Genomic DNA, 54,061 nt, shown 5'->3' with positions numbered 1-54,061 from the left:
CGGGGTTGACGGTCACATGCGCGAGGGCCGGGACGGCCAGGCCGAGGGACAGGGCGGTGGCGGCGGCGAGCACGCCTGCCGTACGGGGGAAGGTGGGCATGCGGAAACTCCACGTGTCTGTGGGAGGAAGAAGGAAAGAGGGGCGAGGTCAGCGGGCGGGAAGGGGCGGACCGCGCCTGGTGACGACGTGGCGGAGGAGCGGGCCGCCGCCGATGGCACGACGGGCGGCGGGCACCGGCGCCGGCCGTACCGCGACGGCGGTGGGCGGCGGCAGCAGACGGATCAGGCGGTGCCCGAGGCGGCGTAGCAGCGACCAGAGCGCGGCCTCGCCGCGGGCCAGCCACCAGCCGGTGACGAGGGTGACGGTCAGGTGGGCCAGCAGCATGCCGAGGCTCTCGCCGAGCCCGGACTCGTGCGCCTGCCCGTAGCCGAGGACGGCGGCGCCCCGCCCGTGGGCCGTCCCGAGGAGAGCGGCGGTGCCGTCCAGGCCGAACAGCTCGTGCAGCCCCGCCTGCAGGGCGACGAGCGTGACGTTGACGGTGGTGGACGAGCGCTCCCTGCCCGACAGCGCCAGCGCCACGGCCAGCACGGCACCGCCGCCCAGGCCGAGCATCCAGCCCGACGGGCCCGTGCCGCCGGCGGCGCGGTGGCCGAGGGCGGCCAGCAGCACGCAGACGGCCGAGAAGGCGGCCGCCCGCGTCAGCCGGAGGGGGAGGTCGGCGCGCATGGGTGCCCTCATGCTCTCACGCCACGCCCCGGGGCGGACCGTCCGGCGACTCCGCCCGAACCATACGGCTCCGGCCAATACCTGGCTCAAACATCTGATTTGTCGCTATGGTCAGGCCCGAGGTGATGTCTGTGCGGCATTTCGCTGGTTTGCTACTCGGCGTGATCGTGACCGGTGTCCTGCTGGTCGGAGGCGGCTGGGCAGTCCAGCAGGCGCTGATGATCGCGCCTGGAACGGCCGCGCCCGTCGCGGGTCCGAAGCTGTGGGTCGCGCTCGGCGCCATGGCGGCCATCGGCCTGGTGGTCGGGCTGGTGACGGCGGGCAGGGTGTCACCGCTGGCCACGTTCGTGCCCTCGCTCGTGCTGCTGGCATGGACGGTCGTCTACGCGCTCGACGTCCCCAGGGCCCTGTCGTTCGTGCCCGACGAGCCGTCCATGCACCGCGTCCTGGTGGAGGCGGGCGCCGGCAGCAGGACGCTGCTCACCACCGGCGTCTACGCCCTGCTGGGCGTGGCGTTGTTCCTGCCGGTGCTGATGCCCTCCCGCTGGAGCCGGCGCGACGACGCGGACGAGGAGTACGACGAGGCCGAGCAGGGCGCCTACTACTGACCGGCCCGGGTGTAGAGCCTGGTCACCACCTCTTCGATCGTCTCGTCGGGCGCGGTGGCCATCAGGTCGTCGAGCGAGCCGTCGAAGGCCAGCCTGCCGTGGTCGATGAGCATCACCCTGCGGCACAGGCGCTCGACGTCGCCGAGATCGTGCGTGGTCAGCAGCACGGTGGTGCCGCGCTCGGCGTTCACCCGCAGCAGGAACGAGCGGATGCTGTTCTTGCTGACCACGTCGAGCCCGATCGTCGGCTCGTCCAGCACCAGCACGTCGGGCGCGTGGAGCAGCGCGGCGGTCAGGTCGCCGCGCATGCGCTGGCCCAGGCTGAGCTGGCGCACCGGCGTGCGCAGGAAGGCGGCCAGGTCGAGGGTCTCCACCAGCTCGTCGAGCCGCTCGGCGAAAACCCTGCGATCTACTTTGTAAAGGAGCCGGATCAGCTCGAAGCTGTCCCGCAGCGGCAGGTCCCACCACAACGTCGTCCGCTGCCCGAACACCACGCCGATCCGCCTGGCCAGGACCGTGCGCCTGCGCGAGGGGTCGAGCCCCGCGACGCGCACCGTGCCGGAGGTGGGGGTGAGGATGCCGCACAGCATCTTGATGGTGGTGGACTTGCCCGCGCCGTTCGGTCCGAGACAGCCGACGAACTCTCCCGGCGCGACGGTGAACGACAGCTCGCGCACCGCGTGCACCAGCGTGCGCTTCACCTTGAACACGCGCCCGGCGCGCTCCAGCTCGATCATGGCTAACTCCCCGTCGATCGGTAGCGGCGGATGCCCTGGCGCCAGGCGAGGGCGGCCAGCAGGGCGAGAAGCAGGGCCGCGACGGGCCCGAGGAAACGCAGTGCCTCCGGCGTGCCGAAGGGGTCGTCCTTGCCCAGGACGTACAGGCCCGGCTGCCAGTTGACGAAGGCGAGCGGCAGCACGTAGGTGACGCCGCGCACCAGGTCGCGGCCGTAGACGCTGAAGGGGTACTGGGTGAGCTGGCCGCTGCCGTAGGTGAAGGCGTTGACCACCTCGGGGGCGTCGGTCAGCACGAACTGCGCCGCCCCCGCCAGCGTCCACAGCGAGGCGAAGATGACGCCCGCCGTGGCGATCATCACCGGGACCATCCACGCCCGCTGCCACGGGATGTCGAGCGCGGCCAGCGCCGTGACCAGGACGATCACCGACTGCAGCACGCGGCCGAACCTGGAAGGGGTGAACCTGTCGACGGCGGCCTGCAGCCAGGCGGGGGCCGGCTTGAGAAGCATCGTGTCCAGCGTGCCGGCCTTGATGTGCTGGCTGATCTTGTCGAGGTTGCCGACGCACATGTCGGCGACGGAGAAGGCGATGTTGGCCGCGCCGTACAGGAAGAGGACCTCCGCGCGGGTGAATCCGGCCAGCGCCGTGGTGTTGGCGAAGACCACCAGGATCACCGCGAGGTCCACGGCGGCCATCATGAGCCCGAAGCCGACCATGAGCGTGAAGGAGACGGGGTAGGCCGCGGCGGCGCGGGTCCACGTCCAGGCCAGCATGACGTAGGTCCTAACCACCCTGGATCACCACCTTGTGCCTGATCGCCCGCGTGCCGAGCGCGCCGAGGGCGAGCAGCGCGACCGCCCAGAGCGCCTGGAACGGCACGGCGTCGGCGAAGCCCGCCCTGCCGAGGTAGACGTCGGCGGGCAGCTGCGCCATCGCGGCCCACGGCAGCGTCGCGGCCACGTCGCCGAGCAGGCCGGGAAAGATCGGCAGGGGCAGCATCATCCCGCTGAAGAAGGTGGTGAGGACCATCGACACGGTCACCACGCCGCGGTCGTCGGCCAGCCAGCACACCGACAGCGCGATCAGGTAGCGCCAGGCGAAGCTGACCAGGACGCCGAGGGCGAAGCTGGCGGCGAAGGCCGCCCACCGCCCGGCGCCGGACGGCACGACGACGCCGAACACCAGCGCGCCGATGATCATTGGGGGGAGGCCGCGGACGAGGAACAGGTAGGCCGCCCTGCCCAGGTCCTCGGACAGGGCCCACGCCTGCAAGGAGGCGGGACGGACGAGGTCGAGGGCGATGTCGCCGGTGCGGATGCGTTCGGGAATGGTCAGGCCGCCGCCGAACAGCTGCATCGGGCCGATGAAGGCCTGGGTGACGAAGCAGAAGGTGACGGCGTCGAGCACGTCGTAGCCGGCCAGGCCGGGCTTGGCCTGCCACAGCGCGATCAGGACGTAGGCGCGCAGGATGCCGAAGACGCTGTTGGTGAAGGCTCCGGCGGCGGCGGCCCACACGTAGGTGGCGTGTTTGCGGAAGCCGTACCGGATGAGCCGGAGATAGAGGGAAATGGCGTGTCACCTCCGCTGTGTGATGGCATGACGACAGCCCGTGTCCGCGAGGGGGCACGGGTGTGCGGAGCGGTAATTATCCGCTCGTTGATCAGGTGTCGGCAAGGCGATATCGGCGGCGGCCGCCCGCCCGCCGGTTCGCGGTGCCCCGGTTCGGTCTGTGGGCTCTGCGGCAGGGGGAGATGTACGGAGCGAAGGGCCGCGTCCGGCCTGGCGGCGATTCACCCGAAATAGAGGAGTTGCTTACTTGCCGATAGAACGATCCTCTGGAGGGAATTCTTTACCTGTGCGGCACGAGATCGACCTGGACGTCATCCCCGACTATCCGTTCAGCTGGCAGTCGCGAGCGCTCAACACGGTCATGCGCGGCACCCTGAAGCCCGCCGCCGGCCTGCTCCTGCGTCACTCCCTGGCCATCACCGCCTGCTCCCGGCTCGGCGAGCTGGCCAGGCTCGTGCCCGTGCGGCCGCCCGGCCACGTGGGCATCGTCGCGCACCGCCGCGGCGAATGGGTGCGCGCGGGGCAGGGCCTCGACGAGCGCAAGGTGCTCCTCTACTTCCACGGCGGCGGCTACTTCAGCTGCTCGCCCGCCACCCACCGGCCCATCACCTGGCGGCTGTCGGTGGTGGCCCGCCGTCCGGTCTTCGCCCTCGACTACCGGCAGGGCCCGGTCCACTCGCTGGCCGAGTCGCTGCAGGACGCCCTCGACGCCTACGGCGAGCTGATCGAACGCGGCCACGAGCCCGCCGACATCCTGCTCGCCGGCGACTCGGCGGGCGGCCACCTCACGCTGGCCACCCTGCTCGCGCTGCGCGACCGCGGGCTGCCACTGCCCGCGGCGGCCATCTGCCTGTCGCCGTGGACCGACCTGAGCGACACCCCCCGCAGGGCCAACCGCTGGACGGACCCGATGCTGCCGGCCGGGCGCGTCGAGTGGCTGGCCAGGCGGTGGACGTCGGGTCTGGACCCGCGTGACCCGCTGGTCTCGCCGGTCTTCGGCGACTACACCGGCCTGCCGCCACTGATGATCGTCACCGGCTCGACCGAGGTGCTGCGCGACGAGGGTCGCAGGGTCGCGGTGCGCGCCCGCGCGGCGGGCGTGCCGGTGACCTACGAGGAGTGGCCGCGGATGCCGCACGTCTTCGCCATCCTGGCCGACGTGCTGCCCGAAGCGCGGCTGGTCTACCGGCACATGGCCCGCTTCCTGGCCGCCGTGCACGCCTCAGGAGAGGAATCTTCTCTCGCGGCCTGACGTTCCAGTTGTAGGTTAGGGTGACCTAACTACAGCTGGGGGGTTCTCATGACCGAGCATCGTGGCGTCGTGCTGCGGACCGAGCGGCTCACGCCGCACATGGTGCGGGTGGTGGTCGGCGGCGACGGCTTGCGTGACTTCGCCACCGCTGGGTTGACCGACCACTACGTCAAGCTCGTCTTCCCGGTGGAGGGCGTGACGTATCCGACGCCGTTCACCGTCGCCACCTGCAGGGAGCTCCTGCCGCGCGAGCACTGGCCGCGGCTGCGCACCTACACTGTGCGCGCCTGGGAGCCGGCGGCGAGGGAACTGACCCTCGACTTCGTGGTCCACGGCGACGAGGGACTGGCCGGTCCGTGGGCCGCGGCCGCCAGGCCCGGCGACGTGATCCACCTGCTGGGTCCCGGCGGCGGCTACGCGCCGAGTCCCGAGGCGGACTGGCACCTGCTCGCCGGTGACGAGAGTGCGCTCCCGGCGATCGCCGCCTCCCTGGAGGCGCTGCCCGAAGGGGCCAGGGCGCATGTCCTCGTCGAGGTCGAGTCGGCGGCGGAGGAGCAGAAGCTGGACGCTCCCGTGGTCTACCTGCACCGGGAGGGCGCGCCGTACGGGCGCAAGCTGGTGGAGGCGGTGCGCGGTCTGCACTTCCCCGAGGGCAGGGTGCACGCGTTCGTGCACGGCGAGGCGGGCTTCGTCAAGGAGTTGCGCCGCTTCCTGCGCGTGGAGCGGCAGATCCCGCTCGAGCAACTGTCCATCTCCGGCTACTGGCGGCTCGGCGTCGACGACGAGGGCTGGCGCGCGGTCAAGAAGGAGTGGAACCGCCAGGTGGAGGTGGAGGAGAGCGCCGCCCTCGACGGATGAGCCCCGGCACTGGCCCCTCGTCCCTGAAAGCCCAGGTACCTCAGCTCTTTCTCACCTAGCGGAAAGATTCGCCTTACCTTCGATACTCCTTGTGGCAGTCCCGGGGAAATGCCTCGCCCGATCCGGTCACAGTGTGCTGTGGCCGTGGTCCAGAGCAGGAGAGGCGAGCCGGATGGCGCGTGGTACGAGCGGCATGCCGCCAGGCGTGCGACCGCTGACGGTGGGCGACCCGGTGATCATCGGCAGGTACCTGCTGCTCGGCCGCCTGGGCGCCGGCGGGATGGGCGTGGTCTACCTCGCCGAGCACCCGCGGGGCGGGCTGGTGGCGCTGAAGACCCCGCACGACGTGCACCTGCGGGACGCCACGCTCCGCGCCAGGTTCGCCGAGGAGGTGACGTTCTCGCGCAGGGTGGTGCCGTTCTGCACGGCCGCCGTGATCGAGGACGGCAGTGATCGCGACCGGCCGTACCTGGTCTGCGAGTACATCCCGGGGCCGGCGCTGTCGCAGGTGGTGGTGGGGCGCGGCCCGCTGACGCCCGACCTGGCCTACGGCGTCGCGCTCGGGGTGGCCGCCGCGCTGGTCGCCGTCCACGACGCGGGGCTGGTGCACCGCGACCTCAAGCCGGGCAACGTGCTGCTGTCGCCGGACGGGCCGCGCGTCATCGACTTCGGCATCGCCCGCGACGTCGACACCGCCGCCGCCCACACCCAGGCGGGGCTGGTGATGGGCAGTCCTGGCTGGGTGGCGCCCGAGCGGCTGACCGGCGGTGCTGCCGTCCCGGCCTCCGACGTGTTCGCGTGGGGCTGCCTGATCGCCTTCGCCGCCACCGGCCACCATCCGTTCGGGGCCGGCGAGGCCGACGTGCTGACCAGGCGGATCGTGCTGGAACAGCCGCGGGTCGACGGCGTGCCCGCGCTGCTGCGGCCGGCGGTGGAGGCGGCACTGGCCAAGGATCCCGCCGCGCGGCCCAGCTCGGCCGAACTGCTGCGCGCCTTACTGGCCGCGGGCGGCGTGGGCGACCCCTGGGACCTGCGCGAGGCCGTCGGCCGGGTGCTGGGGGACATCTGGACACCGGTGCCGTATCCGCCGGGTGGGGGCAGGGTGCGCCTGGCCGACGCGCCGCCGGACCCGGCGGGGACCGAACCGCCGGGGCGGCCCGGCCCTGCCGCGCGCCGGCGGCGGGCCAGGTCGGGCGCTCAGCTGTCGCACGCGAGCTTCGCCGCGCTGGCCACCGTCTCGATCGCGGCCCTGACGGTGGCCGCGGCCAGCGGGGGAGCCGGGATCCGGCTGGACGGCACCCGCCGGCCGGAGGCCGTTCCCTTCGTCGTGCCCCACGGCACCGCGCAGTCCACGATCAGGCCGGATCCGCTGACCAGGGCACCGGCCGAGCCGATCCCCGCCGGGCCGTCGATCACCCCGACCGTGGTCGTCACCCAGACCAGGACGCTGGGGCCCACGACGCTGCGACCGCCGTCCACGTCGCCGGAGGAGCGGAGCCGGCCCGACCACGAGAGCGTCTGGTCGCCCGACCCGCCGGGCAACGGGGACCCGGGCGACTGCGTCAACCCGGCGGGCAAGCGGCGTGGGCGTGACTGCCCGCAGCCCTCCTCCAGCATCACCACGATCCCGCAGGAGGGACCGGGCGAGACACCGGACCCGTCGGCGTCGGCGTCGGTCACCCCGACCGACCCGGTGTCGCCCGGCCCCACGGACTCCTCGCCGGGCGCCTGAACCGCGGGGGCGGCCTCCTGCGCCGGGCGTTCGGGGGTCAGCGCCGCCCGGCGGGGGCGGGCCGGGGCCTGCCGTACCGGAGGGAGAGCGCGGTGGCCGCGCAGAGCAGCAGCGCGCCCGATCCGATGATGGACACGGCGACGCCCGCGAGCTCCGCGACCAGGCTGCCGGCCAGCACGCCCGCGATCGTTACGTTGACCATGAGCGCGTTGGCCAGCGCGACGCCGCGCCCGCGCAGGTCCTCGGGCAGGTCGCGCAGCAGGGTGTGGGCGACGGGGACCTGGAACAGGACCGACCCGAAACCGGTCAGCAGGCACCACGCGCCGATCGCCGCGATGTGGCCGCTCCACTGGGCGGGGGCGAGCGCGACCATGGACAGGCCGAAGGCGACGATCGAGGCGGGCAGCAGCCGGTCGGGGAAACGGCGCAGCAGCGCGGGACCGGCCAGCGCGCCGAGGATCGAACCGCCGCCGAACAGCGCCTGCGCCAGCCCGAACGTGAGGGCGGGCAGCTGGAAGACGGTCAGCAGCTGGGCGTTGAGGTTGGTGGTGAACAGGCCGAGGGCGAGCATGACCGGCGTCAGGAAGACGGCCAGGTACCGCAGCGAGGGCACCGCCAGGACGCCGCGCACGCCGGCGCGCAGCGCCGCCCAGTATGGCTCGCGCGCCGCGGACGGCACCTCGCGCAGCACCGCCATGCTGCCCAGCAGCAGCGCGGAGAGCAGGAAGCTGGCCGAGTCGATCATCAGGACGAGGGGGACGCTGCCGGCCGCGATCAGCAGCCCGCCCAGCGCCGGGCCGAGCAGGTTGATCGTGTGGGCGGTGCTCTGGAACAGGGCGACCGCGGAGGGGATGCTGTGCCCGCCGACGATCTTCGGGATGGCGGCGATGCGGGCGGTCTCGAAGAACGCCTTGCCCAGGCCCTCCAGGAAGATCAGCGCCAGCAGGAGCCAGGCCGAGCGCAGGGCGGGGATCATGGCCAGCACGATCAGCGCTCGGGCCAGGTCGGAGCCGATGAGCAGGACCCGCTTGGGCAGCCGGTCGGCCAGCGGGCCGACGAAGGCGCCGAGGATGCCCGACGGGAGCAGCTGCGCGACGACGACGAGCGCGATCAGCACGACGGGGGCGACGGTGAGCGTGGCGGCGACGTAGATCAGGGTGACCTTGGTGATGGCGTCGCCGAGGAAGGACACCACGACGGCGAGCCAGTAGGTGAGGTAGGTGCGGTCCCGCAGCAGCCTGAGCACCCTCGTGAGGCTAGATCGGCCGGAAGGGGGCGAAGGTGAGGGATCGCGCGGAGCGTAAAGCGCCCCGGTCCCGCGGGCGCGCGGGACCGGGGCGGTCGCCGGGGAACCCTCCCATGCCCTAGGAGGTGTCGGCGAGTCCGGGCGGGCTCTTTAGTGGAACTGCTCCTCCTCGGTGGAGCCCCTGAGCGCGGTCGTCGAGGAGTCGGGCGCGATCGCCGTGCTGACCAGGTCGAAGTAGCCGGTGCCCACCTCGCGCTGGTGCCTGGTGGCGGTGTAGCCGCGCGCCTCGGCCGCGAACTCGGCCTCCTGCAGCTCGACGTAGGCGGTCATGCCGTCGGCGGCGTAGCCGTGGGCCAGGTTGAACATGGAGTGGTTCAGCGAGTGGAAGCCGGCCAGCGTGATGAACTGGAACTTGTACCCCATGTGCCCGAGCTCGCGCTGGAACTTGGCGATCGTGGAGTCGTCCAGGTGCTGCTTCCAGTTGAAGGACGGCGAGCAGTTGTAGGCGAGCATCTGGTCGGGGTACCTGGCCTTGATCGCCTCGGCGAACTCGCGGGCCACGTCGAGGTCCGGGGTGGAGGTCTCCATCCACAGCAGGTCGGCGTAGGGGGCGTAGGACAGGCCGCGGTCGATGCAGGCCTCGACGCCGTTGCGGACCCGGTAGAAGCCCTCGGCGGTACGGTCACCGGTGGTGAAGCGCTGGTCGCGGGGATCCACGTCACTGGTCAGGAGCGTCGCGGCCTGGGCGTCGGTCCGCGCGATGATCAGTGAGGGGACGCCCGACACGTCGGCCGCCAGTCGGGCGGCGTTGAGCGTCTTGATGTGCTGGCCGGTCGGGATCAGCACCTTGCCGCCGAGGTGGCCGCACTTCTTCTCCGAGGCGAGCTGGTCCTCCCAGTGCACGCCCGCGGCGCCGGCCGCGATCATGCCCTTCATCAGCTCGAAGGCGTTCAGCACGCCACCGAAGCCGGCCTCGGCGTCGGCGACGATCGGGGCGAGCCAGTGGGTCTGGTCCGAGCCCTCCGACCAGCTGATCTGGTCGGCGCGCAGCAGCGCGTTGTTGATGCGGCGCACGACGGCGGGCACGGAGTTGGCCGGGTACAGCGACTGGTCGGGGTAGGTCTGCCCACCGAGGTTCGCGTCCGCCGCCACCTGCCAGCCGGACAGGTAGATCGCCTTCAGGCCCGCCTTCACCTGCTGCACGGCCTGGTTGCCGGTCAGCGCGCCGAGCGCGTGCACGTAGTCCTCGGTGTGCAGCAGGTCCCACAGCCGCTCGGCGCCGAGTCTGGCAAGCGTGTGCTCCTCCTGCACGCTGCCGCGCAGCCGGACGACGTCCTCGGCGGAGTAGGTGCGCTCGGTGCCCTTCCAGCGGGGGTCGTTCTCCCATGCGTGCCGCAGCTGGTCAGCCGCTCCCTTGAGGCGATCGTCCATTTTTCACTCCTTTGTCGTCCCCTGGGTGCTTGTTCCGAGTGTCTGCCCCGGGCAAGCCCTCTCAGTAGGGTCCGAAGTGCAGAAGATTCGATGAATTTCCCATCTGGGACATACTGACGGGTATTCGATAGAGAAGAATTCACGACTTTTCGCTATGGACTAGACCACTGGACCGGCTGTCACCTCGGCGTTCGGTACCCGGCCCGTGTTCCGGCGGCGATCGGAGGTCCATCGCCCACTTCAGCCCGGCTTCCGGTGGCTGGGTGTAGAAAAACCAGGATTCTTCCCCTTATGATGCGCGCATGGCCCCCTTGCTCGGCGAAGAACCGCTTTCTTTGACGCAGGAGCTCGATCTCATCGCCTTCGGCCAGCGCCTGCGTCACCTGCGCAAACAGCGCGGGCTGACCCTGTCCGACCTGGGGGAGCGGGTCAGCAGGGCACCCAGCCAGCTGTCCCTGCTGGAGAACGGCAAGCGCGAGCCGAAGCTGTCGCTGCTCAAGTCACTGGCCACCGCGCTCAACGTGCCGGTCGAGGAACTGCTGCGCCGCCAGCCGCCCAACCGCCGCGCCCAACTGGAGATCGCGCTCGAGGAGGCCCAGCGCGACCCGCTCTACGCCGGGCTCGGCCTGCCACGGCTGAAGGTCTCCGCCCGGGTGCCCAACGACGTCCTCGAGCACATCCTCGGCCTGTACGGCGAGCTGCGCGCCAGACAGGCCCGCGGCACCGCCACCCCCGAGGAGGCGCGAGCGGCCAACGCCGAACTGCGCCGCAGGCAGCGCGAGCAGGGCAACTACTTCCCCGAGATCGAGAAGGCCGCGGCCGCGGCGCTGGCCGCCGTCGGCTACCGCACTGGCGCGCTGTCGCAGAGCACGGTCCAGGCGCTGGTCACCCACTTCGGCTACTCCGTCAACACCGTGCAGGACCTGCCGCGCTCCGTCAGGTCCATCACCGACCTGCGCAACCGCCGCATCTACGTCAAGCACGAGCAGCTCGGCATGCACACCCCGCGCACGATCCTGCTGCAGACCCTCGGCCACCTCGCGCTCGGCCACGGCAAGCCGCGCGACTTCGCCGACTTCCTGCTGCAGCGCACCGAGGCCAACTACTTCGCCGCCGCCGTCCTCGTGCCCGAGCGCACCGCCACCCCGTTCCTCCAGGAGGCCAAGCAGGACCGTGCCCTGTCGGTGGAGGACCTGCGCGACGTCTTCGCCGTCTCCTACGAGATGGCCGCCCACCGCTTCACCAACCTGGCCACCCACCATCTCGACCTGGTCTGCCACTTCGTCCGCAACGACGCCGGCGGCACCATCTACAAGGCCTACGAGAACGACGGCATCGTCTTCCCCGCCGACGAGCAGGGCGCCATCGAGGGGCAGCGCATGTGCCTGCAGTGGTCCGGACGGCAGGTCTTCCTGTCACCCGACCGGTTCTCGGTCTTCTACCAGTACTCCGACTCGCCGACCGGCACCTACTTCTGCGTGGCGCACGTCGACCCGTCCCGTGAACGCGACTTCGCGATCACGCTGGGCGTGCCGTACCGGGAGTCGCGGTGGTTCCGCGGGCGCGAGACGACCAACAGGACGCGCTCCAACTGCCCGAACGGCGACTGCTGCCGCCGCCCTCCGGCCGAGCTGGCCCAGCGCTGGGAGGGCTACGCCTGGCCGTCGGCACGCGCCAACTCCCACGTGCTGGCCGCGCTGCCGCCCGGCTCGTTCCCCGGCGTGGACGAGGCCGACGTCTACACCTTCCTCGAACGGCACGCCACCCACGGCTGAGCCTTCCCTGGCCCCCGGCCTGGCGGGTCGCGTCAGGGTCCGGGCGGTCACGTCGTACGGTTCCCGGTGGCGTGACGGGTGGCGTGCAGGGTGTGCTGGGTGGCGCACGACACCCGGCTCAGCGCCACGGTCAGCGCGTTGGCCGGGAGGGCGGGCACGGCCAGGCTGTGGACCCGGGCCCGGCGCAGCCGTGAGCCGGCCGGCACCTGCGGGACGCGCGAGCCCAGCCCGACCGCTCGAAGGAGTTCCAGCGTCCTGGGGGTGTAGCCGACCGCGCGCGGATGCGGCGAACCCGCGGTACGGCGCTCGACGACCATCGCGGGAACCCCGCGCCAGGACAGGAACACCGTCGCCGACAGGCCTACCAGCCCGCCGCCGACGACCAGCACCGATGTCGATTCCGTTCGCATGACCCTCCTCGGCCCGCGCGGCTTCGGGAACCGTCAGGTGTCTTGAGCTGTCAGGTGTCTTGAGGGGGTGTCGCCGATCCGCCGGTGTTCCCGATGCCGGTGTCCAGGATGTCCAGCGCGCGGCCGACCGTGTCGGTCAGGGTGGCGACGATCTGTTCAGGCGACCGGCCCGCGCCCCGCAGCCGTGCCGCCTCCTCGACCATGGCGGAGACGGTGGTCAGGACGAAGGCGGCGATCGCCCGTGCCGCGACGGCTCCCAGATGCGCGGGCACCCGGTCGGACAGGATCGCCGCCAGATCCTCCTGGTATCGGGTGCCACGCAGTCGCAACGCGTCCTGTAGCGCCGGACTGTTCTGGATGATGGTGACGACACCGGCGAGCCGATCGTCGACCGCGGTCCGTGGATCTCCGCCGTCCGGCGCCTGCGGCAGCTCCGGCAGGTAGGCGAACAGGCGCGGCAGCTCGTCCTTGAGGAACGCCGGCAGCGAGGCGCTCAGCGGGAGCTGGTCGACCATGTCGATCACGTCGGCCTCGACCGGGCGGTGCCAGGCGAAGAGGAGGTCCTCCTTGGCAGGGAAGTGGTTGACAACGGTCTGTTTCGCGACGTCCGCGGCCTCGGCGACGTCGGCGATGGTCACCGCGTCGTAGCCCCGCTCGCTGAACAGGGCCAGCGCGGTGGTGGCGATCCGCTCCCTGGTCTGGCGCCGCCGCCGCTCGTGCCGGGACGGCGCGCCTTCCTGCTGCGGCTGTGGCCGGTCGGCGCCGCTCGCGTCGGTGCTCATGGAAGGACCGTACCATGAATAGGTCGATACCAGTACTGGTACCAGTCTAATGACCTGTCGCGCCCCCAGTGTCAGGCCGCGTCGTGGAAGACCAGGCCCAGCGTGTGCCGCCGGCCGCGCCGTACCGTGCTGACGCCGTGCCGGACCGGCGATGCCGACCAGCCGCGGGAGGAGCGGACAGGGCGGTCCCTCGTGGTGAAGACCAGCCCGTGACCCTGCGGCAGCAGCGTCACCGTGCCCCGCGACTGGGCCCGTGGCCGCTGCTCGACCAGCAGGAACTCGCCGCCCTCGTAGTCGGCGCCAGGCGCGTCCAGCCCGATCACGACCTGCAGGGGGAAGACGAGATCGCCGTACAGGTCGCGGTGCAGCGCGTTCCAGTCGCCGTCCCGGTAGCGCAGCAGGATCGGGGTGGACTTGGTCTGCCCCGCCGCGTGGCACATCTCCAGCCATTCCGCCAGCGTGTCCGGCCAGGGGGCGGGCCTGCCGAGCCTGGCGGCCCAGTCCCTGGCGATGGGCAGCAGCCAGGGGTAGAACGCCTGCCGCAACTCCTCCACCGGCTCAGGGAAGGGCCGGTCGAAGTAGCGGTACTGGCCCCGGCCGAACCGGTAGCGCTCCATGTCGATCGTCGAGCGGAACCGGGCGACCTCGTCGTACAGGCCGACGATCTCGCGGCACTCGTCCGGGGTGAGGACCGGACCGGTCAGCGCGCACCCGTGCGCGTCCATCTCCTGAGCCAGGGCGGCCCAGTCGGCCCTGTCCACGCGTTCGTGCGGCTTCGGCATGATCTGCTCCTTTCTCGATGTCAGACGAACAGCGGCTGCAGCGCGCCCTCGTGGGTCAGCAGGTACCGCTTGCGCTCCAGGCCGCCGGCGTAGCCGGTCAGCGACCCGTTGGCGCCGATCACCCGGTGACACGGCCTGACGATCAGCAGCGGGTTGGCGCCGATCGCCCCGCCCACCGCGCGGATCCGGTCGCGCGGCGCCCCGACCTGCTCGGCGAGCCGGCCGTAGGTGGTGGTCCTGCCGTACGGCAGGCCGTCCAGCGCGGCCCACACCGTCTCCTGGAAGGCGCTGCCGTGGTGGACGAAGCCCAGCTCGAAGCCGGTCCGCTCGCCCGCGAAGTACTCGCGCAGCTGGCGCTCGACCGCGGCGAACGCGCCGGGATCGCGCCGCCCCGCCCGCGCGCCGCCCTGGCCGGCGCTCTGGCCGGTGCTTTGGCCGGCGCCCTGGGTCGCGCCCTGGTCAGCGAACGACACCGACGCCAGGGCCAGCCCGCCCCTGGCCGCCTCGGACCGCTCCCCGATCAGCAGCAGCTCGCCGATCGGGCTGTCGACCGTCGTGTGGACGTTCATGCTCCGCACCCTTCTTCGTGGTGTCCCTCTCTTGAGAGAACACCGGAGGGCCCAGGAAGGATCGGCGGTTTTCGGACCTCGCGGTGGCGACGCGGCGCCCTCGTCTGGCGGCCGCCGGTCAGGGCGGCCTCCCGTCGGACGACCCCTCGTCAGGAACGCCTGAGCCGGACTCTAAGCTGAGGTGACATCGACGGGGGAGGGGCTTGTGCTGCCTGAGGTAGAGGCGTGGCTGCGGAGCCGCACGTCCTCAGCCGCCGACTGGCCCCTCGAGGCGCTCCTGGAGCGCAAGGGCGACACGACGATCAGCGTCGTCCTGCCCGCCCGCGACGAGCGCGAGACCGTCGGCGAGATCGTCGGGGTGATCAGGCGGGAGCTGCGCGCCCTGGTCGACGAGGTCGTGGTGATCGACTCCCGATCGAGCGACGACACCGCCGTGGTGGCCGCCAGGGCGGGCGCGTCCGTGCACGCCCAGGACGAGATCCTGCCCGATCTCAAACCGCTCGACGGCAAGGGCGAGGCGCTGTGGAAGTCGCTGGCGGTCACCTCGGGCGACCTGCTGGCCTTCATCGACGCCGACCTGCGCGACTTCCGCTCCTCCATGGTGACCGGACTGCTCGGCCCGCTGCTGTCCGACCCGTCCGTGGTCTATGTCAAAGGCAGCTACGACCGTCCCCTGCTCGGCGCGCCCACCGGCGGCGGCAGGGTGACCGAGCTGGTGGCCCGCCCGCTCATCAACATGCACTGGCCCGAGCTGGCGGGGTTCGTGCAGCCGCTGGCGGGAGAGTACGCAGGGCGGCGCTCGGCGCTCGAACGCGTCCCCTTCGTCACCGGCTACGGCGTCGAGCTCGGTCTGCTGGTCGACCTGTACGAGCTGGCCGGGCTCGACGCGCTGGCCCAGGTCGACCTCGGCTCCCGTGAGCACTCCCACCAGTCGACCGAGGCGCTCGGCGGGATGGCGGGGCAGATCATGCTGGCCGCCTGGTCCCGGCTCGAACGGCAGGGCAAGATGATCCCGCTCCACGAGCCTTCCGTACGGCTGTCGCAGTTCCGCAGGAACGAACGCGGTCACCACGTGCTGACCAGGAACGTCTCGGTCGCGGAACGACCTCCGATGATCACCCTGGCCGGTTGACCCGGACGGGCCGACGCGCCCTTGTCCGCGCTCGACCAAGCGCGCCGGATCGGGACTCGCAGCGCAGATGACCGCCTGGATCCGGTCGCGCAGGCCGAGCTTGGACAGCACGTTACGGACGTGGGCCGGGGGCGGCCGCCGTCTCCCTCCGCACATCGATCTCACCCGGTCTCCGAGAGCGGCGGCGTCACCCGGTCTTCGAGAGCGGCGGCGCTGACGGTGACACCGCGAGCGTTGTCCGGGAAAAGGCTCAGGGGTGTTGGTGGTGCCGGCCGCTGTCGTCGGGGCCGGGGCGGGTCCGCGAGCGGAAGGTGCGGCGGTAGGTGTCCGGGGGCACGCCGACCGTGCGGTTGAAGTGCCGGCGCAACGTCGTGGCGGTGCCCATGCCGGTGGCCGCCGCGATGGTGTCGATGCTGTCGTCGGTGGTCTCCAGCAACTCCTGGGCGTGGCGGATCCGCTGGGTCAGCAGCCACTGCAGCGGAGTCGTACCCGTCACCGACCTGAAATGGCGGCCCAGGTTGCGCGAGCTCATCCGCGCCTGGCGGGCCAGGTCCTCCACGGTCAGCGGACGGTCCAGCCGTTCGATCACCCAGGGGAACAGTTCGGCGAGCGGGTGGTTGTCCGGGGCGGGCACCGGGGTGGTGACGAACTGCGCCTGGCCCCCGTCCCGGTGTGGCGGCACGACCAGGCGGCGGGCGACCACGTTGGCGATCGCCGAGCCGCGGTCGAGGCGGACGAGGTGCAGGCACAGGTCCACGGCGGCGGCCTTACCGGCGGAGGTGAGCACGCTGCCGTTGTCCACGTAGAGGACGTCCGGGTCCACCTTCACCTGCGGGTAGCGGGCGGCCAAGGTGTGGGTGTGCGCCCAGTGCGTCGTCGCGCGCCGCCCGTCCAGGAGGCCGGCGGCGGCCAGCACGAAGGCACCCGTGCACAGGGAGGCCACGCGCGCGCCTGCCTCGTGGGCCGCGCGCACCGAGTCGACCAGGTCGGCGGGTGGGTCCTCGTCGACGTCGGCCCAGCCCGGGACGATCACCGTGTCGGCGTCCGGCAGCCGGTCAAGACCGTGGTCGGGCTCCAGCCGGAACCTGCCTGCCCGTACGGAGCCCGGCCCGCAGACGGCGACGCTGTACCAGGGGCCTGCCACGCCGTCCGGGGCGGCGCCGAAGATCTCGTACGCCACGGACAGCTCGAAGTGCAGCATCCCGTCGGTGACGGCCAGCGCGACAGTACCCATGTCCGGAATTGTACGTGTCATGGCGTTCCGGACACTCGCGGTGGGATGCCGGCCTTCGCCAGGATGTCCGCAACCAATCATTCGAGGACAGGGGACCACCCATGGGATCGGGGCACACGGTGGCGGTGTTCGGCGCGTACGGGCACACCGGGCGTTTCGTGGTGGCACAGCTGCTGGAGCGCGGGTTCGTTCCGGTTCTGTCCGGGCGCGACGCCGACAGGCTGAAGATGCTGGCGGCGTCCGAATCCGGCCTGGAGGCCCGGCCGGCGTCGGTCGACGACCCGGCCTCGCTCGACCGCGCACTGGCCGGTGCGGCGGCCGTGATCAACTGTGCCGGGCCCTTCGCCGATACCGCCGCCCCCGTGATCGAGGCGGCACTGCGCGCCGGGATCCCGTATGTGGACGTGGCGGCCGAAGTCGAGGCCAACGTCGACACGTTCGCGCACTTCACCGACCGCGCCCGCGACGCGGGAGCGGTGATCGTCCCCGCGATGGCCTTCTACGGCGGCCTCGGCGACCTGCTGGCCACCGCGACCATGGGCGACTGGACCACGGCCGACGAAGCGCACATCGCGTACGGGCTGAGCAACTGGCACCCCACCGCCGGGACGCGTGCCGCGGGCGCGGTCTCCCGGCAGCGGCGGGGCGGACGCCGCGTTCGATACACCAACGGACAGCTGGAGTACCGCCATGACGACCCGCCGACCCTCGACTGGCCGTTTCCCGACCCGTTGGGCACCCGGGCGGTCATCGGCGAGTTCACGATGGCCGACGTGGTCACCATCCCCAGCCACCTGTCCATTCCTGAGGTGCGCACCTACATGACGGTCGAGGCGGCCAGAGACGTGTTGGCCCCGGACACACCGACGCCGGCCACGGTCGACGAGCATGGGCGGTCGGCGCAGACCTTCCTCGTCGACGTCGTCGTGCGCTCCGGCGGCATGGAACGGCGCGCTGTGGCCAGAGGCCAGGACATCTACGCCGTCACCGCGCCGCTCGCGGTGGAAGCGGTCGCCCGCATCCTCACGGGACGGACCAGGACGGTCGGTGTCGCCTCCGCGGGTGCGGTCTTCGACGCGCCGGACTTCCTCCGCGCACTGTCCCCGCACATTTCCATTGACCTGCGCCAGTAGTCGACAGACCGGGCCGCTTCCGGTGTGGATATACAGGTTCCATGCCGGCTTCACCGGTCCGCTTCCATGCCGGCTTCACCGGTCCGCGCACCGGCACGCTCGGGCCTCGCGCGGGATCAGGACCCCGCCCCTCCGGCTGTGGGCCCACCGCCGCTTGACCTGCGGGACTCCGGTGAGCGCGAGGCGGAGCATCGGGTCGGGCCGGGGGCGCGCCGTCGGGCTCCTTCCCCGGTTCGATGGGAGGGGCTTCGGCCGTACGGCTCGCGACTCGCGCGCACCGCGGCGTGCGGGACGGGCGGCCTGCGGCATGTGGGAGCGATGGGCGCAGTATGGGGGATCGGCGGCCCGCGGTATGTGGGAGCGATGGGCGCAGTATGGGGGATCGGCGGCCCGCGGCATATGGGACCGATGGATCGCGATATGCCGGATCGGCGGCCCTGGGTTGCGGGATCGATGGGCCGCGGTATGGGGGACCGGTGGGCGGAGCGCCGGGGCGGGCCGTACAGAATGGGCCGCATGAGCAGATGGCGTGACCTGACCGGTGGAAAGCTGGGCGAGGCCTATGACGGACGCTTCACGGCGCTGGCCGCCACGGGTGCCGACGTCCACGGAGAGGCGCGCTTCTGCGCCGCGCTGGTGCCGCCCGGCGCGCGGGTCCTCGATGCGGGATGCGGCACCGGCAGGGTGGCGATCTGGCTGGCCGAGCAGGGCTACGAAGTGGTGGGCGTCGACCTCGACCCCTCCATGCTCGCCGTCGCCAGGAACAGGGCGCCGGAGCTGACCTGGATCGAGTCCGACCTGGCCGCGTTCGACCTTCCCGAGCGCTTCGACCTGGTCGTCGCGGCGGGCAACGTGATCCCGCTGCTGGCCGAGGGCAGCGAGCCTCAGACCGTGTGCCGCCTCGCCGACGCGCTGCACCCCGGCGGCCTGCTGGTGGCCGGATTCGGGCTCGACGCCGATCACCTGCCGGTACGCCCGACATTCACGCTCGACGACTACGACACCTGGTGCGCGGCCGCTGGGCTACGGCTGCGGGACCGCTTCGCCACCTGGGACGGCGAGCCGTACCGGGATGGGGGGTACGCGGTCAGCGTGCACGGCCAGTAACTGCGCCGGACCGGGTCGGTCGCAGCACCCGGGACGGCGAGCCGTACGGGATGGTGGATACACAGTCAGCGTGCACGGCCGGTAACCGCACGCGGCGCGCCGGATCGGGCCGGTCGCCGCGCATCAATCCGCGGCGGGAGCGCCGCGCCCATGCCGGCCGTCCGGTCCGGGTCGCGCCCGGTGTGCGGTCAGGGGTGCGCCGGGCGTGTGCCGGCCGCGCGCTCAGGGACGCCCGGGGTGAGCCGGGTGGAGTCGACGTCGTCGCCCGGTGATCGGGTGATCGGTCAGGGCGCGCCGCCCTTGAGCGCGGCGGCGACGAAGGCGGCGATCTGGTCGCGCCCCGCCGCCTCGTCCTCCACGTCGTCGCCCAGGATGATCCGGCCGAGTTGCCGCATCATGGACGGCCACAGCGCCAGCCCGGTGAGCGTGAACAGCAGCCTGGCCACCTCGGGCGACGGCTCCCTGTCGAGCCCGGCCGCCAGCGACGCGGTCTTCTTCCCGCAGCGCGCCACCCGCGCCTCGAACCCGGGCAGCTCGGGGCCGCGGAAGTTCAGCGCCTCCCACATGAGCAGCCGCACCAGGTCGGGGTGCTCGCGGTAGTAGTCGGTCAGCTCGGCCACGTACTGGACGGGGTCGCTGGGCAGCGCGATCCGCTCGGTGAGGTCGTCGAGCGCGTCGGTGATCACGGCATTGAAGAGATCCACCTTCGTGCCGAAATGACCATAGATGCGCTCCTTGTTGACGCCCGCCCGTTCGGCGATGCGGTCGACGCGCGCCCCGGCCAGGCCGTGGGCGGCGAACTCCTCCCGCGCGGCCTTCAGAAGCGCGGCGCGGGTGGCGGCGGTCGAGTCCTTCGTGCCCATGTCCTGGGTCCCGCTCCTCACGCCATGGCTGGCGCGCCTCGGCGCACCCGTCCGGGCCGCCGCCTTCCTGCTGCTGGGCGCCGCGGTGCTCGCCGTCACCGGCGCCACCGTGCCGGGCGCGGTGGGGCTGGCCGTCCTGCTCGCCCTCTGCGTCGCGGCGATCACCGCGGGACTGCCCGCACTGAACGAGTCCATCGCCGCGCTCGCCGAGGGCTCTCGCGGCACCGCCCTGGCGCTCTTCTCCTTCTTCCTGGCGGTCGGCAGCAGCCTGGGGCCGTTGGCGGCGGCCACGTTCACCGGCTTCAACCTGCTGATGTACGGCCTGGCGGGCGCGATGGTCGTCGCGGCCCTGGCGGTGCTGGCGTCGAGGGCGATCACGGCAGGCCGCCGTCCCTGAACGGACGCACCCTCGCGGCAGGCCACCGCCGTTCGAAGCGAGCGTGGCAGGCCATGCGCGAGACGCCTGGTCAGCCCCTACGGCCGGCCGCCCCGTCCGACCCACGCGCTTCATGTCGCGGGTTCACCCCCATTGCGACCGCCTCGCGCATGTACTGGATCCCACCTGCGACGCCCTCGCGCATACGCCGGGCCCCGCGACCGCCTCGCGCACGTACCGGACCCCACCTGAGCAGCCCTCGCGTATGCGTCGGGCCCCCAACCCCCGACCGTCTCCCGCAAGTGCCGTGGGCACATCGGCGCCGGTGGGCGCCAGACGCTCCCATCAAGACGCTGCCCCCGACTCTGGGTTTCCGAGCGCGACCGCATCGTCTCGCCGGCATCACCGCCCACCCAGGGGCCGCTGCCAGCGCCGGCTCCAGGCCCGCCTGACCGATCCCCGGCAGTGGCGGCCTGCCGTACCGGCGGGTACAGTCAGTGATGTTACCGCCGGTAACGTCCGCTGGGGCGGGAGCCGGAAATATCACCATTTGAGTGGGAGCAGTGGTATGGCCGGCTTCTGTCCAGAACCCAGCGACGACGTCCGTGACGTGCGCACATGGGTGCACGAGTTCGCCCGTGACGTCATCCGCCCCGCAGGCGCCGAGTGGGACGAACGCGAAGAAACCCCCTGGCCCGTCATCCAGGAAGCCGCGAAGGTCGGCCTGTACTCGCTCGACTTCTTCGCCACCCAGTGGTTCGAGGAGAGCGGCCTCGCGCTCCCCGTGGCGTTCGAGGAGATCTTCTGGGGGGACGCGGGCATCGGCCTGTCCATCGTCGGCACCGGCCTGGCCGCCGCCGCCCTGGCCTCCGGCGGCACCCCCGAGCAGATGGGGGAGTGGCTGCCGCAGATGTTCGGGACGGAGAACGACGTCAAGCTCGGGGCCTTCTGCGTCTCCGAGCCCGACGCCGGCTCCGACGTGGGAGCCGTCCGCACGCGTGCCGTACGGGATCCCTCCGGCGACTGGATCCTGAACGGCGTGAAGACCTGGGCCACCAACGGCGGCATCGCCAACGTGCACATCGTCGTCGCCTCCGTCGACCCGGCGCTCGGCGCCAGGGGGCAGGCCTCGTTCGTCGTCCCGCCGGGCACGCCGGGCCTGTCCATGGGGCAGAAGTTCCGCAAGCACGGCATTCGCGCCTCCCACACCGCTGAGGTCGTCCTGGAGGACGTCCGGGTGCCCGCCTCCTGCCTGGTCGGCGGGCAGGACAAGCTCGACGCCCGCCTCGCCCGCGTCCGCAGCGGCGAGCGCGCGGGGGAGCAGGCGGCCATGCGCACGTTCGAGACCACCCGCCCGTCCGTCGCCGCCATGGCCGTGGGAATCGCCCGCGCCGCCTACGAGTACGCCCGCGACTACGCCCGCGAGCGCGAGCAGTTCGGGCGCAGGATCGGCGAGAACCAGGCCATCGCGTTCCTGCTCGCGGACATGGCGACGCGCGTGGACATGGCCCGCCTGCTCACCTGGCGGGCGGCGTGGATGGCCAGGAACGGCAGGCCGTTCGACCGCGCGGAGGGCTCGATGTGCAAGCTGGTGGCGGGCGAGACGGCGGTATGGGTGACCGAACAGGCGATCCAGGTGCTGGGCGGCGCCGGTTACACCCGCGAGCACCCGGTGGAACGCTTCCACCGCGACGCCAAGATCTACACCATCTTCGAGGGCACCTCGGAGATCCAGCGCCTGATCATCGGGCGGGCGGTCACCGGCTTGCCCGTGCGGTGATGCTTCTGTACGCCGGAGGCAGCCCTTGGCGATCACCCTGGTGATCAGGTCGGCTGCTTGATCGCGCGCCTTTGATCACTCTCGCTGCCAAGCCGCCGACGCGCTGCCCGGCGGGCCGGGCTCACCGACGACGGCGAGGAGTCGCTGACATGGTTCGAGAAGCTCGGGGCCGTCGAGCCGAACATCGAGGAGGCCTACCGCGAAATCATGAACCTCGAAGCCCAGTTCGGCTGCCCCGAGGCCGTCCGTCGTCCATTTCAACGCCTCGAAGCCGCTCTTGCCGCCCTCGACTGTGAGCCGGAGGAAGCCTCCTACGAGCTGATGCGGCGGCGGCTCCTGGTCACGCGGGTTCCGTGACCTCTGCCGAGGGAAGCTCGCTCGCTTCGAGCACCACCTCGACCGTGTCCTCCAGTGCGCTGTCCGCCCCGACAATGATCTCGTCGACCGTGGACAGCAGCGCTCGCGGTACCAGTCCCGCATCTCGGCATCGGGGGCCGCACTGCCCATCGTGGTCGGCGGGTGACCACGTCTCCTCGACCTGAGTCCGATCCCCCGCCGCCTCCCACTTCATGCCGCCACTATTGTTCCGTTCGTGCCGGTTCACAGCGCCCATGGTTTTCGTGCCGAACGGATGGTCGGGGTCGGGGTCGTCCTCACAGACGCCCGTGGGCGGATCCTGCTCGGGCATCGGATCAAGGCCGGTGAGGAGCCGTCGTGGTGCCTGCCCGGTGGGGCGGTCGAACCGGGCGAGAGCTTCGAGGCGGCAGCCGTACGCGAACTTGCCGAGGAGACCGGGATCAGCAACGCGGGCGTGCCCGTGGTCACCGCGGTGCTCCTGGATCACCCCGGCGGCGCGGTCCGGGTGACAGCCGCCGTGGCCATGTCCGCAGGTGTGGCGGAGCCGTACATCACCGAACCGGAGGTCTTCGCCCGATGGGCCTGGTTCGCCCCGGACGCGCTGCCGACACCGCTCTTCCCTGCGACCGCGCTGGTGCTCGGTGATCACGGCTATCGGGTGCTCCGGTGAGCCTGGAGGAACTGGTCGGGCCGGCCATCGCGGTCGCCGAGGAAGGGCTGGCGGCCGGTGAGCTGCCGATCGGCGCGGTGGTCCTGCTCGGCGAGGAGGTTGTCGGCCACGCCTGCACCCAGGGACGAGTCCAGGGGAGACGGCTGGTCCACGCCGACCTGCTGGCGATGGAGGAGGCCGGCCGGCGGCTCGGCTTCCGGAAGCGTCGCCCAGGATGGTGCGGGTCTCCGATGGGGGTGACGAGAGCATCCCGCGCTGACCGAGCCCGACGGTGTCCCGCCCGCCCCATCCTGACCTGTGCAGCCGGGGCGGGGCGCGAGTGTGCCCCGCCCCTTGGTGTCGGTCAAGGCTGGAGTTGGCGGGTGATCGACGGATCGGTGATGGCGGTGTCGGCGGCCAGCAGGAACGCCTTGGACAAGATGAGCGCCAACCGACCGTCCTCCTCGAAGGGCAGGAACAGCCCGGCCTGGGGGTCGCGGCCGGCGACGATGCACAGGTAGGCGTCGTTGGGCTCCATCAGGATGTTCGCCGACCCCAAATGGATCTTGTAGGTGCGAAGGTCGCCGCGGACCACCAGGAAGCGGTCGGTCAACGTGCAGCGGTCGGCGATGGCCAGGCGCGGCAGCAATCGGGACAACGCGTCCCGGCGCACCTCGGCGGAAGGTGCGAGCGGAGCGAACGAACCGGTGTGCCAGTAGGTCTGCAGTTCGTCCGGCCCGCTGTCGGCCCACTGCGGGTCGGATGTTATCGAACAGACCCCCACGAACAGGTCCACGTCCCTCATCGCCTCACTGAACACCAGCGCGGGGACCTCGGTCAGCGGCGCCTGATGCCACCCGCTCTCGACCAGCCGGTGGAAGTGGACCCGTTCGGTGAGCGCGTAGCCCTCGTCGTAGAGGCTGTGTTCCAGCGTCGCCCGCCACTGCCCGCCTGCCAGCAGCCGCCGCGCGTCGCCGCCGTCGAAGCCGCCGTCCCATGGCCCCAGGAAGTTCGACGTCCAGCCCCGGCTCTTGAACAGTGCGCGGAGCCTGCGGTAGTGCACCACATGTCCGGCGAACCGGTTCGAATGGTCGTGCGTCTCCTCCTCGGCGGGCGTGAGCAGATAGACCTCGCGGAAGGCCTGTTTGAACGGCTGGCGCAGTTCCTTGCCCTCCACGACGTCGCGCCAGGCCCGCACCTCCTCCACCGCGGCGCGCGCCGGATGCCACAGCCGCACTGGCACATCCGGTCTGGTCAGTCCCAGCTCACTGCGCCACACGCCGGGTGTGATCTCGAACTCCCAGATCAGCCGCTGCGTGATCGGGTGACCCTCCAACCGCCGGTACGGCGGAGCCGTCTCGGCCGCGTAGCCCGCCTCCAGTGCCCTGGCCAGGGTCGCTTGTTGCTGCTGGACCAGCTTGACCTGCTCGCGCAGCCGCTTCACCTCGTCGGGGTGCTCCCGCTTGACGGCCGCCGGGACCGATTTGAGCTTCTTGTCACCGTGCCACCATGACAGCTCGGCCTCGCCGTCGATCGAGATCACCGCCGTGTGCTCGCCGAACGCCTGCCGTACTCGCCCGTCCGGCAGCCGGAACGCCACCTCCAGCCGCTCGGCCAGCGCGGGCTCGATGCGCTTGAACATGCGGTCGAGCTGCTTGGGCACCCCGGCATGCCGGGTGATCTGGCGGGCGGCGCGCAGCGAGGAGATCGCCTCGGGAGTCGGGTGGTCCTCCACCGCGCGGCCGATCTCGAACAGCAGCCCCTGGGAGGGGAGGGTCTTGGCCGTGGTGGGAGCCACCGCGACGCCGCGCAGCAGCCGGTCCAGCAGGCTGGGCAGCCAGGACTCGTCGCTGAAGAGCGCCAGCCGTACGGCACGCCCGAGGGTCTCCTTCTCCCGGTCGTCGAACGCCTTCTCCGCCTGGTAGGGGATCTCGCCGGAGTGGATGGCGGCGACGCGGGCGTCGGCCTGGTCCAGGGCGGTGCGGGCGAAGGCGGGATAGCCGGGCAGGCCGTGCAGCCATTCGGCCAGGCCGGCCCGTCGTGGGGTGCCGAATTGAGGGTCCCGGACAGCCTCGGCGAACAGGGCACGCAACTCCACGTCGCAGCCGAGCAGCAGGTCCATCTCGGAGACCGCGATCGGGCCGAGCGTTTCGGCGAGCTGCGCTCTCACCTCGGCATCCATGTCCGCCATCCCTGCCGCCACCAGCAGGGCGAAGGGCCGATGATGTGTCTCGCGCAGGAGGTGGCCGACGAGTTCGCGGGCCGGGACGACCATGTTGCGCCAGGTGTGGTCGACGACCGCGCTGTCACCTGGCCGGCCCAGAGCGGTGGTCAGCTGGGAGGCGGCGGGCCAGTGGGTGGCGTCGGGCGCGGAACCGTTGAGCAGCTTGAGCAGGCGCTCCGCGAGGGGGGAGAGGGGCACGCTGATATTCCTGTCACGGGTGGATCTGGCGGGTGATGGACGGGTCGATGATCGCGGTGTCGGCGACCGGCAGGAAGGCCTTGGAGGTGGTGATCGACAGCATGCCGCCGTCCTCCTCGAAGGGCAGGAAGACCTGGTCGGCCGAGCCGCGGGGCACGATGCAGAGGTGCGCGTCAAGAATCCCCTGGTCAGCCGCCGACCAGAGGAACGAGCTTGACGAACGACACCACCGGGTCGGTGGTCAGGTCGATCTCGGTGTCCAGGTCCTCGATCTGGCGGTCGCCGACCAGCAGCAGGAACCCGTTGCGGGCGAACGCGGCCTCGGCGGCGTCGGCCTGCCGCTCCCAGTCGAGCTTGCGGGCGGTGCGCATCCGGTAGCCGTTCAGCTCGGCCTCGGCGTCACTGGGCTTGACCAGGCCGCGGAAGTGCTGGGACGGGGTGGCGTTGTGGCGGGCCACCTCCGCGCGCACGCGCAGCCGTACCAGCTCCCGGGCCGAGATCCGCTCGGGCAAACCGGGCAGGGAGAACTCCTCCAACGCCCGGCCTGTCGCCGTCTCATCGCGAAACACTACCGATGCCATCGAACATCCTGCTTCTGTGTATGTCAGGTGATGGCGCAATCTATAGCAGCGCCCTGCGACAAAACGTCGGCGACGGCGGGCATGTGCTCCCACCCAGCGCGGGACAAGGGTTGGAGGATGGGCGAACCGGGCTCATATCTCGTGTGGGGTCTCCTCCCAGGAAGTGAGACGGCTTCTCCCAGGAGGTGAGACGGCCTCCGGGGCCACGCGGCCCCCGCGCATGCGTCGGTCACGTGGCCGGCCGGCCGCGGTAGGCGCGGCGGTAGGCCGTGGGCGTGGTGGACGCATCGCGGGACAGGTGCAGCCGCAGGTTGGCGGCGGTACCGAGGCCGCAGCGCCGGGCCACCTCGTCGACCGACAGATCGCTGGTCTCCAGGAGCCGCCGGGCCTCGAGGAGGCGTTGCGCGGCGAGCCAGCGCAGCGGGGTGGTGCCCGTTTCCGCGACGAAGCGGCGGGCGAAGGTGCGGGGCGCGAACCCCGCCTGGCGGGCGAGATCGGCTACGGTCAACGGCTCGGCCAGCCGGTCCAGCGCCCACGCGCAGACCGCCGCCATTCCGGCGCCGGTGGGGGGTACCGGGCGCTCCAGGAACTGTGCCTGGCCGCCGTCGCGGTGGGGCGCGACGACCAGGCGCCGCGCGGCCCGAACCGCGGCCTGCGGGCCGTAGTCGTTCCGCACCAGGTGGAGGCAGAGGTCGATGCCGGCGGCGAAACCGGCGCTGGTCAGGACGTTCCCGTTGTCGACGTACAGCAGGTCGGCATCGACGTTGACGGCCGGGTGGCGGGCCGCCAGATCGGGCGCGTCCATCCAGTGCGTGGTCGCCCGGCGGCCGTCCAGCAGGCCGGCGGCGGCGAGCGCGAAGGCGCCCGTGCACACCGAGACGATCCGCGCGCCACGCCCGGCGGCGGCGCGCAACGCGTCCAGCACCGGTGGGGAAGGCTCGTCCAGCGGCGCGTAGCCCGGCACGACGACGGTGTCGGCCGTGGCGAGGGCGTCCAGGCCCAGCGGGACGTGGATGTCCCAACCGGTGGTCGAGGGCACCTGTCCGGGCGACTCGGCGCACACGGCGAAGGCGTAGTGGTCCCGGTCGCTGAAGACCTCGGCCGGGATCACCAGATCGAATGCGACGACGGAGGGCACGACCAGCGCCATGACACGATGCATGGCAGCATTCTTACGGATATGGGCATTCCTGCTACTCGTGGCGGGCGGCGCCGTGGAGCAAGCTGATGGCTCAGCGCCGGACCCGGACGACGAGGTCCGAGCACGCGAACAAGGGAAAGGACCTCATGCTCTTCCTCGATGCCCGTTCCTACACCGCCGAGCGGCCGTGGGGAGCCTTCGACGTCACCGAGATCGACGATGCGACCGTACGGCTGCACTGGACGGATCAGCCTTATGTCTGGCACGTCAACGACGGGCCGGAGGTCTTCGTCGTTCTCGACGGCGCCGTCGACATGCACTACCGCCACGAGGGCGAGGAACACGTCGAACGGCTCACTCCCGGCCGCATCTGCTACGCCGAACCCGGCGACGAGCACCTGGCGCACCCCGCACCGGAGGCGCGCGTCCTGGTCGTCGAGCGCAGGGGCAGCATCTGACCGCCGCGCGGATCCCGGCACGTCGCAACCCCCTGGGCCGCCCGGCGACCTGCGGCGATTCCGGGACGGCGGGCGTGCTCTGGACGCCGGTCAGGAGGGCGCGGCCTTCTCGCCGGCCCGCAGGGCGAGCGTGCTCGCCGGAGGCGCCGGGGCAGACGGCAGGGCCCTTGCCGCCTGGTGTGGTGCGCTTCCTGGACCTGATGTGGGAGGGAGCCCCTAGCGGGTGGCCGCGTGGAAGTCGTAGGGCAGCTCGTCGAAGACGTAGTACGTGCAGTCGGCGCCGGGAGCGCAGCGACCCCAGTGGACGGCCTCCCCCGGGTAGTACAGGAAGTCGCCGGCGCCGACCCGGTAGGTCTTCTTGTGGCCCTTGACGTTCCACAGCATGGTGCCCGAGACGCCGACCACGTGCTCGGGGCTGGTGTGCCAGTGGGGGGAGAACGGCGTGCCGGCCTTGAGCGTGAACATCGCCTCCGACGGTCCGGCCTTCGGGTCTCCCTTGAGCTGGACGTAGGTGCATCCCGCCAGGCCTTTGCAGGGGGATCCCTTGCCCTGAACGTGATGGTGGTACGTGACCGGGTCCTGCGCGGTGGCCGAGCTCGCCGACCCCGTCGTGATCGCGGCCAGGACCGCGGCCGACAGGGCGACGAGGACCTTCTTCATCATGGTGCACTCCTTCAATCGGACTGTGGTCCGATTGTGGCGTAACCGGACCGTGGTCCGCAAGTGGAGTGTGACGCGCGCCTCCATGGCGGCCGGGCCGTCTGGGTCGGGCCGGCGGGGAACGCGTTCCTATCTCTGCCACACGCGGACGTAGTCGACCACCATGCGCCCCGACGACTCCGGCGCGGGCGGCACTCCGGAGTAGACGAAGTTGCTCACCACCAGGTTGGCCGGTCCAGGAGGGGTGCCCTCGGCGTGACACACGTGCTGCCCGTCGACGTAGAAGTCCGTCCCTGACTCGTGGATGTCGGCCCCGTAGACGTGCATGCCGGCGCTCGGATCGAAGGCGGGCCGGTGGGTGCACCCATGGTCTTCGCCCCAGTGCCAGGAGTGGTACAGCTGCTGGTGGTTGTCGGAGAAGTACTCGAAGACGTCCGTCTCGGTTCGATGTCCGTTGTCGGACGCCTGCCAGGTCCAGAACGACGGCCAGAATCCCGGAGACTGGGGAAGCATCGCCCTGATCTCCATGTACCCGAACCGGAAGGCGTAGCCCCCGGGCCCGGTGGAGGTGATCAGGCAACTGGACCACCTGTACCGGTGCCCCGACTGGGATCGGATCTTGGCGGGCTCGGCCGTGATCGTCAGTGCCCCGTCGCCCACCGAGCAGTTCTCGGGCCGGTCGAACTCCATCTGCTTGCTGTCGGGATTTCCGGTGCCGTACGGCTCGTCGGACCAGTCGGACTCGGCCGTCGAGCGGAACTGCCACTTCGACCCGTCAACGGAGGATCCATCGAACTCGTCCTGGAACCTGAGGTTCCACCAGCCGCCGGGCCCTACCGGATCGACGTCGCCGGGCCGCGCAAGCGAAGCCGGGACCATGTCCTCGGTAGAACTCATGGTCATGGCCGAAATCACTGCCAAGAATCGTATCAACCACATGGTTCCCGCCTTTCTCAGACAATTCATTGTTTCGCTGCCCAAGAGGGAAACCTGTTTCGACGGTGTCCGGGTGCTCTGTTTGCCGTGTGTACAAGTGTCAGCAAACCTCTTTGGTTTGCAGGTATCGCTCTTTAGTGTCCGATTGGCATCAATGTCTGGCTGGCCGCCGGGGTGGAATTTCGCCCGCTATATGGTGATATAACGGTTAAAGGGGACAATCCCGTGAGAGCGCTGTGTGAGCCGACCACGTGCGGGTATGAAAGCGGACTGTGAACCCCGGGCGCGGACGTCGGGCGAGCTGTGGGATCCGCGGTCCGAGGCCGAAGACGGCTCGCCGGTTCGAGGTTACGCGACGAACCAGAAGAGTCCGGCGAACAGTGCCGGCGGCAGAACACGCCATACGACAGGAGTGCCAGGCACGGCCACCATGACGGCCGAAGGGTAAGCGACTGTTCCGCCCAGGAGAACGGCCAGACCCGTGATATGCGTGCCGAAACTGTGCCCGGTCAGCCGCCACACCACCCCCATGAACATTCCCCCCAAGGCGGCGACCAGCCAGGCCCGGGTTATTTCAAGAAGGCGCAACTCCGCCAGCAAACAGCAGCTCCAGGAATCCGCGGCATGCCGCCCGCCTCTCCCGGAGGAGGACGGCGGCCACCACGTCGCAGGCCTTGAGCAGGTCTTCGCAGCCGTCCTCTAGAGTGCTTCCGTCCCCTGCACGCGCCGGCGGCCCCGGCCGGTGGCGCGTGCCGACCCTGCCCCAGAGCCCGACCCCGGAGCGACCGTGACCGACTTGGCGTCCATGTCCCTGCAGCAGGAGATCGCCCGGGATCTCCAGGTGAGCGCGTCCTTCGACGTACAGCAGGAGATCGAGCGCCGGGTGGCCTTCCTCGCCGACCAGCTGACCTCCACGGGCCTGCGGTCGTTGGTGCTGGGCATCAGCGGCGGTGTGGACTCCACGACCGCGGGCCGGCTGTGCCAGCTCGCGGTCGAGCGGGTGCGTGCCGCCGGGCGGGAGGCGACGTTCTTCGCGATGCGGCTGCCGTACGGCACGCAGGCCGACGAGAAGGACGCGCAGCTGGCGCTGGAGTTCATCCGGCCCGACCGGGTCATGACCGTCGATGTGAAGTCCGCCGGCGACGCCGCCCTGGAGGCGGTGCTGGCCGGCGGCATGGTCTTCCGTGATGCCCACCACCAGGACTTCGTGCACGGCAACATCAAGGCCCGGCAGCGCATGATCGCCCAGTACGCGGTGGCGGGCGCGCACGAAGGCCTGGTCGTCGGCACCGACCACGCCGCCGAGGCGGTCTCCGGCTTCTTCACCAAGTTCGGCGACGGCGCGGCCGACGTGGTTCCGCTCACCGGCCTCACCAAGCGGCGCGTACGGGCCATGGCGCAGGCTCTGGGCGCGCCGCCCGCGCTGGTTCGGAAGACCCCGACCGCTGACCTGGAGACGCTGAACCCGGGCAGGCCCGACGAGGAGGCGCTCGGCGTCACCTACGACGAGATCGACGACCTCCTGGAAGGCAAGCCGGTCGGTGAGGCCGCCTTCGAGGCGATCGTCCGCCGCTACCGGCTCACCGAGCACAAGCGACAGCTGCCGATCGCCCCCTGAGCCGGTCCCTCGTCAGCCGGGTCTCGCGCCGGACGGGGGTCCGGCCAGGTCACTGCTTCGACACGAGGCCGATGTCGAACTGTATGCCCACCTCGTCGCTCACCTTGAGCGCGCCGAGGAAGGCCGAGTAGGGCCGAATCCCCCAGCGGGACTGCACCATGGTCGCCGAGCCGCGAACCCGGTCCTCGGCCAGTGAGCCCTGCAGAGTGACAGGCTGGGTGGCCCCGACGATGGTCAGGTCGCCTTCGACACGGAACGACTCCGCCGTCCCGTTGACCCGTGTCGAGCGGAACGTGATCGTCGGATGGCGCGCGGTGTGCAGGATCTTCTCTCGAATGATCTTCTTGATCTCCTCGCGATCGGAGTTCGTCAGCGGCTTGACGCCGCCGGATCCTTCCTGGACGTCGAGCGACTCGACGTCGGCCTCGACGGTCACGGAGCAGTCGGCCGGGTCGGTGGTGTCGATGGTCGCATCGCCGCGCCAGCGGGTGACCGCGATGGTGAGATCGTGGCCGGCCTTCGCGCCCAGCCCGCTACGCGTCGTCTTGATCAGGAGCCGCCCGGATTCAGGTCCGAACGTGTAGCTACCTGCGGTAATGCTCACCCTGCCAGGCTAGCTCGCGTAGGGCCGGCCCGGCAGGAGCGCCGCGCGGCCGCCGCAGGCGACGAGTGGGACGATCACAGGAACGGAGAGCCGCCGCCTCGGCGGGCGGCCACCCGCGGCCCCGGCGCTAGGCGTCGTCTCGGGAGACGGCCATCTCGCCGAGCAATGACCAGTCCTGCTGATCCAGCTTCGCGTTCACGATCCGCGGCGTCTGCGCCAGGTAGCCGGGCAGCGTCTGCTGAGCCTTCCTGAAATGCTCCGACTGGACGTGCGCGGCGCCCGCGTCGTCGTCACGGAACGCCTCGACCAGGACGTACTCGGCAGGGTCCTCGATGCTGCGCGACCAGTCGAACCACAGGCAGCCGGGCTCGCCCCGGGTCGCCCTGGTGAACTCGTCCACGATCTCGGGCCACCGGTCGGCGTGCTCCGGCCGTACGCGGAACCTCGCGGTGATGAAGATCATTGACACTCGCCCCTTCAGCTGGAAACACACGCACTCAGGGACACGACACTAGCGCCCGCCCGGTCCTGACTCGCGGATGCGGCGGGCACGTCGCGCGGTGACGTCGACCTGCTGGTCTCCTGCCGAGTCGGGAACGGCCTGGTCGACCGCGGGATCTTCATGCTCTGAGGCGGGGCGGAGCGGGCACTATACACCTAACCAAGCGCTTGCTACGCTCCGCCCATGACGCCCACCATCGTCTGGGGCACCGGCAACGTCGGCCGCGCGGCCATCCGCGCCGTCGAGGCCCACCCGGCGCTCAGCCTCGCGGCCGTACTCGTCCACAACCCCGGCAAGGTCGGCCGCGACGCGGGCGAACTCGGCGGCCTCGACCACGCGCTCGGCGTCGCCGCGACCGACGACGTCGAGGCGGTGCTGTCCACCCGCCCGCGCGCCGTGGTCTACGCGGCCTCCGGCGACATCCGCCCCGACGAGGCGCTGGCCGACATCGTCAGGGCGATCAGGGCCGGAGCCGTGGTCGTCACCCCCTCGCTCTACGCGCTCTACGACCAGCGCAACGCCCCGCCGGAACTGCGGGAGCCGGTGCTGGCCGCCATCGCGGACGGCGGAGGCTCGCTGTTCGTCTCCGGCGTCGACCCCGGCTGGGGCAACGACGTGCTGCCCCTGCTGATCAGCGGGCTCGGCACCACGATCGACGCCGTCCGCTGCCAGGAGATCTTCGACTACTCCACCTACGACCAGCCCGACGCGGTCCGGTACATCGTCGGCATGGGCCAGCCGATGGACTACGAGCCGCCGATGATCGCGCCGACGGTGCCGACCATGGTGTGGGGCGGCCAGGTACGGCTGATGGCCAGGGCCCTCGGCGTCGAACTCGACGAGATCCGCGAAACCGTGGACCGGCGCCCGCTCGAGGCCACGGTGGGCACCAGCTCGATGGGCGAGTTCCAGGCCGGCACCCAGGGCGCGGTCCGCTTCGAGGTGCAGGGCGTCGTCGAGGGCGAGCCGCGCATCGTCATCGAGCACGTCACCCGCATCCACCCGTCCTGCGCGCCGGACTGGCCGTCGCCGCCCGACGGTGAGGGGGCGCACCGGGTCGTCATCGAGGGCCGCCCCCGCATCGAGGTCACGGTCGAGGCCACCGACGAGGGCGGCAACCGGTCGGCGGGCGGCAACGCCACCGCGGTCGGCCGGCTGGTGGGCGCCATCGACTGGCTCGTGAACGCGGAACCAGGGCTGTACGACGCGCTCGACGTCCCCCTGCGCCCGGCCGTCGGCAGACTCGGAAGGAAACGGCCATGAGAATCGACATCCCCGACGGCAAGGACGCGATCGAGTACGTGTGGGGCGAGATGGTCCCCGGCATCGGGGTCGCGGCCTCGAACTTCTCGCTGGCCGTCTACGCCCACACGACCCTCGGCCTGCGCGAGTTCGAGGCGGCGCGGCTGCGGATCGCGCAGATCAACGGCTGTGTCTTCTGTCTCGACTGGCGGACCGAGCGGGACGGGGAGAAGGTCGAGGCGGAGTTCGCCGACGCGGTGGCCCAGTGGCGTACCACCGACGCCTTCGACGATCGCACCCGGTTGGCCGCCGAGTACGCCGAGCGGTACGCGCTGGATCACCACGGCCTGGACGAGGAGTTCTGGACAAGGATGACCGCGCATTACAGCCAGCTCGAGATCGTGGAGTTGAGCATGAGCATCGGCTCGTGGCTGGCGTTCGGCCGGCTCAACCGGGTGCTGGGCCTCGACACCGTGTGCAGGCTGCCCAGCGGCGCGTCGCCCCGCGCCGTACGTCCCTCTTGACCCGACAGCAGTGACTCCAGGCGCGACGAGATATGGACCGTTTTCTCGTTTTGCGAGAGTGAGGAGCACCGCATGAGGAGCAGACCCCCGACCACCACCGGCATCTCGCGTCGCGGCTTCATCGCCGGAACCGGATCCCTGCTGGGAGCCGCCGCCCTCGGCGGCCACGCCACCGCGGCCCGCGCGGCCGCCGTTCCCGCCCCGATCGCCTCGGGCGCGCACGTGCCCGCCCTGGTGATCGGCACCGGGTACGGCGGCGCCGTCGCCGCTCTCCGCCTCGCCCAGGCGGGCGTCGACGTCCACATGATCGAGATGGGCATGGCCTGGGACACCCCCGGCTCCGACGGCAAGATCTTCTGCAACACGCTTCAGCCCGACTACCGCTCCTACTGGCTGCGCACCAGGACCAAGGCGCCGCTCAACTACTTCCTGGGCTTCCCGATCGACAGGGACATCCCCCGCTACACCGGGATCCTGGACGCCGAGGACTTCAGCGGCATCACGGTCTACCAGGGACGCGGCGTCGGCGGCGGTTCCCTGGTCAACGGCGGCATGGCCGTCACTCCCCGGCGCGAGAACTTCGGCGCGGTCCTCCCGTCGGTGAACGCCGACGAGATGTACGACGTCTACTACCCGCGCGCCAACGCCGGACTCGGGGTCGGCACCGTGGATCCGGCCTGGTTCGAGGACACCCCCTACTACCAGTACGCCCGCGTCGGCCGCAAGCACGCCCAGCGGTCCGGCTTCCCGTTCGTCTTCGTGCCCGACGTGTACGACTGGGACTACATGGAACAGGAGGCCGCCGGTACGGTCACCAAGTCCGCGCTGGCCGGCGAGATCCTCTACGGCAACAACCACGGCAAGAAGTCGCTGCAGCGGACCTACCTCGCCCAGGCCAACGCCACGGGCAGGGTCGCCATCTCGGCGCTGCACAAGGTCACCTCGGTCGCCCCCGCCTCCGGCGGCGGCTACACGGTCGTCATCGAGCAGATCGACACCGGCGGTGAGACCACGGCCACCAAGACCGTGACCGCGGACCGGGTGTTCTTCGCCGCCGGCAGCGTCGGCACCAGCAAGCTGCTGGTCAAGCTGAAGGCCACCGGCGCGCTGCCCGGCCTGAACGACGAGGTCGGCAAGGGCTGGGGCGACAACGGCAACGTCATGTGCGGCCGCGCCAACCATCTGTGGGACCCGACCGGCAAGCTCCAGTCGACCATCCCCTGCAGCGGCATCGACAACTGGGCCGCCGGAGGCGCCTTCGCCGAGGTGGCGCCGCTGCCCACCGGAATCGAGACCTACGCCTCCTTCTACCTGTCGATCACCAAGAACCCGAACCGTGCCCAGTTCACCTGGAACGCCGCGACCGGCACGGTGGACCTGAACTGGCAGACCGCCTGGAAGCAGCCATCGATCGCCATGGCCAAGACGATCTTCGACAAGATCAACGCGAAGGAGGGGACGATCTACCGGACCGACCTGTTCGGCATCTACAAGATCTGGGGCGACCACCTCACCTACCACCCGCTCGGCGGCGTGGTGCTGAACAAGGCCACCGACAACTACGGCCGCCTCGCGGGCTACCCCGGCCTGTACGTCATCGACGGCTCGCTGATCCCCGGCAACACCACCGTCAACCCGTTCGTCACCATCACGGCGCTGGCCGAACGCAACATCGACAAGATCATCGCCGCCGACCTGTGACGCGTGCGCAGCCGGCCACGGGCGCGTGTGGCCGGCCCTCTCCCCGTCACCGCCCGCCCGCCAGCAGCGCCCGGCCGGCAGCGCCCGCCCAGCAGCGCCTGCCGGCAGTCGGTCCAGCCGGCGCTCCTCGTTCAGCGGGCCGCCCGGCCCGGCCGACGTCCAGCGGACCCGCCCCTGGTGGCCCCGCAGGCCGCGGTGTGACCCCCATGCCTGTCCGGACCAAGGACCATCTCGGCCGGCCCGATCGAGCGGAAGAACGGCGAGACCCTCCGGCGGCTACTGTTTCCGGGCCGAGATGATCATCTGGGTGCCGAAGAACTTCTTCTTCCACGCGATGGAGGCGAACCCGACTCGGCGAAGGATCGCGACGACCTGTTGCGGAGTCATGAACCCGAGTGTGGATTCCTGTAGGTATGCGTATGACTCGCGATCGCGGGCGATCATCTGGCCGAGCAGGGGGATCAGAACACGAACACCCAGAGTCACCGGGTAACGGAGTGGTCCTCGTGGCGGGCAGGTCTCCAGAATGACGACCCGGCCTCCGGGTTTGAGCACCCGGTACTGCTCTTCGAGCACGCGCTCGACATCCGCGACATTGCGGAGGAGGTAGCCATGCGTGACGGCGTCGAAGGACTCGTCGCCGAAGGGCAGATCGTTCGCATCCGCGTGCTGCCACCTGATGGCCGAGGCCCCCGGTTTGCGTGCGGCTTCCGTCAGCATCCGCTCGGAGAAATCGACGGCATGGATGGTCGCGTTCGGATACTTCTGCAGTGCGGCAAGAGCGATGACGCCGGTTCCGGTGGCGACATCGAGCACGCTTCCACCTGAAGGGACCTTCGTACTCACTGCGACGTCACGACACCAGGCGGCATGTCGCCCCAGCGTCATGAGGCGATTCATCCGGTCGTAGTAGTCCGTGATCCTGTTGAACGTTCGCTGGACCTCTTGGCCCTTGGACGGCGGCAGATCAGGCGATGGCATCTGTGCGCGGCTCCTCAGTCACCCTGCCACTCTGCCGGGGCCGTCGCCGGCCGTCCTCCCCCGTACGGGGGAGGACCTACCTCGCAGGGGGGATCACCTGGCGAGCGCGGTGGACGTCCCGTCCCGCTCACTCGTGACGGCCGCACGACTTCCGCATGTGTGAGGAGTTCGGCGGACGCCGGCCCGGGCGGCGAGATGAGACCCGGTGAGGCGATCGTGCTCAGGAGGGTGAGGCCGGCGGCGGTCGGCGCCGATGGTGGGCTGCGGTCAGGACACGAGGCCGAGCGAGGCGATGAGGTCGTGCATCTCGTCGCGGTGGACAGCGGCCGGGTCGTGGATGGCGGTGCGGAGGTGCCCGTAGATCTCCAGGGCCATGAGCCCGTGCATGCGGCCCCACACCCTCAGCGTCATCGCGATGCCTGCCGGCGGCAGGTCCGGAAAGTCCTTCCGGACATGGGCTACCAGCTCCGGGTCGAAATCCGCCCAGTCGTAGGCGCCCTCCTCGGGTTGGCGCGCCTGGACCGTCGGCCAGGCGGCGGCGACGAGGCCGACCAGTCCGCTGCAGGCGCGCGCCTCGGCTTGCCTGCCGGGGCCGTCGTCGGGCGGACGGTAGCCGGGCACGGGGTCGCCGTAGATCAGCCGGAAACCCTCGGGGTTGGCCAGCGCCCACTCGCGCATGGCTTGGGCCCAGGCCAGGATCCGGCCGCCCGGATCGGTCTCCGGCACCGCGTCGCGGGCGGCCTCGGCGGCGTCGACCGCCGAGGTGTAGACGTCGCCGATGAGCGTCGTGATCAGATCATCGCGGGTGGCGAAGTAGCTGTAGATCGCGCCGGCCGTCATGCCCATCTCGCGGGCGATCGCGCGTAGCGAGATGGCGTCCGGGCCGCCGTCCGCCATGAGCTTCATGGCGATCGCCTTGATCTCGGCGCTGGTCTGGGCACGTAGCCGGTCGCGGCGGCTCATCGTCTGGTCGCTCACGCTTGACAGTCTACTGGGTTGGATTAATCTACGTCGTGCGGCAAATTGAACGCCGTGTAGAAACCAGACGGCATGTAGAGCAAGGTGACCCGAGAAGGACCCCGTCACGGCCGTTCTCGACCGTCGTCTGTGGCCTGATCGTCCTCGGGCCCACCCCGCAACCACAGCAAACGTCCACGTCGGAAGGAGCCAGCTGGTGAGCGCCATCGATGTGATCCGCACCTACCTCGACATCTGGAACGAGCCGGACGCCGCCACCCGGATGACACTGATGAAGTCCGTCCTCACCGAGGACTCGCTCTACGCCGACCCCAACAACGCGGGCCTGCGTGGGCACGCCGAACTGTCCGAGGAGATCGGCCGTGCCCGGGAGAAGCTCGGCGACCTGAGGTTCACCCTCGACACCGTGGTCGGCGCCCACCACGACCGCGCGCTGTTCAGCTGGAAACTCGGCACGGTCGCCACCGGCTACGACGTCGTCGAGTTCGCCGGTGGCCGCATCCGCAGCATCGTCGGGTTCTTCACATGAGGCGGCCCCGGTACGGCTGGACCGCCGCTCGGCCGCCTCGCCGCGACGACCGCGCGCCCAACCGGTCCGAGGACCACGTCACCGACAGGTCCGGCCGAGCCGTCCGGACGGCCACGGCGACCACACCCGTCGCGGCGGACGCCGCATGAGACACGCAGGAGCACACATGTCCCCCCGTTCCGCCGCACAAGCGCCGGTCACCGTCGTCGGCCTCGGACTGATGGGCCACGCGCTGGCCGAGGCCTTCCTGAAGAACGGTCACCCGACCACCGTCTGGAACCGCTCGGCGGACAAGGCTGACGATCTCGTCGCCAGGGGCGCCACCCTGTCCGGCTCGGTCAAGAGCGCGGTCGAGGCGAGCCCACTCGTCGTCGTCTGCGTCTCGGACTACGACGCCGTGCACCAGTTGCTGGACCCGGTCGGCGGCTCGCTCGCCGGCCGTACCCTCGTCAACCTGACCACGGCCAGTTCCACCCAGGCGCGCGAAACCGCCGCGTGGGCGGCCGAGAACGACAGCGCCTACCTCGACGGGGCGATCCTCGGCCTTCCCCAGGCCATCGGCACCGCCGAGGCCACGCTGTTGTACTCCGGCTCGAAGGCCGCCTTCGAGGAGCACCAGGCCACCCTGCAGGCGCTCGGCGAGACCGGGACCGTCTACCTCGATGAGGACCACGGCCTGTCTGCCCTGTACGACATGTCCGTCCTGAGCATCATGTGGGGGGTCCTGAACGGCTTCTTGCAGGGTGCCGCGCTGCTGGGCACCGCGAACGTCAAGGCGACGACTTTCGCGGCCCTGGCCAACACCGCGATCAAGGTGACGACCGACTACGTTTCCGCGTACGCGCAGCAGATCGACGAGGGCGGCTACCCGGCCACCGACGCCACCGTCGCCGTCCACATGGGCGGGATGGAGCACCTGATCCAGGAGACCGAGGCGCTCGGCGTCAACTCCGAGTTGCCGAATCTCTTCCTGGCACTGGCCGAACGTGCGGCAGCCGACGGTCACGCCGACGACGGTTACGCGGCGCTGATCGAACAGTTCCGCAAGCCCTCCGTCTGACTTCCTCCTCACGACCGCACCGCGGTGGTGCCGGCGAGCCGGTACCACGCGGGTGAGGCGTCGCCGGCGGTCAGCTGCGCCGGTGCCGCGGCAGCAGCAAGCTGACCACCGCGATGGCCAGGCCGAGCCCGGCCGCCATGAGGAAGACCAGGTCGTAGCCGGCGGCGAGGGCGGCGGCCGGCGAGCTCGCGTCGGTCTCCGACGCGGCTCGGGTGCCGGCGACCGTCGCGAGCACCGCCAGGCCGATCGACCCGCCTACCTGGCTGGCGGTGTTGGCCAGGCCGCCGATGATCCCCGCGTCGCCCTCGGGAACGTCGGCGGTCGCCGCGGCCATGAGGGTGGGGAAGGTCAGCCCGATGCCGACCGCGATGAGCAGCGTGGGCCCGAGCACGCCGGTGACGTAGCCGCTGTCGGCGTTGGCCAGGGAGAACCAGCCGAACCCGGTCAGGAAACAGGCGCTGCCGGCCAGCACCAGCGGGCGCACGCCGGTTCGCGGCAGCAGGGCGGCGGCCCATCGCGCGATCACCATGAACGTCACCGCCGCGGGTGTCTGCCCGAGCCCGGCTTGAAGCGCGCTGAAGCCGAGGACGTTCTGCAGGAAGAGCGAGGAAAAGTACCACATCGCGATGGCGATTCCGCCGAACAGCAGGAGCATGCCGTTGCCGACGGCCACTCCCCGGATCTTGAACAGTCGCAGGGGCACCATGGGCCGGCCGGCGAGACGCGCCTCCACCACGGTGAAGACGACGAGCAGGACCAGGCCCGCCCCCACTGGCCCGACGACCAGCGGGGAGGTCCAGCCGTGATCGGCGCTCTGCATGACCCCGTAGATGAGCGCGGCCAGCCCCGCCGTCCCCGTGAGCGCGCCGGCCAGGTCGAGCGGTTCGCGCCGGCCGGTTCGCATGCCGGCCAGCGACATCGCGGCCACGCCGATCAGCACCGCGCCGATCGGCACGTTGATGAGGAAGACCCACCGCCACGACAGTCCGGTTGTGATGGCGCCGCCCGCGACCGCGCCGGCCATCCCGCCCACACCGCCCGAGGCGGACCATGCGCCGAACGCCTTGGCCCGCGCGTGCGGCTCGGTGAAGGTGGTGTTGATCACGGCCAGTGTCGCCGGGGCCATCATGGCGGCTCCCACGCCCTGGACGACGCGGGCCGCCACCAGGATCTCCGGAGTGGTCGCCAGGCCGCCGGCCAGACTCGAGGCGGAGAACAGCAACAGCCCGATGATCAGTATGCGGCGCGGGCCGAACAGGTCGGCGGCGCGGCCACCCAGCAACATGAAGCCGGCGAAAGTGAGCAGGTAGCCGTTGACCACCCAGGCCAGGCCGGTGGGCGTGAAGCCGAGTTCCTCGCGGATCGAGGGCAGGGCGACGTTGACGATGGACGCGTCCAGGATGACCATGAACTGGCAGGCGCATGCCAGCGACAGGATCAACCAGGCGAGGCCGGCGTGCGACCTGGCCCGCTGAGATGCGGTGCTGGTGCTTGTCATGACTTCCTCCTTGCCGATCCCGCCGCTCACGCGGTCCGGGAGGCTGCCGCGGCCAGGGGTGCGGGGGCGTTGCCGTCGGCATCGGTGACGCGGCCGTCCTCCTGCAGCCGGATGGTGATCTGGGCCAACCGCCGTCCCTGGTACCTGGCCGCTTCGAGCGCCGCGGCGTCCGGGCCGTCTCCGGTCGGGCCGGTCACGTACGACGTGCCGTAGGGGTTGCCGCCGGCGGCGTACACGACCGGATCGGTGAAGCCGGGCGGGACGATGAGCGCACCCCAGTGGTAGAACACGTTGCCCAGCGACAAGATCGTGGCCTCGCTGCCGCCGTGCCGGTTGAACGCCGAGGTGAAGGCCGTCACCGGCTTGTCGGCCAGTTTTCCTTCCCGCCACAGCCCGCCGGCCTGGTCGATGAACTGCTTCAGCTGCGCGGCCGGCGCGCCGAACCGGGTCGGCGTCCCGAACGCGAACGCGTCGGCCCACGCCAGGTCCTCGACCGAGGCCTGGGTGATCGACGCGGCGGCGTCGGCGTGCTGCCGCCACAGCGGGTTCTGTTCGATCGCGCTGTCGGGCGCCAGCTCGGCGACCCGCCGCAGCCGCACCTCGGCTCCGGCCGAGGCAGCGCCCTCGGCGACGGCCTGCGCGAGTGCGTGCACAGTGCCTGTCGCGCTGTAGTAGATGACGGCGACCTTCACGGACATGTCGGCTCCCTCGATGTCGCATAGGATTAGTTATGCGGATAATGTTATCTGCATAACTAATCTGTCAAGGAGAGCCCATGGACTTCGAGCAAGCCGACACCCTCAACCAGGCCATCCGCCTGCTGAGCCTGCGCCACCGGGCCAGGGCCGCCGCGCTGCTGGCCCCGCTCGGCCTGCACCCCGGCCAGGAGGCGCTCCTTCTCGAACTCGACCGGACCGGCCCGATGATCCAGGCGCAGCTCAGCGAGGCGCTCGGCTGCGAGCCGCCCAGCGTCACGCTCATGACGCGCAAGCTCGAAGCCGCCGGCCACATCCGCCGCGTACCCGCCCCCTCCGACAAGCGCGCCAGCATCGTCGAACTCACCGACAGCGGCAAGGCGCTGGCCGGCCAGGTCAAGCAGCTGTGGTGCGCTCTGGCGGAGGAGACCGTGGCCGGCCTGCCCGTCCAAACGGTGGCAGACCTGCCCGGCATCCTCAGGACCTTGACCGGCAACGTGGACACCAGGCCGCCGGCACGGTCCGGTCGCGAGGTCGCGACCAGGCGCGTTGCTCGGAGCATGACGTTGACCGGCGACTATGAGCCGAGCTCGTCGGCGTGGGTCCGCGAGCACGTCGAGCAGATCATGCGCACCGGCACGACCGACGGCGTCACCATCCGTGGCCTGCCCACCGTGCTGATGACCTATCGAGGCGCCAAGACCGGCAAGGTCCGCAAGACGCCGCTGATGCGTGTCGAGCACGAGGGGCGCTACGCGGCCGTCGCGTCCAAGGGCGGCGCGCCGGCCAACCCGCAGTGGTACGCGAGCCTGGTCGTCGAGCCGGTCGTCGAGCTCCAGGACGGCACGGCGACCGGGGAGTACCGGGCGCGCGAGGTGTTCGGCGAGGAGAAGGCCCAATGGTGGCGCCGGGCGGTGGCCGCGTACCCGGACTATGCCGACTACCAGCGCAAGACCGACCGCCAGATCCCGGTATTCGTCCTCGAACCGGTCAGCGGGGATCACGCCGGCCGGTGACGACACCCAGAGCTGGTGTGGTGAGTCGTTGCATTCGCGTGTAGGAGCCGGCGATGGATCCGAGGATCCGGTAGGCGGCCTTGCCCCAGGCGCCCGACCTCGCCTACGGACTCACGGGCCGGCATGAGCGAGCTCTTGATGTCTGCCGATGTCGGCATGCAGGTGTTGCGATCAATACGCCAGAGATCCTTGACACCTGGGTGATCCCCGGAATGCGCTGCACGCAGGGGGCGCGCGAGGTGCCCGGCCTGCCCGGCTGGACGTACGGGGCTCGGTGAAGGGATCTCGACATGGCTTCGCCGGCGGTGTACGGCTGCCGGCGAAGCTGTGAGCTTTCTGGGAGTCCCGCCGATCACGCTGCGCCACCCTTGACGCGAGATACGCAACCTGACTTGATCTTGTCTTTCTCGAACTAACGAACGCCAAGGAGTGGACCGCGTTGTCATCGCGACGACTTGACCGCAACCCATCATCGGCCGACCGGCCAGCCTCCCGATTAGCTCACCGATTGCGCGCACTCGGAACCATCCTGGTCACAGCAGCCGGACTGCTCATAGCCCACCCCACCGCCGCCACGGCCGCCGACTCCACGACCGACCTCGGCGTGTCCTCCGACAGGAGCGACGTGGCCGCGACCGACGACAGGCTCTTCATCTCCGCCAAGGACCGCGTCATCGTCGCAGACCACCAAGCACGGCTCACCGGCGCCGTCACGGACCTGCCGAGCGTGGCCGACCTCGCCCTGACAGCTGACGGCACCCGCCTCTACGCGGCGTTGCGGGATTCGCACCAGATCGCTGAGATCGACACCGGCTCCCTCACCGTCACTCGCCGGATCGCCCTGAACGAGTATCCCTGCCCGTCACACCTCGCCCTGCTGGGCACCCAGCTCTACGTCGGGTACGGCTGCAACCCCGACTGGTCGGCCGGCGTGGTCGGCTTCGACGTGTCGGCGGCGGAGCCGGAGTTCGCCCGGCTGCCGCTGCAGCTGTACCAGGCGCCGCTGGTGGCCGCCGCAGGACAGAAGCTGATCGTCGGCGAAACCGTGACCAGTCCCGGAGACATCTACGTCTACGATCTGACCGACACCGGCCCCACCCTGCGCGGCGCCATCAGCGGCAGCACACATCGCCTGTTCAACCTGCAGGACATCGCGATCAGTGCAGACGGCTCAACGGTGTACTCGGCCTTCGGCGCGCCGTACCGGTTCGACGCCTGGGACACCACCGACCTGACCCTCGTCCGCAGCTACGGCGCGGACTCGACGTTCACCGGCTATCCGACGGCGGTCACGGTCAGCGCGGACGGCCGTCACGTGATTGGCGGACGGACGTCGGGAAAGCCCGTCGTGATGTACGACAGGGCCGGCGGCGAGCAGACCTTCGCGTACGAGAACCTCGCCTCCGACCTGGTCGCAGGCAGCCTGGCCTACTCCGGCGGAACCGTCTTCGGCGTCCTGAGCGACCTGTCCGACCGGCTCCACCTGGTACGGCTGCCCGATGTCACTCTTCCCGGATCGACCGTCACTTTGACGGCGCCCGCCACGGGAACCGCCCTCAAGCCGCTCACCCTGTCCGGCACGCTCACCCTGCCGGACGGATCGGCGCCCGGCGAGCAGCCGCTGGTGCTGATCCGCTGGACGTCGGACGGTGCCCGGACCCCCATCCCGGGCGTGACGACCGCCGCGGACGGGACGTACTCGGTCAACGACACCCCGCCGATCGGCGGCCAGATCAGGTACGACGTGCTCTGGAACGGCAACGCGGACTACCGATGGAGCAGGGCGTGGCGAGACGTCCTGGTGTCCAAGGTCTCGTCCCTGATCAGCCTGACGCCTTCGGCCCCGGCGATCGCTCTCGAACCGCTCACCTTGACAGGCACACTCGCGCTGGCCAACGGAGCCGACCCGGGCGAGCAACAACTGGAAGTGACCCGGCTGATGCCGGACGGCACGCGCGAGACCCTCCCCAGGGCGACGACCGCCGCGGACGGCACTTTCACGATCATCGACATCCCGCCGATCGGCGGGAACACCCGGTACGACGTGCGCTGGAGCGGCAACCTGACCTACGGGCCGGCCACAGGCTTGCGGACCGTCGCCGTGGCCAAGCGCCAGACCACGTTCACCCTGTCCGGACCTGACACGGGGATCACTGGCAAGCAGCTCGAGTTCAGCGGCGCGCTGGACGGTGCCGGCCGGCTTCCCGCGGCCGGCACCGTGATCACGGTGACCCGTACCGTCTCCAACCGCAACGGCACCTCCACGACCACGCTGCCGTCGCTGACGCTGTCCGCCGACGGGACGTTCGGCTTCGCCGACACGCCCGCCGAGGGCGGCGACCACACCTACACCTTCAAATATGCCGGTGACAGCGTGTTCCTGGCCGCGCAGGGCACCCACGCGGTCACGGTCCGAGGCGTACTGGGTTAAGCCGCGCCACTGGGCGACCCAGGGCATGCAGGTCATCCCCGCCGCCCGGGTCGCCTTGCGCTTCTCAGCATTTCTCGTAGGTGGCACATGTTGTCCACCCTCCGGTCGTGCCGCCCGGAGGGCGACTACGCGCCGACCTGGAGGACGGCGGCGCCGGTCACCCGATCGGCCGCCAGGTCCGACAGGGCGCGGTCGGCCTCGTCGAGCCCGTAGAGGACAGTGGTGACGCGCAGCGGATGCCGGCTGGCGAACTCCAGCAGGGCGCGCCCGTCCTCGCGGGTGTTGGCGGTGACGCTGCGCAGCGTGCGCTCCTGGAACAGGTGGTCCTGGTAGACCAGCGGCGGGATGTCGGACAGGTGGATCCCGGCGACGGCCAGGGTGCCGCCGCGGTCCAGAGCCGCCAGCGCCACGGGCACCAGATCACCGACCGGGGCGAACAGGATGGCGGCGTCCAGCGGCTCCGGGGGAGCGGCGTAGGCGGGACCCGCCGAGGTGGCGCCGAGCTCCAGGGCGAGCCGCCGGGCCGACTCCGCGCGGGTCATCACGTGCACCGTGGCCCCCTGGGCGAGGGCGACCTGCGTGGTGAGGTGGGCGGAGGCGCCGAAGCCGTACACGCCGAGCCGCCCGCCGGGCGGCAGTTCGGCCCGTAGCAGCGCCCGGTAGCCGATGATGCCCGCGCACAGCAGCGGCGCGAGCGCGTCGGCGGGCTGGTCGCCGGGCAGCGGGTAGACGAAGTCCTGCGGGGCGACCAGGTACTCGGCGTAGCCGCCGTCGGCGTCCCAGCCGGTGTAGCGGGAGAACGGGCACAGGTTCTCCGCGCCGCGCGCGCAGTAGCGGCACGTGCCGCAGGTGGCCCGCAGCCACGCGACGCCCACGCGCGTGCCGTCGGCGAGCCGGTCGGCGCCCGGCCCGCGGCCGGCGACCCGGCCGACCACCTCGTGCCCTGGGACCGTCCCGGGGCGGCGCGGCGGCAGGTCGCCTTCAGCCAGGTGCAGGTCGGTACGGCAGACGGCGCACACCTCGACCCGGATGAGCACCTCGCCCGCGGCCGGCTCGGGCACGGGCAGGCGTACCTTCTCCAGCGGCGCTGTCGCCATGGGGCCTGGACGCCGCACCACCCAGGCCGTCATCGTGCCGTCCATCTCCCCATGGTCACACGCGGCCGCCGCCGTTCACCCCTCGATTCGCCCGGCTCTTGCCGTACTGAGCTCGGCGCCGCGATGGTCGGCGCGGCGACGGCTGCGCCGGCGGGTTGACCGGCGGGGCGCTCGGCTGGCGGGGGTACGGGTCGGCGGTGCTGTTCGGGGATGCGGCGCCGCCAGCGCTCCCAGGCGGACTGGCGGCTGATCCGAGCGGCCTCGTCGAGCTGCGTGAGAATCATCTAGCGTCCGACGGCACGTATGGGTGTCACGGTAGAACGCCTGTCGCCGGGAGACGGCGAGAACCTCCCCCAGCGAGGGGACGAGGTGGCGATCGCGAACCGGCGAAGTGACGACCCTGTCTTCGGCCCCGGTCGCGGGGCCTGCCCTGGGCGGCTCTACAGAAGCTCAAGGGCCTTGGCCACGCCCGGGTCGCGCCCGGCGGCCAGGTCGAGGGCGGTCATGGGGGCGTGGTGGTCGACCGGCACGCCGATCGTGTCGATGATCTCGCGGGCGGGCCCGAGGTGCCTGCTCCTGGGCAGGAGCAGGACGCTGCCGTCGTCGAGAAGGTACCCCTCGGCCGGACCTGAGACGGCTCCGGCGGTGCGGGTCCCGACGAGGGTGCCCAGTCCGTTGTCCTTGACGGCTGCGCTGAAGTCCTCGCAGGCCGAGGCGCAGGCGCGGTCGGTGAGGACGATCAGGCGCAGGCCCAGAAGCGGCACGGTGTCGTCGGTCCGGTTCGGGACGCAGTCGCCCTTGAGCGAGCAGAAGTAGCTGGTGACCTTGCCGTGCGCGAACGCGCTGAGCAGCCGCGTCACCTCCCGAGGTGACCCGCCGCCGTTGCCACGCAGATCGAGGACCACGGCCTTCGGCTTGTCCGGCAGCTTGGCGATGACCTGGTCGGCGGCGCCTTCGAAGAATCCGGGCAGGTGGACGTAGGTGACACCGCCGGGCAGCGGCCTGGACGTCACCGATGGGGGTTGTGGCGTGATGGGGCCCTGCCTGACTTCGACGGTGCGGGTCCGTCCCGTCGTGGGGCGCCTGAGCGTGAGCCGTACCGTGCTGGAGGTGAAGGCGTCGGTGATGCCCTGGTTCGGGGTGTCACCGACGAACGCCGGCACGCCGTTGGCCTTGACCACGATGTCGCCGGGCCTGATGCCGGCCTTGGCGGCGGGGCTGCCGGGCAGCACGCGGGTGATGTACAGCGGCGGCCGGGCGGCGGGGTCGAGCCGCGGTCCCTGCAGGGCCGACAGGCCCACGATGCCCGTTCCTGCCGGCCCGCCCGGCGGCGGCGGGGCCGGCCTGATCCAGCGGGCGTGGTTGTCGTGCAGGCCGGCGACCATGCCGGTGATCGCGGCGCGTAGCGCGGCGGGCTCGCCCGTGCCGAGCACCTTGGCGACGGCGTCCCAGTCGGTGTCGCGGTTGCCTGTCAGGGCGGGCAGCCGGAGGTCCGCCCGGTCGGCGCCGTGCCGCATCAGGTCCTGGGTGTAGGCGGCGAAGGCGCTCTTCAGCAGCGCCTTCGGATCCATGGCCGGGCCGCTGTAGTAGTTGTCCAGCACGCAGAAGTAGGCCTGCCGGAGCGTGTTCACCGACGTCGGCGGCGCCGGCTCCGGTGGTGGTGCGGTGATGGCGGCGCAGCCGGCGGCCGGCGTGGACGTCGGCGCCGGCCGGGCGACCGGGACCGGCAGGGCCAGTCGGGCGACCGGAGGCGGCGGGGCGGCCGGGGCCGGCGCGGACATCGAGCAGGCCGTCAGCAGGACGGCGGAGCAAAGGGCTCTGATCATGAGCCCAAGGTGGCCGAAGGCGGGTTACGCCGCGGTGAACGGAACGGTTAACGCCGCTGTAACCGGGTCGCGGGTATGAAGGGCGGCACGCATCCGGGGCGTGCTTGAGGGCCGGCTGGCCGAGCTGGAGAAGTCAGCTCAGCGCGGCCGCCTTGCGCAGCAGCACCGAGCGTTCGCGCTGGTTGGCGCACAGCCGGGCCGCCAGCTCCAGCTCGGCGCGCGCTTCCGGTCGCCGTCCGAGTCGGGCCAGCAGCTCACCGCGTACGGTCGGGATCAGATGTGAACCGGGGAGCCGGTCCGAGGCGATCAGCTCGTCCACGATGGTCAGGGCTTGCGCCGGGCCCGAGGCCATGGCGACGGCGACGGCCCGGTTGAGCTCGACCACCGGCGAGGGCGCGACCCGGCCGAGTGCCTCGTAGAGCACCACGATCCGGTCCCAGTCGGTCGCCTCGACCGAGGGCGCCGACGCGTGGGTGGCGGCGATCGCGGCCTGCAGGCCGTAGGGGCCGAGGCCGCGAGTCGATGCCTTGGCCAGCGCGACCAGCCCACGGCGGATCGCCGAGAAGTCCCACCGCCGCCGGTCCTGCTCGTCGAGCAGGACCGGCGAACCGTCCGGGCCGGTCCGGGCCGGGAAACGCGCGGCCGTCAGCTCGCACAACGCCAGCAGGCCGTGCACCTCCGGCTCGTCCGGCTGAAGCGCGGCCAGCGTGCGGGCCAGCCGGATCGCCTCGTACGCGACGTCGGGGCGCAGCAGCCGGTCGCCCGACGTGGCCGTCGACCCCTCTGTGAAGATCACGTAGAGGACGCTGAGCACGCCGCCCAGCCGCTCCCGGCGCTCGGCGGCCGGCGGCAGCTCGAACGGCACCCCGGCCGCCGCGATCGTCTTCTTGCCCCGGGTGATGCGGGCCTGCACGGTCGGCACGGGTACGAGGAACGCGCGGGCGATCTCCTCGCTGGACAGGCCGCCGACCACGCGCAGGGTCAGCGCCACCCGGGCCTCGGGGGAGAGCACCGGGTGGCAGCTGACGAACATCAGCGCCAGCACGTCGTCATCGATCTTGTCGGGATCGGCTTCTTCGTCAACCGCCGAGTCGACCGCCAAGTCGGCCGCCAGCAGGGCGTATCGGTCCTGGAGGGCGGTCCGGCGGCGGATCGCGTCGATCGCCCGCCGCCGGGCCGTGGCCATCAGCCAGCCGGCCGGATTCGCCGGAGAGGCGAGCGGCCACGACACCAGCGCCTCGGCCACCGCCTCCTGGGCCGCGTCCTCGGCCAGCCCGAAATCGCCGGTGAACCGGGTCAGCGCGGCGACGATCCGTGCCGACTCGATCCGCCAGACGGCCTCGACATCGGCCGTACCCATCAGATCTGTCCGTTGCTCTCGCGACCGGCCCGGTCCTTGATGATCACTCGCCGACCTGCGGTACCTCGTCGCTCCCGGGCACCCGCCGGACCTCGATCTTGGATCCGGGGGCTGCCGGGACCCGCTTGGCCCACTCGACCGCCTCCTGCTTCGAGGCGACGTCGAGCAGGAAGAAGCCCCCGAACAGTTCCTTGGTCTCGCCGTACGGCCCGTCCGTGACCACCGGGGCCTCGCCGCTGAAGTCGACCACGACGCCCTGGGCCGGATCGTCCAGCCCTTCCGCCGCGAGGAGAACGCCGGCCTTGACCATCCCCTCGATGAACTGGCGGGTCGTGGCCATCATCTCGTCGATGTCGGCCATCATGGCCGCGTTCGACTCGTCGGTGCCCCGCATGATCAGCAGGTACTTCGGCATCGCGTTCTCCTCGTCCGGCGGGGCCGCCTCTCGGCCCTCGCACCCACACGTCGAACGAGCGGCCCGCGGATCGACACGGTCCCGGAGAAATCTCTCGCCGCGACGCGGCGGATCCCTCCGATCCGCGTTTCGCCAGTCAGAGCGGCCCCTGAGCGATGGCTGACGCGGACGCCCTGCTGATCGGAAAGCTTATTCGGCGCATCTTTGGAAGGGACCCGGGCAACGTGGGGCGCCACGATGGCGTGCTCCGGAGGTGACGATGGCCGGCACGCCGAGTGCTCCTTGCCCGGACCTCGATGGTTTGCGGCCGGCGGCGACCAGGTCGAAGTAGCAGCGGTAAAGGCCGGTCAGACCATGGCAGTCAACGAAGGAGTCGACGTCGCCGGGCCAAGTGGTGATGTCGAGCATCCAATCGCGGGCCGATGATTCGAATCCCTGCGGCCGCTCGCTGGACATTGGCCCACTACTCTGTGGTACTGTATAGTGGTACTCGGTACTACAAAGTACCAGGAGACCGAAGAGGACCCACGATGGACGACCTGACGGAGATGCTGAAGGGCACGCTTGAGGGCTGCGTGCTGGAAATCATCGGCAGCGAGGAGACCTACGGGTACGCCATCACGCGTCGGCTGAACGAACTCGGCTTCACCGACGTCGTCGAGGGGACGGTGTACACCATCTTGCTGCGGCTGGAGAAGAACGGGCTCGTCCAGGTGACGAAACGACCCTCCGGGATGGGCCCGCCACGCAAGTTCTACGCGCTCAACGACGCGGGGCGCGAAGAGCTCGCGAGGTTCTGGGCGAAATGGAAGTACGTCTCCTCGCGGATCGACAAGCTCAAGGAGGGCGGCAGATGAACTTCTGGGAGACCATGACAGGCAGCGATCTCACCAGGGAATGGAAGGCGTTCGAAGCCCGGGCCGCGGCATTGCCGGCCGACTACCGGGCGGCGTGGGAGAAGATCAAGGGTCACCTCTTTCCCTACGCGGACTTCACCGGCCGCAACCTGATGCCGATTCTCGACAATGCTCTGGGGCTGCTCGAAGAGACAGCCTCCGATGGGCAGAGCGTTCACGAGGTGCTGGGTGACGACATCGAGGGCTTCTGCGCGGCGCTGGCCGGCGGAGAAGGGGCTCGGAGCCATCGCGACCGGTGGCGCGAGCAGTTGAACAGGAACGTCGCAAGGAAACTGGGCCGGCTGGGAGGCTGACGTGGGCATCCAGGACATCATCGAGGGCAAGAAGCAGTGGCGGGCGCACACGGTCCGGGTCAAGGCGCTCCCGCCGGACTACCAGATCGTCTACAAGGAGATTCAGAGGTACCTCTTCAAGGTCGGACCGATCGACTTGCCTGACGGGTCCCTGCTCTCAGGGATCGTCGATTTCTTCGAGGAGGGCGTCGCGGCCGGCAAGGGAGTCCTGGAACTCATCGGCAACGACGTCGCTGCCTTCTGCGAGGGCCTGGTCAAGGACTCGCGCACCTACGCGGACATCTATCAGGAGTCCATCAGCGGGCAACCCGGCACGGCCGGGAAGTAACACCCGTCGCCGACCAAGGCGCCGGCGGGCGCTGGGCTGTGCAGCAGAGCGGTAGGACCGGGCAACTGCTGAAGCCGGGCCTTGGTCGGCGCCGGAGGGGCGATCGTGCAGCTCGAGCGGCCCGATGGCCACTTGTGCGTCTTCTGCGAGTAGGCGCCGTTCCGTTGGGCGGACCCCAGGGGGTGCTGGGGGCGCTTGAACATCCTCCCGAGGCCGCGCCTGCCGTAGCAGAGCGCGGTGAACGGGACCCCGATCCGCGAAGACGTCGGGGGGATCCTCCGAACCCCCCTCGGGAGGCGTGCCAGGCCGGCGGATGTCCCGGCGGTGAGAGGCCTGCTGCGGTGCCGTGTCAGCACGGCAACGGCCTCGTGTCAGCGCTTTCGGTGATGGTGGACGCCATGAACCGTTCAGTGATTGCGCACTCGTGGTCGCGGGCGCTCCCGCCTCGTGCGCGACGATCGAACTCTCCGGTGGGCCGACGGAGCCCGTCTTGGCCTGAGGGATGACGGACTCGCTCCACGCTTCTTGCTCTCAGCTATTCGGTATTGCTAGGTACCAGTAGTAAGTGTTACTTTGTACCGGTAGTCAGTATCACGAAGTAGCCGGAAGGGGGGTGTCCCATGGGCAAGCTCGTGACGGAGATGCTCAAGGGAACGCCGGAGGGCATCGTCCTGGCGACCCTGTCCGGCCGGCCCGCGTACGGCTACGAGATCACGGCGTGGCTGCGAGAGCAGGGCTTCTCCGGCATCGCCGAGGGCACCATCTACGCGCTGCTGGTCAGGATCGAGCAGCGCGGCCTGGTCGAGGTGGAGAAGGTCCCGTCGGAGAAGGGGCCGCCACGCAAGGTGTACTCCCTCAACGCTCAGGGACGGGAGTACCTCGAAGAGTTCCGGCGGACCTGGAGCTTCCTGGCCGACCGGCTCGAACAGCTCCACGAGGGAGGCAAGCAGACATGACGACAGGACCACACGAGCCGAAGAGCCGCTACCTGCAGTACCTGGAGATCGTCACCGGATCGCTGGAGGAGAAGAAGCGCTACCGGCAGTACAAGGCACGCATCAAGCAGCTTCCCGAGAACTACCGCATCGCGGTCGAAGCGCTGGAGCGGTACCTGATGCACTTCGGGCCGGCCGACGGCGCCGGTGCGATGGCGATGTACGACGACCTTGCCGAGCTGTTCGAGCAGGGCGCGGCGGACGGCACCCCGATCCGCGACATCTTCGGCGCGGACCCGGTGGAGTTCGTCGAGGCGTTCATGGCCAACTACCCCCTCGGCCAGTACAGGACCCGGGAGCGCAACCGCTTCACCAGCGCCATCGAGCGCGCCGCCGGCGAGAACACCACGACAAAGGACAGGACGGACTGATGACGACACAGCAAGCTGCGGCGATCCAGGTGCAGGGCCTGGAGAAGGCGTACAAGGAGCTGCGGGTGCTGCGCGGCGTGGACTTCACCGTGGCGCGGGGCAGCATCTTCGCCCTGCTCGGCTCCAATGGGGCGGGCAAGACCACGGCCGTGAAGATCCTGTCCACGCTGCTCAAGGCCGACGCGGGGACGGCACGGGTGAACGGCTTCGACGTCGCCACGCAGGCCGCCGACGTACGCGAATCGATCAGCCTCACGGGGCAGTTCGCCGCCGTTGACGAGATCCTCAGCGGGCGGGAGAACCTCGTGCTGGTCGCCCGGCTGCGGCATCTCAAGGATCCGGGCACGATCGCGGATGAGCTGCTCGCCCGCTTCTCGCTCACCGACGCGGGCGGACGGAAGGTCGCGACGTACTCCGGCGGCATGCGCCGCCGCCTGGACATCGCGATGAGCCTCATCGGGAACCCGCCGGTCATCTTCCTCGACGAGCCGACCACCGGCCTCGACCCGCAGGCCCGCATCGAGGTCTGGCAGGCCGTCAAGGAACTCGCCGGCCGCGGCACAACGGTGCTGCTCACCACGCAGTACCTGGACGAGGCCGAACAGCTCGCCGACCGGATCGCGATCCTGCACGAGGGCCGGATCATCGTCAACGGCACCCTGGCCGAGCTCAAGCAACTGCTCCCGCCCGCCAAGGTCGAATACGTCGAAAAGCAGCCGACCCTCGAGGACGTCTTCCTCACCCTCGTCGGCACGAAGGCATAAGGAACAACGATGAGCAAGCATTTCCTCACCGACACCGCCGTCCTGCTGGGACGGTCCCTGCGCCACATCACCCGCAGCCCGGACACCATCATCACGACCGCGATCATGCCGATCGCCATGATGCTGATGTTCGTCTACGTGTTCGGCGGCGCGATCAGGACAGGGTCGGATTCGTATGTGAATTACATGCTGCCCGGCATCCTGCTCATTACGGTCGCCTCGGGCATCGCCTACACCGCGTACCGGCTGTTCATGGACATGAAGGGCGGTATCTTCGAGCGCTTCCAGTCCATGCCGACCGCGCGGTCGTCCGTGCTGTGGGCGCACGTGCTGACCTCGCTGGTCGCCAATCTGATCTCGCTCGTGGTCGTGATGCTCGTGGCCCTGCTCATGGGCTTCCGCTCCTCGGCGGGAGTGCTGGCGTGGCTGTCGGTGGCGGGCATCCTGATCCTGTTCACCCTGGCGTTGACCTGGATCGCCGTCATCCCCGGCCTGTCCGCCAAGACCATGGAAGGCGCGAGCGCGTTCTCCTACCCGCTCATCTTCCTGCCGTTCCTCAGCTCGGCCTTCGTGCCCACCGGCACCATGCCCGGCCCGGTGCGCATCTTCGCCGAGAACCAGCCGGTGACCTCCATCGTCAACGCCATCCGCGCCCTGTTCACCCAGCAGCCGGTCGGCACCGACATCTGGATCGCCCTGGCCTGGTGCGTCGGCATCCTCATCGTCGCGTACGGCTTCGCCATGAACACCTACCGCCGCAAGATCTCCTAGGGCGTATCGATCGGCATGTCCTGATCCCGATCAGCGTGGCGGACAGGCTCGGCTTCCATTCCCTGCACGCATCCTTCGAGCTCCAAAAGACACGTGATATCGCGAGCCCCCCGAGAGGAATGACCATGGAACACACCGTCACAACGCTGCCGACCTCGCGTCAGCCCGGCTGCCCCTTCGACCCGCCCAAGGAGCTGATCGAGGCGCGCGAGCACGGTCCGATCAGCCGCTTCCCCTT

At 70.6% G+C, this 54,061-nt stretch carries 58 protein-coding genes and 2 pseudogenes (1 of these 60 cut by a window edge); 28 read left to right on the top strand and 32 right to left on the bottom strand.

The window, feature by feature from the left end; translation table 11 throughout:
• Together ABZX22_RS41465 and ABZX22_RS41460 are read right to left on the bottom strand one after the other, a co-directional pair.
• Window positions 1-100, bottom strand: partial view of a YcnI family protein gene (locus ABZX22_RS41465; RefSeq protein ID WP_354921523.1) — the beginning only. 638 nt of this gene lie to the left of the window's left edge; only the first 100 of its 738 coding nucleotides appear in the window; the start codon lies at window positions 98-100; its stop codon lies off the left edge, out of view.
• A gap of 48 nt (window positions 101-148) precedes the next feature.
• Entirely contained in the window at window positions 149-727 is a 579-nt protein-coding gene (locus tag ABZX22_RS41460; protein WP_354921520.1) for an MFS transporter, read from the bottom strand.
• Between the two features lie 161 nt (window positions 728-888).
• Between ABZX22_RS41460 and ABZX22_RS41455 the strand changes: the two genes are divergently transcribed.
• The gene (locus tag ABZX22_RS41455) at window positions 889-1,335 is read left to right on the top strand and encodes a hypothetical protein (protein WP_354921517.1); all 447 of its coding nucleotides are present in this window, start codon (window positions 889-891) and stop codon (window positions 1,333-1,335) included.
• A 71-nt stretch (window positions 1,336-1,406) separates the two neighbouring features.
• Here the strand turns inward: ABZX22_RS41455 and ABZX22_RS41450 are convergent.
• The 3 genes and pseudogenes from ABZX22_RS41450 to ABZX22_RS41440 form a co-directional block, all read right to left on the bottom strand.
• Window positions 1,407-2,072, bottom strand: a pseudogene (locus tag ABZX22_RS41450) (ATP-binding cassette domain-containing protein); the annotation flags it as partial.
• A gap of 2 nt (window positions 2,073-2,074) precedes the next feature.
• Entirely contained in the window at window positions 2,075-2,863 is a 789-nt protein-coding gene (locus tag ABZX22_RS41445) for an ABC-2 family transporter protein (protein WP_354921514.1), read from the bottom strand.
• Complete coding sequence (locus tag ABZX22_RS41440; protein WP_354921511.1) at window positions 2,856-3,587, bottom strand: ABC-2 family transporter protein; 732 nt, start codon at window positions 3,585-3,587, stop codon at window positions 2,856-2,858. Before ABZX22_RS41440 ends, ABZX22_RS41445 begins: the two co-directional genes overlap by 8 nt.
• Window positions 3,588-3,927: 340 nt before the next feature.
• Between ABZX22_RS41440 and ABZX22_RS41435 the strand changes: the two genes are divergently transcribed.
• The 3 genes from ABZX22_RS41435 (at window position 3,928) to ABZX22_RS41425 (ending at window position 7,483) form a co-directional block, all read left to right on the top strand.
• Window positions 3,928-4,893, top strand: a complete 966-nt coding sequence (locus ABZX22_RS41435) for an alpha/beta hydrolase fold domain-containing protein (RefSeq protein ID WP_354921508.1) — start codon at window positions 3,928-3,930, stop codon at window positions 4,891-4,893.
• Window positions 4,894-4,941: 48 nt separating this feature from the next.
• The gene (locus ABZX22_RS41430) at window positions 4,942-5,751 is read left to right on the top strand and encodes a siderophore-interacting protein (protein WP_354921505.1); all 810 of its coding nucleotides are present in this window, start codon (window positions 4,942-4,944) and stop codon (window positions 5,749-5,751) included.
• A gap of 172 nt (window positions 5,752-5,923) precedes the next feature.
• On the top strand, window positions 5,924-7,483 hold the full coding sequence (locus tag ABZX22_RS41425; protein ID WP_354921502.1) for a protein kinase: 1,560 nt from the start codon (window positions 5,924-5,926) through the stop codon (window positions 7,481-7,483).
• Between the two features lie 37 nt (window positions 7,484-7,520).
• Here ABZX22_RS41425 and ABZX22_RS41420 read toward each other — a convergent pair whose 3' ends face one another.
• Both ABZX22_RS41420 and aceA read right to left on the bottom strand, forming a co-directional pair.
• Window positions 7,521-8,729 (bottom strand): MFS transporter, encoded by a 1,209-nt coding sequence (locus tag ABZX22_RS41420; protein ID WP_354921499.1) that lies wholly within the window; start codon window positions 8,727-8,729, stop codon window positions 7,521-7,523.
• A 150-nt stretch (window positions 8,730-8,879) separates the two neighbouring features.
• Window positions 8,880-10,160, bottom strand: coding sequence for an isocitrate lyase (gene aceA, locus ABZX22_RS41415; RefSeq protein WP_354921496.1), 1,281 nt, complete (start codon window positions 10,158-10,160; stop codon window positions 8,880-8,882).
• 335 nt (window positions 10,161-10,495) lie between these two features.
• Between aceA and ABZX22_RS41410 the strand changes: the two genes are divergently transcribed.
• The gene (locus ABZX22_RS41410) at window positions 10,496-11,935 is read left to right on the top strand and encodes a helix-turn-helix domain-containing protein (RefSeq protein WP_354921564.1); all 1,440 of its coding nucleotides are present in this window, start codon (window positions 10,496-10,498) and stop codon (window positions 11,933-11,935) included.
• Window positions 11,936-11,982: 47 nt separating this feature from the next.
• Here the strand turns inward: ABZX22_RS41410 and ABZX22_RS41405 are convergent, their stop codons facing one another.
• The 4 genes from ABZX22_RS41405 to ABZX22_RS41390 all read right to left on the bottom strand — a co-directional run bounded on the left by ABZX22_RS41405 (window position 11,983) and on the right by ABZX22_RS41390 (window position 14,478).
• On the bottom strand, window positions 11,983-12,345 hold the full coding sequence (locus tag ABZX22_RS41405) for an FAD-dependent monooxygenase (RefSeq protein WP_354921493.1): 363 nt from the start codon (window positions 12,343-12,345) through the stop codon (window positions 11,983-11,985).
• A gap of 50 nt (window positions 12,346-12,395) precedes the next feature.
• Window positions 12,396-13,127 (bottom strand): TetR/AcrR family transcriptional regulator, encoded by a 732-nt coding sequence (locus ABZX22_RS41400; protein WP_354921490.1) that lies wholly within the window; start codon window positions 13,125-13,127, stop codon window positions 12,396-12,398.
• Between the two features lie 71 nt (window positions 13,128-13,198).
• Window positions 13,199-13,909 (bottom strand): 2OG-Fe(II) oxygenase, encoded by a 711-nt coding sequence (locus ABZX22_RS41395; RefSeq protein ID WP_354921487.1) that lies wholly within the window; start codon window positions 13,907-13,909, stop codon window positions 13,199-13,201.
• 20 nt (window positions 13,910-13,929) lie between these two features.
• On the bottom strand, window positions 13,930-14,478 hold the full coding sequence (locus tag ABZX22_RS41390) for a methylated-DNA--[protein]-cysteine S-methyltransferase (RefSeq protein WP_354921485.1): 549 nt from the start codon (window positions 14,476-14,478) through the stop codon (window positions 13,930-13,932).
• Between the two features lie 205 nt (window positions 14,479-14,683).
• Here ABZX22_RS41390 and ABZX22_RS41385 point away from each other — a divergent pair, with 205 nt between their 5' ends.
• Window positions 14,684-15,610: a glucosyl-3-phosphoglycerate synthase gene (locus tag ABZX22_RS41385; RefSeq protein ID WP_354921482.1), complete on the top strand. Its 927-nt coding sequence runs from the start codon at window positions 14,684-14,686 to the stop codon at window positions 15,608-15,610.
• Window positions 15,611-15,860: 250 nt separating this feature from the next.
• On the opposite strand, the gene ABZX22_RS41380 is transcribed toward ABZX22_RS41385, so the two are convergent.
• A complete protein-coding gene (locus ABZX22_RS41380) occupies window positions 15,861-16,844 on the bottom strand; it encodes a helix-turn-helix domain-containing protein (protein ID WP_354921479.1) in 984 nt (327 codons plus the stop codon).
• Between the two features lie 101 nt (window positions 16,845-16,945).
• Here ABZX22_RS41380 and ABZX22_RS41375 point away from each other — a divergent pair, with 101 nt between their 5' ends.
• Complete coding sequence (locus ABZX22_RS41375) at window positions 16,946-17,977, top strand: saccharopine dehydrogenase NADP-binding domain-containing protein (RefSeq protein WP_354921476.1); 1,032 nt, start codon at window positions 16,946-16,948, stop codon at window positions 17,975-17,977.
• Window positions 17,978-18,493: 516 nt separating this feature from the next.
• Window positions 18,494-19,084: a class I SAM-dependent methyltransferase gene (locus tag ABZX22_RS41370; RefSeq protein WP_354921473.1), complete on the top strand. Its 591-nt coding sequence runs from the start codon at window positions 18,494-18,496 to the stop codon at window positions 19,082-19,084.
• Between the two features lie 284 nt (window positions 19,085-19,368).
• Here the strand turns inward: ABZX22_RS41370 and ABZX22_RS41365 are convergent, their stop codons facing one another.
• Window positions 19,369-19,947, bottom strand: a complete 579-nt coding sequence (locus tag ABZX22_RS41365) for a TetR family transcriptional regulator (protein ID WP_354921470.1) — start codon at window positions 19,945-19,947, stop codon at window positions 19,369-19,371.
• On the opposite strand from ABZX22_RS41365, the gene ABZX22_RS41360 reads away from it, so the two are divergent.
• The 3 genes from ABZX22_RS41360 to ABZX22_RS41350 all read left to right on the top strand — a co-directional run bounded on the left by ABZX22_RS41360 (window position 19,946) and on the right by ABZX22_RS41350 (window position 22,460).
• A complete protein-coding gene (locus ABZX22_RS41360) occupies window positions 19,946-20,344 on the top strand; it encodes a hypothetical protein (protein ID WP_354921467.1) in 399 nt (132 codons plus the stop codon). The genes ABZX22_RS41365 and ABZX22_RS41360 overlap by 2 nt on opposite strands.
• Before the next feature lie 547 nt (window positions 20,345-20,891).
• Window positions 20,892-22,103 carry an acyl-CoA dehydrogenase family protein gene (locus ABZX22_RS41355; RefSeq protein WP_354921464.1) on the top strand — a complete coding sequence of 404 codons (1,212 nt, stop codon included), beginning with the start codon at window positions 20,892-20,894 and terminating at the stop codon, window positions 22,101-22,103.
• Window positions 22,104-22,310: 207 nt separating this feature from the next.
• Entirely contained in the window at window positions 22,311-22,460 is a 150-nt protein-coding gene (locus tag ABZX22_RS41350) for a hypothetical protein (protein WP_354921461.1), read from the top strand.
• Here the strand turns inward: ABZX22_RS41350 and ABZX22_RS41345 are convergent.
• Entirely contained in the window at window positions 22,444-22,674 is a 231-nt protein-coding gene (locus tag ABZX22_RS41345; protein ID WP_354921458.1) for a hypothetical protein, read from the bottom strand. The genes ABZX22_RS41350 and ABZX22_RS41345 overlap by 17 nt on opposite strands.
• A gap of 21 nt (window positions 22,675-22,695) precedes the next feature.
• Here ABZX22_RS41345 and ABZX22_RS41340 point away from each other — a divergent pair, with 21 nt between their 5' ends.
• Window positions 22,696-23,130, top strand: coding sequence for an NUDIX domain-containing protein (locus tag ABZX22_RS41340; protein ID WP_354921455.1), 435 nt, complete (start codon window positions 22,696-22,698; stop codon window positions 23,128-23,130).
• On the opposite strand, the gene ABZX22_RS41335 is transcribed toward ABZX22_RS41340, so the two are convergent.
• From ABZX22_RS41335 to ABZX22_RS41315, 5 genes are all read right to left on the bottom strand, one after another.
• Window positions 23,112-23,240, bottom strand: a complete 129-nt coding sequence (locus tag ABZX22_RS41335; RefSeq protein WP_354921452.1) for a hypothetical protein — start codon at window positions 23,238-23,240, stop codon at window positions 23,112-23,114. The genes ABZX22_RS41340 and ABZX22_RS41335 overlap by 19 nt on opposite strands.
• A gap of 233 nt (window positions 23,241-23,473) precedes the next feature.
• Window positions 23,474-25,531 (bottom strand): DUF4132 domain-containing protein, encoded by a 2,058-nt coding sequence (locus tag ABZX22_RS41330; protein WP_354921450.1) that lies wholly within the window; start codon window positions 25,529-25,531, stop codon window positions 23,474-23,476.
• A 13-nt stretch (window positions 25,532-25,544) separates the two neighbouring features.
• Window positions 25,545-25,688, bottom strand: a complete 144-nt coding sequence (locus ABZX22_RS41325) for a hypothetical protein (protein ID WP_354921447.1) — start codon at window positions 25,686-25,688, stop codon at window positions 25,545-25,547.
• A gap of 31 nt (window positions 25,689-25,719) precedes the next feature.
• On the bottom strand, window positions 25,720-26,112 hold the full coding sequence (locus ABZX22_RS41320; RefSeq protein WP_354921444.1) for a hypothetical protein: 393 nt from the start codon (window positions 26,110-26,112) through the stop codon (window positions 25,720-25,722).
• Between the two features lie 229 nt (window positions 26,113-26,341).
• Entirely contained in the window at window positions 26,342-27,274 is a 933-nt protein-coding gene (locus ABZX22_RS41315) for a helix-turn-helix domain-containing protein (protein WP_354921441.1), read from the bottom strand.
• A gap of 125 nt (window positions 27,275-27,399) precedes the next feature.
• Here ABZX22_RS41315 and ABZX22_RS41310 point away from each other — a divergent pair, with 125 nt between their 5' ends.
• Window positions 27,400-27,711, top strand: a complete 312-nt coding sequence (locus ABZX22_RS41310) for a hypothetical protein (protein WP_354921438.1) — start codon at window positions 27,400-27,402, stop codon at window positions 27,709-27,711.
• A gap of 216 nt (window positions 27,712-27,927) precedes the next feature.
• On the opposite strand, the gene ABZX22_RS41305 is transcribed toward ABZX22_RS41310, so the two are convergent.
• The 3 genes from ABZX22_RS41305 to ABZX22_RS41295 all read right to left on the bottom strand — a co-directional run bounded on the left by ABZX22_RS41305 (window position 27,928) and on the right by ABZX22_RS41295 (window position 29,907).
• On the bottom strand, window positions 27,928-28,374 hold the full coding sequence (locus ABZX22_RS41305) for a cupin domain-containing protein (RefSeq protein ID WP_354921435.1): 447 nt from the start codon (window positions 28,372-28,374) through the stop codon (window positions 27,928-27,930).
• A 126-nt stretch (window positions 28,375-28,500) separates the two neighbouring features.
• A complete protein-coding gene (locus ABZX22_RS41300; RefSeq protein ID WP_354921433.1) occupies window positions 28,501-29,274 on the bottom strand; it encodes a glycoside hydrolase family 16 protein in 774 nt (257 codons plus the stop codon).
• Between the two features lie 381 nt (window positions 29,275-29,655).
• On the bottom strand, window positions 29,656-29,907 hold the full coding sequence (locus ABZX22_RS41295) for a hypothetical protein (RefSeq protein ID WP_354921430.1): 252 nt from the start codon (window positions 29,905-29,907) through the stop codon (window positions 29,656-29,658).
• 205 nt (window positions 29,908-30,112) lie between these two features.
• Here ABZX22_RS41295 and nadE point away from each other — a divergent pair, with 205 nt between their 5' ends.
• Window positions 30,113-30,925, top strand: a complete 813-nt coding sequence (nadE, locus tag ABZX22_RS41290) for an ammonia-dependent NAD(+) synthetase (RefSeq protein ID WP_354921561.1) — start codon at window positions 30,113-30,115, stop codon at window positions 30,923-30,925.
• A gap of 49 nt (window positions 30,926-30,974) precedes the next feature.
• Here nadE and ABZX22_RS41285 read toward each other — a convergent pair whose 3' ends face one another.
• Entirely contained in the window at window positions 30,975-31,529 is a 555-nt protein-coding gene (locus tag ABZX22_RS41285; protein WP_354921428.1) for a YceI family protein, read from the bottom strand.
• Window positions 31,530-31,656: 127 nt separating this feature from the next.
• Window positions 31,657-31,992 carry a putative quinol monooxygenase gene (locus ABZX22_RS41280; protein WP_354921426.1) on the bottom strand — a complete coding sequence of 112 codons (336 nt, stop codon included), beginning with the start codon at window positions 31,990-31,992 and terminating at the stop codon, window positions 31,657-31,659.
• Between the two features lie 222 nt (window positions 31,993-32,214).
• On the opposite strand from ABZX22_RS41280, the gene ABZX22_RS41275 reads away from it, so the two are divergent.
• From ABZX22_RS41275 to ABZX22_RS41265, 3 genes are all read left to right on the top strand, one after another.
• Complete coding sequence (locus tag ABZX22_RS41275; protein ID WP_354921423.1) at window positions 32,215-33,294, top strand: dihydrodipicolinate reductase; 1,080 nt, start codon at window positions 32,215-32,217, stop codon at window positions 33,292-33,294.
• Complete coding sequence (locus tag ABZX22_RS41270; RefSeq protein WP_354921420.1) at window positions 33,291-33,797, top strand: carboxymuconolactone decarboxylase family protein; 507 nt, start codon at window positions 33,291-33,293, stop codon at window positions 33,795-33,797. Before ABZX22_RS41275 ends, ABZX22_RS41270 begins: the two co-directional genes overlap by 4 nt.
• Window positions 33,798-33,869: 72 nt before the next feature.
• Window positions 33,870-35,498: a GMC oxidoreductase gene (locus ABZX22_RS41265; protein ID WP_354921417.1), complete on the top strand. Its 1,629-nt coding sequence runs from the start codon at window positions 33,870-33,872 to the stop codon at window positions 35,496-35,498.
• 276 nt (window positions 35,499-35,774) lie between these two features.
• Here the strand turns inward: ABZX22_RS41265 and ABZX22_RS41260 are convergent, their stop codons facing one another.
• Together ABZX22_RS41260 and ABZX22_RS41255 are read right to left on the bottom strand one after the other, a co-directional pair.
• Window positions 35,775-36,479, bottom strand: a complete 705-nt coding sequence (locus tag ABZX22_RS41260; RefSeq protein ID WP_354921414.1) for a ubiquinone/menaquinone biosynthesis methyltransferase — start codon at window positions 36,477-36,479, stop codon at window positions 35,775-35,777.
• A 267-nt stretch (window positions 36,480-36,746) separates the two neighbouring features.
• Window positions 36,747-37,457, bottom strand: a complete 711-nt coding sequence (locus tag ABZX22_RS41255) for a TetR/AcrR family transcriptional regulator (protein WP_354921411.1) — start codon at window positions 37,455-37,457, stop codon at window positions 36,747-36,749.
• Window positions 37,458-37,653: 196 nt separating this feature from the next.
• On the opposite strand from ABZX22_RS41255, the gene ABZX22_RS41250 reads away from it, so the two are divergent.
• Complete coding sequence (locus ABZX22_RS41250) at window positions 37,654-37,986, top strand: nuclear transport factor 2 family protein (RefSeq protein ID WP_354921408.1); 333 nt, start codon at window positions 37,654-37,656, stop codon at window positions 37,984-37,986.
• A gap of 166 nt (window positions 37,987-38,152) precedes the next feature.
• Entirely contained in the window at window positions 38,153-39,046 is an 894-nt protein-coding gene (locus ABZX22_RS41245; RefSeq protein WP_354921405.1) for an NAD(P)-binding domain-containing protein, read from the top strand.
• 70 nt (window positions 39,047-39,116) lie between these two features.
• On the opposite strand, the gene ABZX22_RS41240 is transcribed toward ABZX22_RS41245, so the two are convergent.
• Together ABZX22_RS41240 and wrbA are read right to left on the bottom strand one after the other, a co-directional pair.
• A complete protein-coding gene (locus ABZX22_RS41240; protein WP_354921402.1) occupies window positions 39,117-40,544 on the bottom strand; it encodes an MFS transporter in 1,428 nt (475 codons plus the stop codon).
• Between the two features lie 26 nt (window positions 40,545-40,570).
• Complete coding sequence (wrbA, locus tag ABZX22_RS41235) at window positions 40,571-41,242, bottom strand: NAD(P)H:quinone oxidoreductase (RefSeq protein WP_354921399.1); 672 nt, start codon at window positions 41,240-41,242, stop codon at window positions 40,571-40,573.
• 77 nt (window positions 41,243-41,319) lie between these two features.
• Here wrbA and ABZX22_RS41230 point away from each other — a divergent pair, with 77 nt between their 5' ends.
• Window positions 41,320-42,255, top strand: a complete 936-nt coding sequence (locus ABZX22_RS41230) for a nitroreductase/quinone reductase family protein (RefSeq protein ID WP_354921396.1) — start codon at window positions 41,320-41,322, stop codon at window positions 42,253-42,255.
• Window positions 42,256-42,763: 508 nt separating this feature from the next.
• Window positions 42,764-44,686: a hypothetical protein gene (locus ABZX22_RS41225; RefSeq protein WP_354921393.1), complete on the top strand. Its 1,923-nt coding sequence runs from the start codon at window positions 42,764-42,766 to the stop codon at window positions 44,684-44,686.
• Window positions 44,687-44,811: 125 nt separating this feature from the next.
• On the opposite strand, the gene ABZX22_RS41220 is transcribed toward ABZX22_RS41225, so the two are convergent.
• The 4 genes and pseudogenes from ABZX22_RS41220 to ABZX22_RS41205 all read right to left on the bottom strand — a co-directional run bounded on the left by ABZX22_RS41220 (window position 44,812) and on the right by ABZX22_RS41205 (window position 49,384).
• Window positions 44,812-45,828, bottom strand: a complete 1,017-nt coding sequence (locus ABZX22_RS41220; protein WP_354921390.1) for a zinc-binding alcohol dehydrogenase family protein — start codon at window positions 45,826-45,828, stop codon at window positions 44,812-44,814.
• Window positions 45,829-46,223: 395 nt separating this feature from the next.
• Complete coding sequence (locus ABZX22_RS41215; RefSeq protein WP_354921387.1) at window positions 46,224-47,609, bottom strand: S41 family peptidase; 1,386 nt, start codon at window positions 47,607-47,609, stop codon at window positions 46,224-46,226.
• Window positions 47,610-47,742: 133 nt separating this feature from the next.
• Window positions 47,743-48,969, bottom strand: coding sequence for a sigma-70 family RNA polymerase sigma factor (locus ABZX22_RS41210; RefSeq protein WP_354921384.1), 1,227 nt, complete (start codon window positions 48,967-48,969; stop codon window positions 47,743-47,745).
• Window positions 48,969-49,384 (bottom strand): annotated as a pseudogene (locus ABZX22_RS41205) (YciI family protein). Before ABZX22_RS41205 ends, ABZX22_RS41210 begins: the two are co-directional and overlap by 1 nt.
• 530 nt (window positions 49,385-49,914) lie before the next feature.
• Between ABZX22_RS41205 and ABZX22_RS41200 the strand changes: the two are divergent.
• From ABZX22_RS41200 to ABZX22_RS41170, 7 genes are all read left to right on the top strand, one after another.
• Window positions 49,915-50,241 carry a PadR family transcriptional regulator gene (locus ABZX22_RS41200; protein WP_354921381.1) on the top strand — a complete coding sequence of 109 codons (327 nt, stop codon included), beginning with the start codon at window positions 49,915-49,917 and terminating at the stop codon, window positions 50,239-50,241.
• Entirely contained in the window at window positions 50,238-50,594 is a 357-nt protein-coding gene (locus ABZX22_RS41195; RefSeq protein ID WP_354921378.1) for a DUF1048 domain-containing protein, read from the top strand. The genes ABZX22_RS41200 and ABZX22_RS41195 overlap by 4 nt, the downstream gene beginning before the upstream one ends.
• A gap of 1 nt (window position 50,595) precedes the next feature.
• Window positions 50,596-50,922 (top strand): DUF1048 domain-containing protein, encoded by a 327-nt coding sequence (locus ABZX22_RS41190; protein ID WP_354921375.1) that lies wholly within the window; start codon window positions 50,596-50,598, stop codon window positions 50,920-50,922.
• 620 nt (window positions 50,923-51,542) lie between these two features.
• Window positions 51,543-51,878: a PadR family transcriptional regulator gene (locus ABZX22_RS41185; RefSeq protein ID WP_354921372.1), complete on the top strand. Its 336-nt coding sequence runs from the start codon at window positions 51,543-51,545 to the stop codon at window positions 51,876-51,878.
• Window positions 51,875-52,288: a DUF1048 domain-containing protein gene (locus ABZX22_RS41180; protein ID WP_354921370.1), complete on the top strand. Its 414-nt coding sequence runs from the start codon at window positions 51,875-51,877 to the stop codon at window positions 52,286-52,288. The genes ABZX22_RS41185 and ABZX22_RS41180 overlap by 4 nt, the downstream gene beginning before the upstream one ends.
• Entirely contained in the window at window positions 52,288-53,052 is a 765-nt protein-coding gene (locus tag ABZX22_RS41175) for an ATP-binding cassette domain-containing protein (protein ID WP_354921367.1), read from the top strand. The genes ABZX22_RS41180 and ABZX22_RS41175 overlap by 1 nt, the downstream gene beginning before the upstream one ends.
• 9 nt (window positions 53,053-53,061) lie before the next feature.
• A complete protein-coding gene (locus tag ABZX22_RS41170) occupies window positions 53,062-53,823 on the top strand; it encodes an ABC transporter permease (protein WP_354921365.1) in 762 nt (253 codons plus the stop codon).
• Window positions 53,824-54,061: the final 238 nt, after the last annotated feature.

It is taken from the genome of Nonomuraea sp. NPDC003804, from assembly GCF_040610675.1.
In the GTDB taxonomy this organism is placed as follows: domain Bacteria; phylum Actinomycetota; class Actinomycetes; order Streptosporangiales; family Streptosporangiaceae; genus Nonomuraea.
This window is presented reverse-complemented; position numbering and strand designations above follow the sequence as displayed.

Excerpts from the sequence above, each read along its gene's own strand:
- ABZX22_RS41300 (WP_354921433.1), bottom strand. The coding sequence starts at position 29,274 with ATGACCATGAGTTCTACCGAGGACATGGTCCCGGCTTCGCTTGCGCGG.
- ABZX22_RS41365 (WP_354921470.1), bottom strand. The coding sequence starts at position 19,947 with ATGGGCACGAAGGACTCGACCGCCGCCACCCGCGCCGCGCTTCTGAAG.
- ABZX22_RS41240 (WP_354921402.1), bottom strand. The coding sequence starts at position 40,544 with ATGACAAGCACCAGCACCGCATCTCAGCGGGCCAGGTCGCACGCCGGC.
- ABZX22_RS41215 (WP_354921387.1), bottom strand. The coding sequence starts at position 47,609 with ATGATCAGAGCCCTTTGCTCCGCCGTCCTGCTGACGGCCTGCTCGATG.
- ABZX22_RS41400 (WP_354921490.1), bottom strand. The coding sequence starts at position 13,127 with ATGAGCACCGACGCGAGCGGCGCCGACCGGCCACAGCCGCAGCAGGAA.
- ABZX22_RS41305 (WP_354921435.1), bottom strand. The coding sequence starts at position 28,374 with ATGATGAAGAAGGTCCTCGTCGCCCTGTCGGCCGCGGTCCTGGCCGCG.
- ABZX22_RS41370 (WP_354921473.1), top strand. The coding sequence starts at position 18,494 with ATGAGCAGATGGCGTGACCTGACCGGTGGAAAGCTGGGCGAGGCCTAT.
- ABZX22_RS41405 (WP_354921493.1), bottom strand. The coding sequence starts at position 12,345 with ATGCGAACGGAATCGACATCGGTGCTGGTCGTCGGCGGCGGGCTGGTA.
- ABZX22_RS41260 (WP_354921414.1), bottom strand. The coding sequence starts at position 36,479 with ATGCCATCGCCTGATCTGCCGCCGTCCAAGGGCCAAGAGGTCCAGCGA.
- ABZX22_RS41210 (WP_354921384.1), bottom strand. The coding sequence starts at position 48,969 with ATGGGTACGGCCGATGTCGAGGCCGTCTGGCGGATCGAGTCGGCACGG.
- ABZX22_RS41395 (WP_354921487.1), bottom strand. The coding sequence starts at position 13,909 with ATGCCGAAGCCGCACGAACGCGTGGACAGGGCCGACTGGGCCGCCCTG.
- ABZX22_RS41350 (WP_354921461.1), top strand. The coding sequence starts at position 22,311 with ATGAACCTCGAAGCCCAGTTCGGCTGCCCCGAGGCCGTCCGTCGTCCA.
- ABZX22_RS41425 (WP_354921502.1), top strand. The coding sequence starts at position 5,924 with ATGGCGCGTGGTACGAGCGGCATGCCGCCAGGCGTGCGACCGCTGACG.
- ABZX22_RS41460 (WP_354921520.1), bottom strand. The coding sequence starts at position 727 with ATGCGCGCCGACCTCCCCCTCCGGCTGACGCGGGCGGCCGCCTTCTCG.
- ABZX22_RS41270 (WP_354921420.1), top strand. The coding sequence starts at position 33,291 with ATGAGAATCGACATCCCCGACGGCAAGGACGCGATCGAGTACGTGTGG.
- ABZX22_RS41195 (WP_354921378.1), top strand. The coding sequence starts at position 50,238 with ATGAACTTCTGGGAGACCATGACAGGCAGCGATCTCACCAGGGAATGG.
- aceA (WP_354921496.1), bottom strand. The coding sequence starts at position 10,160 with ATGGACGATCGCCTCAAGGGAGCGGCTGACCAGCTGCGGCACGCATGG.
- ABZX22_RS41230 (WP_354921396.1), top strand. The coding sequence starts at position 41,320 with ATGGACTTCGAGCAAGCCGACACCCTCAACCAGGCCATCCGCCTGCTG.
- ABZX22_RS41320 (WP_354921444.1), bottom strand. The coding sequence starts at position 26,112 with ATGGCATCGGTAGTGTTTCGCGATGAGACGGCGACAGGCCGGGCGTTG.
- ABZX22_RS41310 (WP_354921438.1), top strand. The coding sequence starts at position 27,400 with ATGCTCTTCCTCGATGCCCGTTCCTACACCGCCGAGCGGCCGTGGGGA.
- ABZX22_RS41345 (WP_354921458.1), bottom strand. The coding sequence starts at position 22,674 with ATGAAGTGGGAGGCGGCGGGGGATCGGACTCAGGTCGAGGAGACGTGG.
- ABZX22_RS41185 (WP_354921372.1), top strand. The coding sequence starts at position 51,543 with ATGGGCAAGCTCGTGACGGAGATGCTCAAGGGAACGCCGGAGGGCATC.
- ABZX22_RS41265 (WP_354921417.1), top strand. The coding sequence starts at position 33,870 with ATGAGGAGCAGACCCCCGACCACCACCGGCATCTCGCGTCGCGGCTTC.
- ABZX22_RS41245 (WP_354921405.1), top strand. The coding sequence starts at position 38,153 with ATGTCCCCCCGTTCCGCCGCACAAGCGCCGGTCACCGTCGTCGGCCTC.
- ABZX22_RS41170 (WP_354921365.1), top strand. The coding sequence starts at position 53,062 with ATGAGCAAGCATTTCCTCACCGACACCGCCGTCCTGCTGGGACGGTCC.
- nadE (WP_354921561.1), top strand. The coding sequence starts at position 30,113 with ATGTCCCTGCAGCAGGAGATCGCCCGGGATCTCCAGGTGAGCGCGTCC.
- ABZX22_RS41360 (WP_354921467.1), top strand. The coding sequence starts at position 19,946 with ATGTCCTGGGTCCCGCTCCTCACGCCATGGCTGGCGCGCCTCGGCGCA.
- ABZX22_RS41275 (WP_354921423.1), top strand. The coding sequence starts at position 32,215 with ATGACGCCCACCATCGTCTGGGGCACCGGCAACGTCGGCCGCGCGGCC.
- ABZX22_RS41315 (WP_354921441.1), bottom strand. The coding sequence starts at position 27,274 with ATGCATCGTGTCATGGCGCTGGTCGTGCCCTCCGTCGTCGCATTCGAT.
- ABZX22_RS41180 (WP_354921370.1), top strand. The coding sequence starts at position 51,875 with ATGACGACAGGACCACACGAGCCGAAGAGCCGCTACCTGCAGTACCTG.
- ABZX22_RS41380 (WP_354921479.1), bottom strand. The coding sequence starts at position 16,844 with ATGGGTACTGTCGCGCTGGCCGTCACCGACGGGATGCTGCACTTCGAG.
- ABZX22_RS41280 (WP_354921426.1), bottom strand. The coding sequence starts at position 31,992 with ATGATCTTCATCACCGCGAGGTTCCGCGTACGGCCGGAGCACGCCGAC.
- ABZX22_RS41355 (WP_354921464.1), top strand. The coding sequence starts at position 20,892 with ATGGCCGGCTTCTGTCCAGAACCCAGCGACGACGTCCGTGACGTGCGC.
- wrbA (WP_354921399.1), bottom strand. The coding sequence starts at position 41,242 with ATGTCCGTGAAGGTCGCCGTCATCTACTACAGCGCGACAGGCACTGTG.
- ABZX22_RS41390 (WP_354921485.1), bottom strand. The coding sequence starts at position 14,478 with ATGAACGTCCACACGACGGTCGACAGCCCGATCGGCGAGCTGCTGCTG.
- ABZX22_RS41430 (WP_354921505.1), top strand. The coding sequence starts at position 4,942 with ATGACCGAGCATCGTGGCGTCGTGCTGCGGACCGAGCGGCTCACGCCG.
- ABZX22_RS41220 (WP_354921390.1), bottom strand. The coding sequence starts at position 45,828 with ATGGACGGCACGATGACGGCCTGGGTGGTGCGGCGTCCAGGCCCCATG.
- ABZX22_RS41375 (WP_354921476.1), top strand. The coding sequence starts at position 16,946 with ATGGGATCGGGGCACACGGTGGCGGTGTTCGGCGCGTACGGGCACACC.
- ABZX22_RS41175 (WP_354921367.1), top strand. The coding sequence starts at position 52,288 with ATGACGACACAGCAAGCTGCGGCGATCCAGGTGCAGGGCCTGGAGAAG.
- ABZX22_RS41200 (WP_354921381.1), top strand. The coding sequence starts at position 49,915 with ATGGACGACCTGACGGAGATGCTGAAGGGCACGCTTGAGGGCTGCGTG.